At 50.7% G+C, this 57,671-nt stretch carries 45 protein-coding genes and 1 tRNA gene (1 of these 46 running past the window's edge); 11 read left to right on the top strand and 35 right to left on the bottom strand.

What is annotated here, in order from left to right; genetic code table 11:
- The 4 genes from murJ to rimJ form a co-directional block, all read right to left on the bottom strand.
- Positions 1–842: the 5' portion of a murein biosynthesis integral membrane protein MurJ gene (gene murJ, locus A0G03_RS00240; RefSeq protein WP_048260470.1), read on the bottom strand. 694 nt of this gene lie to the left of the window's left edge; the window shows 842 of its 1,536 coding nt (coding positions 1–842); the start codon lies at positions 840–842; the stop codon falls past the left edge of the window.
- A 127-nt stretch (positions 843–969) separates the two neighbouring features.
- Positions 970–1,935: a Gfo/Idh/MocA family protein gene (locus tag A0G03_RS00235; protein ID WP_048260473.1), complete on the bottom strand. Its 966-nt coding sequence runs from the start codon at positions 1,933–1,935 to the stop codon at positions 970–972.
- A 29-nt stretch (positions 1,936–1,964) separates the two neighbouring features.
- Positions 1,965–2,603 carry a YceH family protein gene (locus A0G03_RS00230; RefSeq protein WP_048260475.1) on the bottom strand — a complete coding sequence of 213 codons (639 nt, stop codon included), beginning with the start codon at positions 2,601–2,603 and terminating at the stop codon, positions 1,965–1,967.
- Positions 2,604–2,612: 9 nt separating this feature from the next.
- Positions 2,613–3,197 (bottom strand): ribosomal protein S5-alanine N-acetyltransferase, encoded by a 585-nt coding sequence (gene rimJ / locus A0G03_RS00225; protein WP_048260477.1) that lies wholly within the window; start codon positions 3,195–3,197, stop codon positions 2,613–2,615.
- A 314-nt stretch (positions 3,198–3,511) separates the two neighbouring features.
- On the opposite strand from rimJ, the gene mdtH reads away from it, so the two are divergent.
- The 3 genes from mdtH to A0G03_RS00210 all read left to right on the top strand — a co-directional run bounded on the left by mdtH (position 3,512) and on the right by A0G03_RS00210 (position 6,298).
- Positions 3,512–4,717: a multidrug efflux MFS transporter MdtH gene (gene mdtH / locus A0G03_RS00220; protein ID WP_048260479.1), complete on the top strand. Its 1,206-nt coding sequence runs from the start codon at positions 3,512–3,514 to the stop codon at positions 4,715–4,717.
- A gap of 181 nt (positions 4,718–4,898) precedes the next feature.
- Entirely contained in the window at positions 4,899–5,546 is a 648-nt protein-coding gene (grxB, locus tag A0G03_RS00215) for a glutaredoxin 2 (protein ID WP_048260482.1), read from the top strand.
- Positions 5,547–5,731: 185 nt separating this feature from the next.
- Positions 5,732–6,298, top strand: a complete 567-nt coding sequence (locus A0G03_RS00210) for a lipoprotein (RefSeq protein ID WP_048260484.1) — start codon at positions 5,732–5,734, stop codon at positions 6,296–6,298.
- A gap of 73 nt (positions 6,299–6,371) precedes the next feature.
- On the opposite strand, the gene A0G03_RS00205 is transcribed toward A0G03_RS00210, so the two are convergent.
- Together A0G03_RS00205 and A0G03_RS00200 are read right to left on the bottom strand one after the other, a co-directional pair.
- Entirely contained in the window at positions 6,372–6,953 is a 582-nt protein-coding gene (locus A0G03_RS00205; RefSeq protein ID WP_048260486.1) for a TorD/DmsD family molecular chaperone, read from the bottom strand.
- A gap of 61 nt (positions 6,954–7,014) precedes the next feature.
- Positions 7,015–7,752 (bottom strand): phosphatase, encoded by a 738-nt coding sequence (locus tag A0G03_RS00200; RefSeq protein WP_048260488.1) that lies wholly within the window; start codon positions 7,750–7,752, stop codon positions 7,015–7,017.
- Positions 7,753–8,029: 277 nt separating this feature from the next.
- Between A0G03_RS00200 and A0G03_RS00195 the strand changes: the two genes are divergently transcribed.
- Positions 8,030–8,119: transfer RNA gene (locus tag A0G03_RS00195), tRNA-Ser, on the top strand.
- Positions 8,120–8,410: 291 nt separating this feature from the next.
- Here A0G03_RS00195 and A0G03_RS00190 read toward each other — a convergent pair.
- The 7 genes from A0G03_RS00190 to rlmKL all read right to left on the bottom strand — a co-directional run bounded on the left by A0G03_RS00190 (position 8,411) and on the right by rlmKL (position 18,564).
- A complete protein-coding gene (locus tag A0G03_RS00190) occupies positions 8,411–9,970 on the bottom strand; it encodes a methyl-accepting chemotaxis protein (protein WP_048260490.1) in 1,560 nt (519 codons plus the stop codon).
- Between the two features lie 429 nt (positions 9,971–10,399).
- Complete coding sequence (rmf, locus tag A0G03_RS00185; protein WP_010276992.1) at positions 10,400–10,567, bottom strand: ribosome modulation factor; 168 nt, start codon at positions 10,565–10,567, stop codon at positions 10,400–10,402.
- A gap of 331 nt (positions 10,568–10,898) precedes the next feature.
- Entirely contained in the window at positions 10,899–11,465 is a 567-nt protein-coding gene (gene pqiC / locus A0G03_RS00175) for a membrane integrity-associated transporter subunit PqiC (RefSeq protein ID WP_048260492.1), read from the bottom strand.
- A complete protein-coding gene (pqiB, locus tag A0G03_RS00170; protein WP_397241005.1) occupies positions 11,465–13,132 on the bottom strand; it encodes an intermembrane transport protein PqiB in 1,668 nt (555 codons plus the stop codon). The genes pqiC and pqiB overlap by 1 nt, the downstream gene beginning before the upstream one ends.
- Positions 13,092–14,432, bottom strand: coding sequence for a membrane integrity-associated transporter subunit PqiA (gene pqiA, locus A0G03_RS00165; RefSeq protein WP_072062036.1), 1,341 nt, complete (start codon positions 14,430–14,432; stop codon positions 13,092–13,094). The genes pqiB and pqiA overlap by 41 nt, the downstream gene beginning before the upstream one ends.
- A 100-nt stretch (positions 14,433–14,532) precedes the next feature.
- Positions 14,533–16,443, bottom strand: a complete 1,911-nt coding sequence (locus A0G03_RS00160) for an ABC transporter ATP-binding protein (RefSeq protein WP_048260494.1) — start codon at positions 16,441–16,443, stop codon at positions 14,533–14,535.
- A 3-nt stretch (positions 16,444–16,446) separates the two neighbouring features.
- Complete coding sequence (gene rlmKL, locus A0G03_RS00155; RefSeq protein ID WP_048260612.1) at positions 16,447–18,564, bottom strand: bifunctional 23S rRNA (guanine(2069)-N(7))-methyltransferase RlmK/23S rRNA (guanine(2445)-N(2))-methyltransferase RlmL; 2,118 nt, start codon at positions 18,562–18,564, stop codon at positions 16,447–16,449.
- Between the two features lie 112 nt (positions 18,565–18,676).
- Here rlmKL and A0G03_RS00150 point away from each other — a divergent pair, with 112 nt between their 5' ends.
- On the top strand, positions 18,677–19,780 hold the full coding sequence (locus tag A0G03_RS00150) for a YcbX family protein (protein ID WP_048260495.1): 1,104 nt from the start codon (positions 18,677–18,679) through the stop codon (positions 19,778–19,780).
- Positions 19,781–19,823: 43 nt separating this feature from the next.
- On the opposite strand, the gene A0G03_RS00145 is transcribed toward A0G03_RS00150, so the two are convergent.
- The 3 genes from A0G03_RS00145 to pepN all read right to left on the bottom strand — a co-directional run bounded on the left by A0G03_RS00145 (position 19,824) and on the right by pepN (position 24,442).
- Positions 19,824–20,411 carry a cell division protein ZapC gene (locus A0G03_RS00145; protein ID WP_048260497.1) on the bottom strand — a complete coding sequence of 196 codons (588 nt, stop codon included), beginning with the start codon at positions 20,409–20,411 and terminating at the stop codon, positions 19,824–19,826.
- Positions 20,412–20,612: 201 nt separating this feature from the next.
- Entirely contained in the window at positions 20,613–21,623 is a 1,011-nt protein-coding gene (gene pyrD / locus A0G03_RS00140) for a quinone-dependent dihydroorotate dehydrogenase (RefSeq protein ID WP_048260499.1), read from the bottom strand.
- A 203-nt stretch (positions 21,624–21,826) separates the two neighbouring features.
- Positions 21,827–24,442 carry an aminopeptidase N gene (pepN, locus tag A0G03_RS00135; RefSeq protein WP_048260501.1) on the bottom strand — a complete coding sequence of 872 codons (2,616 nt, stop codon included), beginning with the start codon at positions 24,440–24,442 and terminating at the stop codon, positions 21,827–21,829.
- A 223-nt stretch (positions 24,443–24,665) separates the two neighbouring features.
- Here pepN and pncB point away from each other — a divergent pair, with 223 nt between their 5' ends.
- The 4 genes from pncB to A0G03_RS00110 all read left to right on the top strand — a co-directional run bounded on the left by pncB (position 24,666) and on the right by A0G03_RS00110 (position 30,568).
- The gene (pncB, locus tag A0G03_RS00130; protein WP_048260503.1) at positions 24,666–25,871 is read left to right on the top strand and encodes a nicotinate phosphoribosyltransferase; all 1,206 of its coding nucleotides are present in this window, start codon (positions 24,666–24,668) and stop codon (positions 25,869–25,871) included.
- 400 nt (positions 25,872–26,271) lie between these two features.
- Positions 26,272–27,672, top strand: a complete 1,401-nt coding sequence (asnS, locus tag A0G03_RS00120) for an asparagine--tRNA ligase (RefSeq protein ID WP_048260504.1) — start codon at positions 26,272–26,274, stop codon at positions 27,670–27,672.
- A gap of 295 nt (positions 27,673–27,967) precedes the next feature.
- A complete protein-coding gene (locus A0G03_RS00115) occupies positions 27,968–29,077 on the top strand; it encodes a porin (RefSeq protein WP_048260505.1) in 1,110 nt (369 codons plus the stop codon).
- Positions 29,078–29,377: 300 nt separating this feature from the next.
- Positions 29,378–30,568 carry an amino acid aminotransferase gene (locus A0G03_RS00110; RefSeq protein WP_048260507.1) on the top strand — a complete coding sequence of 397 codons (1,191 nt, stop codon included), beginning with the start codon at positions 29,378–29,380 and terminating at the stop codon, positions 30,566–30,568.
- Between the two features lie 71 nt (positions 30,569–30,639).
- Here A0G03_RS00110 and A0G03_RS00105 read toward each other — a convergent pair whose 3' ends face one another.
- From A0G03_RS00105 to cmoM, 7 genes are all read right to left on the bottom strand, one after another.
- Positions 30,640–31,287 carry an MBL fold metallo-hydrolase gene (locus tag A0G03_RS00105; protein WP_048260509.1) on the bottom strand — a complete coding sequence of 216 codons (648 nt, stop codon included), beginning with the start codon at positions 31,285–31,287 and terminating at the stop codon, positions 30,640–30,642.
- 81 nt (positions 31,288–31,368) lie between these two features.
- Complete coding sequence (gene mepK / locus A0G03_RS00100; protein ID WP_039300556.1) at positions 31,369–31,917, bottom strand: peptidoglycan L,D-endopeptidase MepK; 549 nt, start codon at positions 31,915–31,917, stop codon at positions 31,369–31,371.
- Between the two features lie 178 nt (positions 31,918–32,095).
- Complete coding sequence (ldtD, locus tag A0G03_RS00095; RefSeq protein WP_048260511.1) at positions 32,096–33,838, bottom strand: L,D-transpeptidase; 1,743 nt, start codon at positions 33,836–33,838, stop codon at positions 32,096–32,098.
- 419 nt (positions 33,839–34,257) lie between these two features.
- Positions 34,258–38,697: a chromosome partition protein MukB gene (mukB, locus tag A0G03_RS00090; protein WP_048260512.1), complete on the bottom strand. Its 4,440-nt coding sequence runs from the start codon at positions 38,695–38,697 to the stop codon at positions 34,258–34,260.
- 19 nt (positions 38,698–38,716) lie between these two features.
- Entirely contained in the window at positions 38,717–39,439 is a 723-nt protein-coding gene (gene mukE / locus A0G03_RS00085) for a chromosome partition protein MukE (RefSeq protein ID WP_048260514.1), read from the bottom strand.
- Complete coding sequence (mukF, locus tag A0G03_RS00080; protein ID WP_048260516.1) at positions 39,420–40,745, bottom strand: chromosome partition protein MukF; 1,326 nt, start codon at positions 40,743–40,745, stop codon at positions 39,420–39,422. The genes mukE and mukF overlap by 20 nt, the downstream gene beginning before the upstream one ends.
- The gene (gene cmoM, locus A0G03_RS00075; protein ID WP_048260517.1) at positions 40,742–41,527 is read right to left on the bottom strand and encodes a tRNA uridine 5-oxyacetic acid(34) methyltransferase CmoM; all 786 of its coding nucleotides are present in this window, start codon (positions 41,525–41,527) and stop codon (positions 40,742–40,744) included. The genes mukF and cmoM overlap by 4 nt, the downstream gene beginning before the upstream one ends.
- A 167-nt stretch (positions 41,528–41,694) precedes the next feature.
- On the opposite strand from cmoM, the gene elyC reads away from it, so the two are divergent.
- Positions 41,695–42,543, top strand: coding sequence for an envelope biogenesis factor ElyC (gene elyC / locus A0G03_RS00070; RefSeq protein WP_048260519.1), 849 nt, complete (start codon positions 41,695–41,697; stop codon positions 42,541–42,543).
- Here the strand turns inward: elyC and A0G03_RS00065 are convergent.
- The 12 genes from A0G03_RS00065 to A0G03_RS00010 all read right to left on the bottom strand — a co-directional run bounded on the left by A0G03_RS00065 (position 42,495) and on the right by A0G03_RS00010 (position 55,931).
- On the bottom strand, positions 42,495–43,388 hold the full coding sequence (locus tag A0G03_RS00065; protein ID WP_048260521.1) for a YcbJ family phosphotransferase: 894 nt from the start codon (positions 43,386–43,388) through the stop codon (positions 42,495–42,497). The two genes, elyC and A0G03_RS00065, sit on opposite strands and share 49 nt — an antisense overlap.
- Before the next feature lie 200 nt (positions 43,389–43,588).
- Positions 43,589–44,902 carry a pectate lyase PelN gene (gene pelN / locus A0G03_RS00060; RefSeq protein WP_048260523.1) on the bottom strand — a complete coding sequence of 438 codons (1,314 nt, stop codon included), beginning with the start codon at positions 44,900–44,902 and terminating at the stop codon, positions 43,589–43,591.
- A gap of 301 nt (positions 44,903–45,203) precedes the next feature.
- Complete coding sequence (gene kdsB, locus A0G03_RS00055) at positions 45,204–45,956, bottom strand: 3-deoxy-manno-octulosonate cytidylyltransferase (RefSeq protein WP_048260525.1); 753 nt, start codon at positions 45,954–45,956, stop codon at positions 45,204–45,206.
- Positions 45,953–46,135 (bottom strand): Trm112 family protein, encoded by a 183-nt coding sequence (locus A0G03_RS00050; protein ID WP_005967647.1) that lies wholly within the window; start codon positions 46,133–46,135, stop codon positions 45,953–45,955. Before A0G03_RS00050 ends, kdsB begins: the two co-directional genes overlap by 4 nt.
- Positions 46,136–46,244: 109 nt before the next feature.
- Entirely contained in the window at positions 46,245–47,246 is a 1,002-nt protein-coding gene (gene lpxK, locus A0G03_RS00045) for a tetraacyldisaccharide 4'-kinase (RefSeq protein ID WP_048260527.1), read from the bottom strand.
- Positions 47,243–48,991 (bottom strand): lipid A ABC transporter ATP-binding protein/permease MsbA, encoded by a 1,749-nt coding sequence (gene msbA / locus A0G03_RS00040; RefSeq protein ID WP_048260614.1) that lies wholly within the window; start codon positions 48,989–48,991, stop codon positions 47,243–47,245. The genes lpxK and msbA overlap by 4 nt, the downstream gene beginning before the upstream one ends.
- A gap of 37 nt (positions 48,992–49,028) precedes the next feature.
- The gene (locus tag A0G03_RS00035) at positions 49,029–51,302 is read right to left on the bottom strand and encodes a ComEC family protein (RefSeq protein ID WP_048260529.1); all 2,274 of its coding nucleotides are present in this window, start codon (positions 51,300–51,302) and stop codon (positions 49,029–49,031) included.
- A 298-nt stretch (positions 51,303–51,600) separates the two neighbouring features.
- Positions 51,601–51,918, bottom strand: coding sequence for a PTS system regulator TmaR (tmaR, locus tag A0G03_RS00030; protein WP_005967626.1), 318 nt, complete (start codon positions 51,916–51,918; stop codon positions 51,601–51,603).
- 329 nt (positions 51,919–52,247) lie between these two features.
- Positions 52,248–53,006: an iron ABC transporter ATP-binding protein gene (locus tag A0G03_RS00025; RefSeq protein ID WP_048260530.1), complete on the bottom strand. Its 759-nt coding sequence runs from the start codon at positions 53,004–53,006 to the stop codon at positions 52,248–52,250.
- Positions 53,003–54,010 carry an iron chelate uptake ABC transporter family permease subunit gene (locus A0G03_RS00020; RefSeq protein ID WP_048260532.1) on the bottom strand — a complete coding sequence of 336 codons (1,008 nt, stop codon included), beginning with the start codon at positions 54,008–54,010 and terminating at the stop codon, positions 53,003–53,005. Before A0G03_RS00020 ends, A0G03_RS00025 begins: the two co-directional genes overlap by 4 nt.
- Complete coding sequence (locus A0G03_RS00015; protein ID WP_048260534.1) at positions 53,997–54,959, bottom strand: ABC transporter permease; 963 nt, start codon at positions 54,957–54,959, stop codon at positions 53,997–53,999. The genes A0G03_RS00020 and A0G03_RS00015 overlap by 14 nt, the downstream gene beginning before the upstream one ends.
- Before the next feature lie 21 nt (positions 54,960–54,980).
- Complete coding sequence (locus A0G03_RS00010; protein WP_189315136.1) at positions 54,981–55,931, bottom strand: siderophore ABC transporter substrate-binding protein; 951 nt, start codon at positions 55,929–55,931, stop codon at positions 54,981–54,983.
- Between the two features lie 281 nt (positions 55,932–56,212).
- On the opposite strand from A0G03_RS00010, the gene sbcB reads away from it, so the two are divergent.
- On the top strand, positions 56,213–57,640 hold the full coding sequence (gene sbcB / locus A0G03_RS00005; RefSeq protein WP_048260538.1) for an exodeoxyribonuclease I: 1,428 nt from the start codon (positions 56,213–56,215) through the stop codon (positions 57,638–57,640).
- Positions 57,641–57,671 lie beyond the last annotated feature (31 nt).

Genomic DNA, 57,671 nt, shown 5'->3' with positions numbered 1-57,671 from the left:
ACCCCCAACACACCGGAAGGAAATTCCATCAGGCGATCGGCGTAGTACATCCATGACACAGCCCCTTCGCTGAGGAAGGAGGCGAAAATGGTGTTGATGATCAACGAAATCTGGCTCACCGACACGCCTAAAACCGCAGGCCCCATCAGCTTCATAACCCGCCAGACGCTCGGGTCACGCCATTTCAGGCGTGGCAAGACCAGCATGCCAATCTTTTTCAAATGCGGTAGCTGATAGCCGAGTTGCAGTAAACCACCCACCAATACCGCCCAGGCCAGCGCCATCACGGGAGGATTAAAATACGGTGCGGCAAACAGCGAAAAGCCAATCATGCTGACGTTAAGTAGCGTCGGTGCAAAGGCTGGCACCGAGAAACGGTTCCAGGTGTTGAGCACCGAACCCACCATGGAAGTCAGTGAGATCAGCAGGATATAGGGAAACGTGACGCGTAATAGATTTGAGGTCAGCTCAAAACGCTCCGGCGTCGCAGCAAAACCGGGAGCGGTGACCATAATGACCCAAGGCGCGGCGACCATACCCGCCACAGTGACTAACGCCAGTATCAGCGTCAACATACCGGAGACATAAGCGAGGAACGTTCGCGTGGCCTCCTCGCCTTGCTGGCTTTTGTATTCGGCCAGAATAGGCACGAACGCCTGTGAGAATGCGCCTTCCGCAAAAATACGCCGAAGCAGGTTGGGCAGTTTGAACGCGACAAAAAAAGCATCCGTCGCCATACCTGCACCAAAAATACGTGCGACGATAGCATCACGCACAAACCCTAAAACGCGCGATAACATGGTCATGGAACTGACGGCAGCCAGTGATTTAAGTAAATTCATCCGATTATGTTCTGAACGGTTCAGGCGTGATTATTAACCCGTTGGGGTCATCCTGATTGCGAGGTGCGACTAGTCTACGCATTGCGCGTGTAATAGCTACCGAACATTGCCATAACCGCTGAATTTTTCAGCTTTTTCCCAGTAATTTTTCAATCATACGCTGCGACAGCAACGCCTGGTTACCTGATGTTTCCGCTGGTTTCCGTTGTTCAACTGCCGCCATGAAATGATGCACCGCACCGACAAATCCACGCTGTTCTAGCGTAGTTTGCCAAGATGGCACGGCTGGGTGAAGCGTCACTCCTTCACGATCTTCACGCCATTCACGCATCTCATCCACCTGATATAGCCCACCGTTGGTAACAGCCTGAACCCACTCTCGTTGGCTCCCAGCCTGACGATGCATGCTGGTTGTTACCTGACAGTTTCCACTCTGGAAATGATGCTCGGCATACAGCAGTTGGCAGTCCGCATTTGTATGCAAAACACCATTAACCAATTCGGCATCACCTCCTGCCAGCCAGAGGGCGGTGTCCACCACGTGCAGATAGTCGTCCAATAAGGTAAAACGCACATCGTGCGGCCCGACGCCATTAATACGATGCTTATCCATACGCAAGGATGCGGGTTGATCCAACCGCTGTTTTAGCTGCTGATAACAGGGGGCAAACCGACGGTTAAAGCCGACCATGAGAATTTTTTGTTGTTGCTCTGCCAAGTCAACCAGCGCTTCCGCTTGCTCCAGCATGTCTGCCAGCGGTTTATCCACATAGACATCGACACCCGCCTCAAGCAGTTGCTTTACCACGGAGAAATGGCTGGCGGTACTGCTATGGACAAAGACTGCATCGCAATGTGCTGCCATATCATCCAATGCAGAGAAACCCGTCATCCGATAGTGCTGGCAAATCCGCTGCGTTTTTTGTCGATCGGGAGAAAATGCACCAACCAGTTCCCAACGTTCAGCCTGACTAAGAATAGGCAAATAGGCTTTCTGCGCAATAGATCCTAATCCGACGACACCGATACGGGGACGTTGGATGGACGCGGTAGGTTCTGCAACGTTTTCCGCAGATGAAAACTGAGGTTTCATGGCTGATTTTCTCCCTGATACAAATTCTATTACGCTAACAGTGCGGCAAGCTGACGTTTGAGTTCAGCGACCTCTTTCTCTAACGCCTCAACTCGCTCGACCAACGGAGGCGAATTGTCGCTCACGCTTTCCTCTTCAGGAGCCGCAGCATCGCTCGCGTCACCGCTGAAAAGGTGCCGGTAGCGACTTTCACGTTTTCCCGCTTCCCGCGCGAGCCGTACAACAAACGGGCCATCGTCACGCTGTTGCAGTTGTTCAAGTGTAGATTCGGCTTCGCCAACATCTGAAAACTCATACAAGCGAGCGGCGCGCGTACGCAATTCACCCGGAGTCTGTGGGCCGCGCAGGAGAAGTGTCGTCACCAGAGCCACTTCCGCGGGAGAGAGTTTCAGATCGCCAAATTCCGAATTGCAAAAACGATGTTCGTACTTCACAACACGATTACCAAAGCCGCTGAGCGTGCGTAGGAAATGCTTCTTCACGAGCAAATCCAGCGTTTGCTGTACCTCACTTTCGCTCAGTTCCATCACTGGTTCACGATTGGTTTTCTGGTTGCAAGCCGTGGTAATGCCGTTTAACGACATCGGGTATTGATCCGGCGTAGTAATCTGCTTTTCCAACATGCATCCGATCACGCGGGCTTCACGAGCATCCAATTGGTATTTCATCATTTTTCCTTAACGCGGAGACTTCCACTCGGCGTTGGTCAGCGCGGTTAATACATGATCCTGCCATTTACCATCAATAAGCAGATAATCCTTCGCATAGCCTTCACGTTCAAACCCCAAACGCGTTAGTAGGTTCCCACTGCGCTGGTTATGCGGCATATAGTTAGCCATGATGCGATGCATATGCTGCTGACGTTGCATATAATGCAAAGCCGACTGCAAGGCTTCGTACATCAGCCCCTGCCCCTGCCATTTCTGGCCGAGAGAGTAACCCAGATAGCAGGCGTGGAACGATCCCCGCAGCACGTTGCTGAAATTCGCTACGCCACATACTTCGTTTTCATTCGGATCCAACAGGAGGAAGTAATAAGCGCTACCCTGTTTATGCATTTCGTTAATCACGCTAAGTCGCGCCTGCCAGCCTGATGGATAGCAATGGCTGGCGTCTCTCACGGGTTCCCACGGCTTAAGAAAATCACGGTTTTCAGAATAGTATTCAGCCAGACGCCATGCATCATGTTCATGGGCCAGACGTACCACCAGCCTATCGGTTGTCAATTGCACTCTTGCCGGCGTTGAACGATAGCCAAACATTTTTCCCCCTACTCTCCATGTTATCGATAAGTAAAATTCATCGGCGCTGAAAAAGTGACTATTTCACATAAGCAGAAAATATCGGTATTTCCGATAATCCTTACTATAACCACATAAATTCATGGACGTAAAATCCTCGTCGCCGAGTTATTGCGCAGTTGAATCAGGAAAGCCATTTTTTCTCGCTGAAATGCTACTCGAACGACGTAAAATCGATAAAAAAATATTATCCAACAATAGGCTATACCAAAGTCGAATTAGAGTACAAAATAGTCACGTCTGTTATTTTCCTCCTTTCTTCGTTGTGGTGAAACATGCCTCTGATGTCGCAAGCTCGGAGCTTGGGTAAATATTTTTTATTACTCGATAATATGCTGGTGGTTTTAGGGTTCTTCGTTGTTTTCCCCCTTATTTCCATTCGTTTTGTCGATCAACTCGGCTGGGCCGCATTATTAGTCGGTATCGCATTGGGATTGCGTCAATTTATTCAGCAAGGTCTGGGTATTTTTGGCGGAGCCATCGCTGACCGCTTTGGTGCCAAACCGATGATTATCACTGGGATGCTGCTGCGTGCCTCCGGTTTTGTGTTCATGGCGATTGCCGACGAACCTTGGCTGCTCTGGCTGTCCTGTGCCTTGTCCGGTTTGGGTGGCACGTTATTCGATCCGCCGCGTACCGCACTGGTGATCAAATTGATCCGCCCACAAGAACGTGGTCGTTTCTATTCACTGCTGATGATGCAAGACAGTGCCGGTGCCGTTATCGGTGCCCTGCTCGGCAGTTGGCTGCTTCAGTACGATTTCGAGATTGTCTGCTGGGTTGGCGCGGTTATTTTCGTGCTTGTAGCAGGGCTAAATGCCTGGCTGCTACCGGCCTACCGTATTTCAACGGTAAGAACGCCAATCAAGGAAGGGCTGATGCGCGTGATTCGCGACCGCCGTTTCCTGATGTATGTATTAACGCTGACGGGCTACTACATGTTGGCCGTTCAGGTTCTGTTAATGCTACCCATTATGGTCAACGAAATCGCCGGAACACCGTCTGCGGTGAAATGGATGTACGCCATTGAAGCGGCGCTGTCGCTGACGCTGCTTTATCCTATCGCCCGCTGGAGCGAGAAGCGTTTCCGGTTGGAACAGCGCCTGATGGTGGGGCTTTTCATCATGTCCGTCAGCATGTTCCCAATTGGAATGACGACAGAGCTTCAGCCGCTGCTGATGCTTATCAGTCTGTTTTACATAGGCTCGATTATCGCTGAACCTGCGCGTGAAACGTTGAGCGCTTCGCTGGCCGATTCCAGGGCCAGAGGCAGCTATATGGGCTTTAGTCGGCTTGGACTGGCGCTCGGTGGCGCGATTGGCTACAGCGGCGGCGGCTGGTTATTCGATACTGGACACGCATTGAATCAGCCAGAATTGCCGTGGTTCATGCTCGGCACTATCGGGTTCCTGACGTTAGCCGCGCTGTATTGGCAGTTCAACCAACGCCGTATTGAGCCCGCCATGCTGGGTGGTCATTAGTCTGAATTTTACCGACGAGTTTGATCTCGTCGGTAAAGCCCTTCTATACTTTCCTAATACATTCAAACAATTGTTTCGTCGCGAGCCTTCTCGCACACTCAATTCATCTTGTTTGATGATGGGTTACACACGTGGCCGCACCGCGGCCTTTGTCTATACCTTGTAATTTAGGAGACGACGTATGAAGCTCTACATTTACGATCACTGCCCCTACTGCGTTAAAGCGCGCATGATCTTCGGTCTGAAAAATATCCCTGTCGAATTGCAAATATTGGCGAATGATGACGCGGCGACGCCAGAACGGCTGATCGGCCAAAAGATGGTGCCTATTCTGCAAAAAGATGACGGCAGCTATATGCCAGAAAGCATGGACATCGTTCATTTCATCGATAGTTACGACCGCAAGCCGCTGCTGACGGGGTCAACCAATCCAGCAATCGCTGCCTGGCTACGTAAAGTTACCGAATATACGCCACGTCTGATTATCCCCCGCTTCGCTCAGGCAGCCTTTGAAGAGTTTGCCTCCGCGCCTGCCCGACAATATTTTATTAACAAGAAAGAAGCTCAGCTCGGTAATTTTGCTGATCATCTGAGCCATTCTCAGGGGCTGATTAAGAAACTGAACCGTGACTTACAGGATCTTGATCCGCTGATTGTTCAGCCGAATGCCTGTAACGGCGTGCTATCAACAGATGACATCGACCTCTTCCCACTTCTCCGCTCTTTGTCTATTGTTGCGGGCGTTACGCCGCCTTCCCGCGTTGCGGACTATCGGGATAACATGGCGAAGCAGACTCAAGTAACGCTACTCAGCAGTCTAGCAATCTAGTCATTCAGTTTACTCCGCCGCTTCGTTCTGAAGCGGCGTTATCGACCATTTCAGTGCTATCCTATTGTTTACCCTGTGCATCGGGCGCACGCTGCCCAAGCGAAATCATGGTTATTTTTCGCATGAATAGACCGCCCAGATAAATAAATTGTGCGCGTAACAAATAGCATTAAGAGGTCAAAATAATGAAAAAATCAGGATGGATAGCAGTAGCCGCGGTGCTACTCGCTTTTACACTCAGCGGCTGTAATAAACTCACGCAATACACGCTCAGTGAACAGGAAGTGAATGAGTATCTGCAAAAGCACAATGATTACCAGAAACAGCTGGGCGTACCCGGCGTAGTCGATGCGCATATCGTGTTGACCGAGCTATCCAGTCAGATTGGTCGTGCAGAACCGGGTAAAATCACGCTAGCGGGCAATGCGAAGGTCGATATTTCGTCCCTGCTGGGAAACCAGACTGCGGATATGAAACTTACACTGAAAGCACAGCCAGTATTTGATAAAGCTCAGGGGGCAATTTACCTGAAGGACATGGAACTGGTTGATTACACCGTACAGCCGGAAAAAATGCAGACGATAATGAAAACGCTAAGCCCTTACCTCAATCAATCACTGAAAAGCTATTTTGACCAAAAACCAGCTTATGTGTTGAATGCGGATAAGAGCACGACGGAATCGATGGCGAAGAAAATGGCAAAAGGCATCGAAATCAAACCCGGCCAGATTGTTATCCTGTTTACTGATTAACGCTCACTTGCCGATAGCATACGCAATGTCTGCTATCGGCTTTGTTCACTATCGGCATAGTAGGCTTGGCGTATTACTCTTCGGCTTCAGACTCGTCTTCGTCATCTTCTTCGCTTTCACTCAGCTCATCCCGCATGGCCTCCAGCGCTTCGCGGCACACTATCGCCAGTGTGCGATAAAATGCCGTAGTGGCGTGACTTTCCACTTTCCCGAGGAAACGATCGCTCCACGGTAATAGATATTCATCAAACAGGGTAATCTGCGCAGCCGTTTCGTCTTCTTGTGCCTGATCTTCCAGCCATGACGCCGCAAGCAGCAAACTACCAAAATGACCGACCGCACCGTCATTTAACGGCATACCGCGCTGTTGCAGGAAGGTACGAATATCTGCATCATCGGCATCGCTTTCATAAGACGAACGCAACGGTGAAACTGAACCGCTTGCACTATCAAACAGCGCCTGATAATCCACCGCCATCTCGGGTAAATCCAGCCCCTTTTGCAAACGAGCCAGTAACGCATCTTGTTCCAGCGGCCAATGCTCTGCCAGTTTCCCGTCTTTAATCAGCGTAAATAACGGTGTCAGCAAAGGATCCTGTGGCTGGCGATAAAACAGCGTGCCTAATAGGCGGCACACAATAGAAAACTCGTTCATTCATAACCCTATTTATTTTTAAGTGGCACTGTTTTTAAGTAACGGCTTTTAAGTGACACCGTCACAAGTCGGCAAGTTCGGTGATAGCAGGCATTCCACGCTGTTCGAGGAAATCCAGCACGCGTCGAGGGCTTACGTTTAATATCCGATCTTGCGGGAAATTCACTTCCTGCAAAATACGCTCACAGTGGGTAAAATCTCCCAGAGAAAACGCGATATGGGAATCTGAACCTAAAGAAAGTAGACCACCCGCGTCACGAACAGCTTCAGCAATCGCCCGACAGTTTGGTTCACTGCCTTGGCGTGAATGCATGAAAGAGGAGTTATTCAACTCCAGCGCAACATTATATTTCGCCGCTGCTTCCGCAATCGCGCGGATATCAACGGGAAACTTCGGGTTACCCGGGTGACTAATGATATGTGCATCGCCACGCGCCATGGTCGCGATCATCGCCGCAGTGTGCGTATCTTTATCCTGCGGTGGAAAAACTGGCTCGTGAAAGCCCGCAATAATCACATCGACCTGATCCAACATAGGTCCGGTGCAGTCGATATCACCTTCGATGTTTTTAATATTCGCTTCGATACCGCGTAGGATTCCGACGCCATCAACCAGACGCGGCCAAACTCGCATATTCATAAAATGCCAGTAATGCGGCGCATCTGCCATATCTGGGCCATGATCGGTAATGGCAAACAGGCGGATATTCTTCTGCTGCGCTTCGACGATGTAATCATGAAGGGTACTGTAAGCATGTGTACTGGCAACGGTGTGCATATGTAAATCGACGGGATACATAGGTTCTCCTAAGTCAATGTTTGCAAGTCAGCATACCATTTTCAGGGGTATTCCGCAGCCAGTGAGCGAATTTACAACGCATGATTAACACAAATGAAACATAACATTTTGGATTAATGTCAGGGAATGAAAGAAGGCGAGAGCAAAACGGTGAGCAAACCAACAAATTGCGTTAACTTTAGCTAATTGCACGCATGGAATGCAGAAGTTTGTTGACGCTGTCCGGCAATTTACCTACATTAGCGCCGTCCGCTGGTATGACATACCGCGAGGCCACGGTGAGGTGTCCGAGAGGCTGAAGGAGCACGCCTGGAAAGTGTGTATACGTGAAAACGTATCAAGGGTTCGAATCCCTTCCTCACCGCCATATAAAAGAAAACGCCCTTGACGCAAGTTAAGGGCGTTTTCTTTTATGGTGTTGGGACGGATGAGAAGCCTTGACTGGGTTCGACAAAACGACAGGACTGGCGTTTTGGACCGCCAACGGCGGCCCGCAGGGCGAGCGGCAGGACGCCGCGAGTCAATCCTCCGACATGTACATGCATGAGATTTAAACGCCCTTGACGCAAGTCAGGGGCGTTTTCTTTTATGGTGTTGGGACGGGTGAGAAGCCTTGACAGGGTTCATTGAGGCGTAAATCCTGTCACCTTACGTGAATTTATCTTGCGCCCAGCGCCAGATAGCTGCCCGCAGATTCGTCCACACGGAATTGTTCAACGGTACGTGACAACTCTTGTGCCTGTTCATTCAGCGAGTGTGCCGCAGCCAGTGCTTCTTCAACCAACGCCGCATTCTGTTCAGTGCTCTGATCCATCTGCGATATCGCGAGATTGACCTGTTCAATACCGGAGCGTTGCTCTGCACTCGCAATACTGATCTCGCCCATCATGGACGTTACGCGATGCACACTCTCAACCACTTCATTCATCGTATCGCCAGCCTGCTTCACGAAATCCGTGCCCTCTCCAACCTTGGCAACCGAATCATCAATCAAACCTTTAATTTCTCTGGCAGCGGATGCCGAGCGCTGCGCCAGCGTACGCACTTCACTCGCGACCACGGCGAAGCCACGCCCTTGTTCACCGGCACGCGCGGCTTCCACCGCTGCATTCAGCGCCAGGATGTTCGTCTGGAAAGCTATGCTATCGATGACGCCGATAATATCTACAATTTTGCGAGATGATGAACTGATGGAATCCATCGTCACGACAACCCGGCTGACAACGTTGCCACCGCGCACCGCCACATCTGATGCTGACACCGCGAGTTCATTTGCATAGCGCGCATTATCGGCATTCTGCTTCACCGTGGCGGTCAGTTGTTCCATTGCCGATGCCGTTTGCTCTAATGCGCTGGCCTGCGATTCAGTACGAGCAGACAAATCGCCGTTGCCTGATGCGATCTGCGTCGAAGCCGTGGCAATAGAATTTGTGCTGCTGCGAACCTGATTAACCAGATGCGACAAATTGTCGCGCATCGCACGGATAGCGTAAAGAATACTGGTTTGATCGCCCGGTTTCGTTTCAACCTCAACGCGTAAATTGCCTTCCGCGATTTCGCGAACAACATCAACGGCGTATTGCGGCTCTCCGCCAAGCTGGCGCATCAGTGTGCGCAACATATTCCATGCAAACGTGGAAATAATTAACAGCAGAACCAATCCTAAAGACAGCAAGATCAATGCATTGTGCCAGAACGTCTGCTGAATATCGTCAATGTAGTCACCATAGCCAATCGTCCAGTCCCAAGGCTCGAATTTAATCACGGCATAGAGCTTCTCAACCTTATTCTGCTGCCCTGGACGCGTCCCTTCTGCGATCACGGTACCAATCGTATTGCCTTGAAGCGAAGCGCGATAGCGTTCTCCAGCTTCTTTACCGCCATTCGCATCAACGATGCCAATGCGCTTAGGATTAGGGTGTACATAGTTCACATCATTCGTGTAGCCGCGCACGAAGAAATAGCGATCGCCCTGATGGAAACTCCCGATCGTCCGTTTGGCCTCTTTCTCTGCTTCGTCGCGCGACAACTGACCACTTTTCTCCAACTCGTACGCTTTCTGCGCCGCCGAATGAGCCAGTTCAACCAGCGTAGAAAGCTGGCCAGTGCGTTCACTCATCATCGTGTTATAGAGCGTGTTCAGCGCCACCGCAGATAAAATTAGCATCCCTAACAAGGTCGTACCGCATAGCAGTGCAATTCTGGTTCGTAATTTCACTATATTCTTCTCTCTACTCGCTAACTGATTTTCAGAAAATTCCGAACAAAAAAATTACACTACATTGCCGCCCTGAGCCATACCATTCAGGTAGTAATGATAGATTTTTTAACAATAAATAATGAACAATTACCTTATTCGCTCAATTTAAAGACCAAATCGAGCAATAACGACTAATAAAATGGAGATAAATGATCGAAATCGAAAGAAATACGTAAGTGACGTTACAAAAGTAAGAAAGCCTCGGATCGTCATCCGAGACGCGTACATTTGTCGATCGTGTTCGTTGATCGTGTCTGTCGGTTGAGCTCTGTGTCGATTGAACAGAGAAGATGCAGAATCAGGGCATTTAGCCCCTTAAAAACATTCACCTTTAAAAAACAAAAGCCTCCGCAAAAGCGGAGGCGTTCCCTCTAATGACAAGGCGCGCTAAGCGGTAACAGCCCTGTCCTCCATGGCTTTTCGCCAGCCTCCCAACCAGTAAGACCGGGCATTAATTGATTGATAAGGACAAAATTCCTTTGGTCTACCGACAATACCAGCTTGATAACCACGTGAATGAGCCCGTTCAAGGCGATCGCGTTTCTGTCTCTTCATGCCTTATTTCCCTCATTATTAATCTGGTGGAAAGAAAACAATGATTACTTTATAAGCAACCACAGACTATCAATACCGATTCTGCCGCCAAAGGTCAAGGCGCAAAATTCACGCCAGTGTCATATTTGTGATCCAAAATAGGAATTTTCCCCGTCAAGGAACGAAAAAATCTAACCAATTGAAAACAATAAAAAACCTCTAAAAACGCAATGCAATCACAGCATTACATCTTTAGAGGTCTGATTTTTAGAAGCTTGTTCTTTAGAAGCTTGGTTTTTAGCGCCACCGTTGTTTCAAACAACGATCAGGTAATGCCCACCATCGGTCACACTTAGTTAAGCGTACCTGCCTGCTGAGCAATCGACTGAGAAACCTGCTGCCAACCTTGCGCCAACGTTCTTACCAGCGCGTCATAACCATCTTCCGTTTGTGGTAGCAACACGCTGAAGGGGCGTTTAAGCACCTTTCCCTGATAGGTCAGTATCCATTCTCCACGGACGATCACATTGCCATCATAACGGCCGTGAAAGCCTGTAACAGAAACGTTCAGCACAGCCTGCTCGCTTCCCTGCGGCTGCGTGGTCACGACCCATCCGAGCAGTTTATGCCCTAAATTAGCCACCAGTGCCTGCTGCAATTGCTGATCCAACGGGCTGGCCCACAGGTTATTACTAGCAATAACGTACTGCACGTCGTTAGTCTGATAGACCAGCCCCGTATTGACGAGATAATCCGCCACGCTGACATGCTCAACCCATAGCGGACGCCCCTGAGTCACAGCAGTCTGCGTCGTGCTGGTATCCGCTATTGTTGGTAGCTGATAGTACGTTTTCTGCGTATTGCTACTGCTACAGGCGCTCAATACCAGCACCAGAGCTAGCGTCCATACTTTCATCATTATTTTGCCCTCTTCGGCTGAGGATCTTGACTACCAGAGGCCTCAAACACCAACGCATTGCTTTTCTCGTTCAGGGTACGCAGCACAGGCTGTAGTTCCCGCAAGACCTGATCCAACCGCTGCATATCCGCCACCATCTTATTATATGCTGGTGAGCCTGGCTGGAAGCCTTTCATGCTCCGATTCAGCTCAAGCAACGTTTTTTGCATATCTTCCGGCAGATCCTGCATCGCTTTGCTGGATGTCAGCTTGTTCAGTGTCGCCAGCGTTTTTTGCATTTCACGCAGCGTCGCCTGGCTTTCCGCCAGCGTCTTCGTTGCTTCATTAACCATCGGGTTCAGCGGCAGGTTATTCACTTTATCCAGCACCGCCATCAGCTTCTGCTGAATCTGTGACAGGCCACCGTCAATGGTAGGCAGAATCGGATAGCCATCCAGAACGAACAACTGTTTATCCACTTTTTCTTTTGGATAAAAATCGAGATCGATATAGAGCGCACCCGTCAGGAGGTTAGCCGATTTCATCGAGGCGCGTAACCCCAGCGATTGAGCCTGCTTCAAATGCTGTTCAAAGTCGAACGAGCCGCCAATCTTCTTCTCGAAGCGATCGGGTTCAATACGAATCAGCACCGGAATGCGATAATCATCATCCAGTTCCTGCTTCATATTTTTGGGGAAAAATGGCGCTTCGGCAACCGTGCCCAGCCGAATACCACGGAATTCAACCGGAGCACCAGCCTGTAAACCACGGATCGATTCACTGAAGAACAGCAGATACTCTTTATATTCGGTGTACAATGAGTCCTGAATGCTGCGCTGGCTATCAAAGAGTCGATATTGCGCCATTGCCTTGGCCGCATCACCCAGTTCCCATCCAGTCGGGACATCAAAGCTGACGCCACCGCTGAACAACGTGGTCAGCGAGCCCATTTCGACACGCATGCCTTGTGCCGACATATCGAACGCTACGCCGCTGTCTTTCCAGAAACGAACATTGCTGGTGACCAGGCCGTCATACGGGGCAGAAATAAACAGCTGATAGCGCATTTTACGCGCTTTCGGATCGAACTCGCTGGTTTCCACCGACCCTACGCGATAGCCACGGAACAGGACAGGATCACCGGCATTCAACTGCCCGGATTGATCGCTGTCGAGTATCACCCTGATGCCTTTCGCATCCGGTGAGGCCAGCGGCGGCGCATCGAGCAGGGTAAACTCGCGCTTCTCATCCTTATTCGCCCCAGGTTGCAGCTCGATGTAGGCACCGGATAATAACGTACCCAGTCCAGAGATCCCTTCTCGTCCAATCTGTGGCTTCACCACCCAAAAAGCAGAATCCTGCTTGAGTAGTTTATCCATGCCGTCATGCAGGCGTGCCTTGATTTCCACCCGATGAAGATCGTCACTCAGCACAACGCTCTCGACCACTCCAACATCGACGCTGCGGCTTTTGATTGCGGTTTTACCCGCTTCGATGCCTTCGGCGTTGCTGGTAATCAGCGTAATTTGCGGCCCTTGGTGGCTGAAATGATAAAACAGTATCCAGGCACCGATCAGCACGGTGACAATCGGCACAATCCAGACCGGCGACCAGCGTTTAATTGTTTCTACATCCGCAACGGCATGATTATCTTTCGCCAACGGAAGGCTCCTTATGAAGAACATCATCACGACGATCCCATAACAAACGGGGATCAAACATCATCGCAGCAAACATGGTCAGAATCACCACGGCCGCGAACAGTACCGCCCCAACGGCGGGATAAATACTCATTAAACGCCCAATACGCACCATCGCAGACAGCACGGCAATAACAAACACATCAATCATTGACCATCGCCCAACAAACTCAACCATCTCATAGATGACGTGCATTCGCTCACTGTCTTCTGTTTTTTTAGTTTTGCTATTGGCCTGCCAGCACAGCCAGCCTAACGCCAGCATTTTTAGCGTCGGCACCATCACGCTGGCAACAAAAATCACTAGCGCGACAGGGTAAGATCCCATTCCCCACAGCAGGATGACGCCCGACATGATCGTCGATCCCATCCGATCGCCGAAGGCTTCGGTTACCATAATCGGCATCAGATTCGAGGGGATATATAGCATCACTGACGTGATCAGCAGCGCCAGCGTCCATTGCAGGCTATGTTTCTTACGGGCGTGCCCGCGTGAGTGACAGCGCGGACATATTAACTGGTTGGCTGGCAGAATAGCGGTGCAACATGAGCACGAACGCAGCCCTTGCGATAACCCACTCTTCCCCAAAATAGGGGGAGCGGGTAATGCAGGGGGCGGCACAATATCATTCCACAACCAGCGGCGATCGAGACTTTGGAAGGCCAACAGTTGTAGTAGGCAGAACAGAATAAAAGGCATAAAGCTGGTGCCGATGCCAATGTCACCATAGGCCATGAGTTTGACAAAGCTGACCAACACACCAGCCAGGAAAATCTCCGCCATGCCCCAACTTTTAAGATGAAATAACATCTTGCCCATGCCTTTTTTCAGTACCAACGGCAGCGACGCATGCAAGCAAAGCAGAATGAGCATCGTCATACTGAAAGCGGGGACGAGTTGAACAAAAAGCATAAACAGTGTCGCGACGCTGGCGTAGTTTTCAGCCACCATCACTTTAGGAATCTGTATCAGGGTAATTTCGCTGGTGATACCCGCTACGCGCATAGAAACGAAGGGGAAGAGGTTTGCCAGCAATAGCATGCATAGTGCACTTACCGCGTAGCCGACTGGCCGTTTACGCGGCTCCGTCTGGCGGCTAGTTAACGCGGTTTTACAGCGCGGGCACGTTGCCTTCTGTCCGTGTGACAGCATGGGTAATTCCACCAGCAGGTCACACTGTGGGCAAAGCATATAATCATCATGGTTATGATGTTCAAGGCCATATTCGTGTTCATGGCCATGCTCACGTTGAAGATTACAGTCATGCCGATCGTGATGGGAACACACGCGTCCTCTCCTTCAAACTCGTCAGCTTCTGACCGAAAACATCTTCTATCAATACGGGAGTTAACCTCCCGTATTGATGACATAACACAAACAACGCAGATTAGCCGTTTTTCTGTGCTTCCAGCTCTTCCCAGCGGGCAAAGCTGATTTCCAACGCACTTTCCGCTTCCGCCAGTGCAGCTAATACCTGCTGCGTTTCGTCATGTGGGCGGCTAAAGAAATTGGCGTCATTCATCTGCGCTTGCAGTGACTCAATTTCCTGCTCCAACTGCTCAATACGCAGCGGTAGCTGCTCTAATTCGCGCTGAAGGTTATAACTTAATTTCCCGACACTTCGTTTAGCGGACGGTGCGGTGCTCGCAGTTGTCGCTGACGCAGTTACTGCCGGACCTGCCGTCGTTCGCAGTGGCGTTGTCGTTGCGCGCTGCTGCTGCGCATCGAAATATCCACCGACGAAGCGAGAAATCTTGCCATCGCCTTCAAAGATCCAGCATTCGGTAACCGAGTTATCAACGAACTGACGATCGTGGCTGACCAGCAGAACGGTTCCCTGATAGCTTTCGATCAGCTCTTCCAGCAGTTCCAGCGTTTCCACGTCCAGATCGTTGGTCGGTTCATCAAGAATCAACAGGTTGCTAGGCTTGAGGAACAAGCGTGCCAGCAGCAGACGGTTACGTTCTCCACCTGACAACGCTTTTACCGGCGTCATCGCACGTTTCGGATGGAACAGGAAGTCCTGTAAGTAGCCCAACACATGACGTGAGCGGCCGTTGACCATCACTTCCTGCTTACCTTCCGCCAGGTTGTCCATCACTGTGCGTTCTGGATCAAGCTCAGCACGGTGCTGATCGAAATAGGCAACTTCCAGCTTCGTGCCACAGTGCACACGTCCGCTGATAGGCTCTAGTCCACCCAGCATCAATTTTAGCAGCGTGGTTTTACCGCAGCCATTCGGCCCTACCAGCGCAATCTTGTCACCGCGCTGTACCTGAGCGGAGAAATTGCGTGTTAGCACCTTATTGTCAACCTGATAGCTGACGTCTTCCAATTCAAACACAATCTTGCCGGAGCGAGCAGCTTCTTCAACCTGCATTTTCGCCGAACCCATTACTTCACGACGCTGGGCACGATCCTGACGCATTGCCTTCAATGCCCGCACGCGGCCTTCATTACGGGTACGACGGGCTTTGATACCCTGACGGATCCATACTTCTTCCTGCGCCAGTTTACGATCGAACTCTGCATTTTGCAGATCTTCAACCCGCAGCGCTTCTTCTTTCCCTTCCAGATACTTTTCGTAGTTACCCGGCCAGGAAACCAATTTACCGCGGTCGAGGTCGACAATACGGGTGGCCATATTGCGAATAAATGAACGGTCATGGGAGATAAAGACGATGCTGCCCTGGAACGTTTTCAAGAAGGTTTCCAGCCAGTCAATCGTCTCAATATCCAGATGGTTAGTCGGTTCATCCAGCAGCAGCACGCGCGGTGAACTCACCAGCGCTCTGCCGAGTGCGGCTTTACGTAACCAGCCGCCAGAAAGCGAAGCCAGTGGCGCATCGGCGGACAGGCCAAGCTGTTCCAGTACTTCGTGAATGCGGCTCTCTAGTTGCCACAGCCCCTGATGCTCCAGAATATCCTGCAATTTAGCCAACTGGTTCAGGTTCTTTTCGCTGGGATCACTTTCTACCAAACGCAGCATGGCATGATAGTTTTTCAGGTGATCCGCCTGCGCGGCGACGCCTTCAGCAACAAAATCAAACACGCTACCCGCAACATCACGCGGTGGATCCTGTTGCAGACGCGCGACAATCAGATCCTGTTCATAGGTGATGCGACCATCATCCAGCGGAGTTTCTTTGGCCAAAATTTTCAGCAGCGTCGATTTACCCGCACCGTTGCGACCAACCAGACAAACGCGCTCATTCTCTTCGATATGAAGTTCGGTGTTATCCAACAGCGGCGCATCGCTAAACGACAGCCATGCACCTGAAACACTAATTAAAGACATCGGTTACTTTTCCTCACCGGCATGCGTCAGCAGCCAGCAGTTATGAATTTGACGATTACGGGCAAAATCCTGCGATTGGGTCTGCGCGGTAATTTCTTTGGCATTCAGCCCCAGCGCGGTCAGGCCAGCAACATCCATCTGGAAGCCGCGTTTATTGTTCGAGAACATGATGGTGCCGCCACGGCGCAGCAGGCGTTTGAGATCTTTCATCAGCGCCAAATGGTCGCGCTGAACATCAAACGACTCTTCCATACGTTTTGAATTCGAGAAGGTCGGCGGGTCGATGAAGATCACATCAAATTGTTCATGGCCGTTATGTAACCATGAGAGACAATCCGCTTGGATCAGACGATGCTGACGCCCGGTCAGGCCGTTCACCCGCAGGTTTTTCTCTGCCCATTCCAGATAGGTGCGCGACATGTCGACAGTGGTCGTTGAACGTGCGCCTCCCAATCCAGCGTGAACACTCGCCGTACCGGTGTAAGCAAACAGGTTGAGGAAATCTTTGCCGCGACTCATCTCACCCAGCATTTTACGGGCGATGCGGTGGTCAAGGAACAAACCGGTATCGAGGTAGTCAGTCAGGTTGACCCACAGCTTGGCACCAAACTCTTCCATCAGAAGGAAGTCGCCTTTCTGCGCCAGTTTTTCATACTGGTTTTTGCCTTTCTGGCGTTCACGCGTTTTCAGCACCAGACGGTTCGACGGCAATTCCAGCACGCTCAGCGTGGCGTTAATCACATCAAACAGCCGCTGACGGGCTTTTTGAGCATCGATGGTTTTCGGCGGTGCATACTCTTGTACAACGACCCAACTGCCGTAGCGATCGACGGCGACATTATATTCAGGCAGATCGGCATCATAGATGCGATAGCATTCAATCCCCTGCTGCTTCGCCCATTTTTCCAGCTTGCGCAAGTTCTTACGCAGGCGGTTGGCAAAGTCTTCCGCGATTTGTCCCGCAGATTCACCCTGCGTGTCCGCCAGTTGATAATTCTTCTGCACGCAGTCCAGCGGGCCGTTTTTCGCCTTGAATTGACGTTCTGCACGCAGTTGCAGACAGCTCAGCAACTCCGGCGATGCACTGAACAGCGATAACTGCCAGCCGCCAAAATCGCTTTTCATCTTACGGCCCAGCATATTATGCAAGGCGATCAGAGCAGGTTCACTTTCCAGACGCTCACCGTAAGGCGGGTTACTGACGACTGTGCCCTTCGGCCCTTCCGGCAACGGATTCTGCAACTGTGCTGCATCTTTTACGCCGAAAGAAATCAGCTCAGCTACGCCTGCACCGCGCGCATTAGCTTTCGCGATCTCAATAACCCGACGGTCATTATCCGATCCGAAGAAACGCGACGTGGTTGCCTGTAAACCTTGACTAGCACGCTGCTGTGCTTCACTGGTCAGTTCATGCCACAGTGCAGCATCATGTTTTAACCAGGCGTTAAATCCCCAGTGTGTACGATGCAAACCGGGTGCGCGATCGGATGCCATCATTGCCGCTTCGATCAGCAACGTACCGGAACCACACATCGGATCGACCATTGGCGTACCGTTTTGCCAGCCGGAACGTGAAACAATCGCCGCCGCCAGATTCTCTTTGAGCGGGGCCAGTCCGGCTAAGTCACGGTAACCGCGCTGATGCAGGCCATCACCGCTTAAATCCAACGCGACGCTAGCCGTATCTCGCTGCAAAAAGACGTTAACGCGAATATCCGGCTGCTGTTTCGCTACATCCGGTCGCTGCCCAGTTTTGCGCGTGAAGCTATCCACAATCGCATCTTTGACTTTTAATGCGCCGTACTGACTGTTGCGGATATCTTCATTGGTGCCGGTAAAATTCACGGCAAAGGTTTTATCGATGCTAAAGATCGTTGACCAGTCAATCGCCTGCACACCCAGATACAAATCCAGATCGCTATGTACCTTGAATTCATTCAGCGGCAGCAGAATGCGCGACGCCAGACGGCTCCACAGCAGGCTCTGGTACAGCAGGCGGTTGTCACCCTCAAAATGGACACCGCCCTGCACAACCGCACAGGACTGCGCACCCAATGATTCGAGTTCGCTTTTTAATAACTCTTCAAGTCCCCGCGCCGTGCTGGCAAACAAAGCATTCATGTCGTCACTATCACCAAAAAGAAATAACATTAAAAAAGAAATTGGGGCGCATTATAGCTAATCCGAGACGCTTGTCATAAAGTTGCCTCTTTACTTCGGCAAGGAAAGGTCAGTGATCGGCGTAACGCGGCTTTATATACACCCAGTAAAATCGATGCGGGGGCTACAGCTGTCCCACGCGATGGCGTCTGTCAGCGGTTTGGCGAACGATCGTGCGTTCATGATTACCGAACCTGATGGCACATTTATTACCGCCCGCCAGTATCCACAAATGGTGTTATTTACTCCCGCGTTGCTACCGGATGGGTTGTTTATTGCCGCACCCGATGGCCAAACTGCCACAATACGCTTTGCCGACTTCATCGAAGCACCTCAACCGACGGAAGTTTGGGGCACGCATTTCACCGCGCTCGTCGCCCCGGATACCATCAACACCTGGCTAAGCCACTATTTTCAGCGTTCCGTGCAGCTTCGCTGGGTCGGTAATGAACCGTCACGGCGGGTTAAGCATCATCCCGATGTCCCATTAGCGTTCGCCGACGGTTATCCGTTTCTATTAATCAATGATGCATCATTTCAGGCGCTACGCCAGCGCTGCTCCGCCGGAATTAAAATTGAACAGTTTCGCCCTAATCTGGTGGTGACTGGCGCGGAAGCCTTTGCCGAAGACAGTTGGAAGACCATTCGTATCGGCGAGATTATTTTTGACGTCGTCAAACCCTGTAGCCGCTGCATTTTGACCACCGTCAGCATCGAACGTGGACGTAAGCACCCGTCGTCAGAACCGCTGGCAACGCTGCAATCTTTCCGTACTGCTGACAACGGCGACGTGGATTTCGGGCAAAATCTGGTCGCCAGAAATACGGGCATCATTCGCGTGGGCGACACGTTGGAAGTTTTAGCGACCAAACCACCGCGCCCTTATGGTTCCGGTCAGGTCGTCGAAAGCCTCGTCGTTCCTGAAAAAAGCGAACAGGCCGTTACCATCCATTATCAGGGAAAATCGTTACAAGGGAATAATCAGCAAATTTTGCTAGAGCAATTGGAGCAACAGGGTATTCGAGTCCCCTACTCTTGTCGGGCTGGACTGTGCGGTTGCTGTAAATTGACGTTAGTCAGCGGAGAGGTTTCTGCACTGAAGCAAAGTGCCATCAGAGCAAACGGTGAGATTCTTAGCTGCAGCTGTATTCCGCAGAGCGACATTCATCTGCGATAGTCAAGACAAGCCAACGCACATGCAGCTTGAAGTATGACGGGGATTAGACGACCTTGGCGTACTCAAATGCCGAAGTGCCTTCACCTAGCGTAGTTTCCCACTCAGACCTATTCTGAACAACGGCCAGAATTAATCTGTCATGCATGATTTTTATGGCATCACCCAGCACCATGGTTTTCCCACTTAATGAGAGCTGTTCTTGCGCCAGCAGGCAGAGACAAGCTTTATCCCCCGCTTCCACCACCAAAAAACATGCTGTTTCGTGAGTTTCAGTGAGCTGCACCTGTACAACATCACCCGCCTGCGGTGAATAGATCACGGCATCCGGCTGTTGGATGAAATGCCAACTTTTCGGCATTAACGGTTTCAGGAATCGGCTTGCTACTAACGCATTCAAGACTAATTCGCCCTGAAGGTCGCGATGCAGTGCCGCTTTCTGGCATTTGTCATTATAAGTAAAAAATAACGCGGCATCGTCAACGCAAAATGCACATTCATTAAATGCATCCGGCGTTAGCATTTTGGACGGAAAACGAGAACGGAATAACATGCCGTTAGCCAAATCTAACATCAGGCGATCGTGTTCGGTATCAAAATACCAACGCCAGTTATCGTCAGGTTTTAACTTCATATTATTTACCCTTCGCCTTCACAGTAGAAATATCAGAAATGACTGATTGTGTTTTCTTACATCGCAATAATCATTCACCGTCATAAACATCGCAGTCAGAAGGTCAGACATCGATTGATGGATTATTTACGCAAACGGATAAAATATAGACTAGCTGGAGGGATAAATAAACCCCCAGCTAGAAATGAAAGGAATTTCGGATTAAATATGTGTAACGATATCTTTAATCAGACGAGGACCGTGGAAAATAAAGCCTGAATATATCTGTACCAGCGACGCACCTGCATCCATTTTTTCGCGAGCAGCGACCAGAGAATCAATTCCGCCAACGCCAATAATGGGTAAACGTCCCGCTAATTCCTGTGACAAACGGCGGATAATTTCCGTACTGCTCGTCTGCAACGGGCGTCCACTTAATCCACCTGTTTGTCCGCAGTGATTTAATCCCTGAATCAGTTTTCTATCGAGCGTTGTATTGGTGGCAATCACACCATCAATGTTATGACGAACCAGACTATCGGCAATTTGGATCAATTCCTCTTCAGAAAGATCCGGCGCGATCTTTACCGTTACAGGGACGTATTTTTGATACTTCTCATTTAATTCTGTCTGCTTATTCTTTATCGCCAGCAAAAGATCATCCAGCGCTTCACCATATTGCAGGCTGCGTAATCCCGGCGTATTGGGTGACGAAATGTTGATAGCGATATAACCCGCGTGAGGATAAACCTTATCCATACAGATCAAATAATCGTCTTTACCCTGCTCAACCGGCGTATCTTTATTCTTACCAATGTTGATCCCTAATACACCGCCAAAACGTGTTTTCTTTACATTTTCGACCAGATAGTCCACGCCTTTATTATTGAAGCCCATCCGGTTGATCAGACCTTCTGCTTCCACAATGCGGAATAATCGCGGTTTGTCATTACCGGATTGGGGGCGCGGCGTTACCGTTCCCACTTCAATAAAGCCGAATCCCATTGCGCCTAATGCGTCGATACATTCGCCGTCTTTATCTAATCCCGCAGCTAAACCAAGCGGGTTTTTAAAAGATAGTCCCATGCAGGTAACGGGTTTAGTCGGAACAGATTGGCGGACGAGAAATTCAAAAGGTGTGTTGGTAATACGGCGTAATTGTTGGAAGGTCAGCTCATGTGCACGCTCTGGATCGAGCTGAAACAGGGCTTTTTTGATAACGGGATAGAACATATTGTCTCCTGAGATCCCTATCGCAAAGGTATCTTGCCTACGCTGGGAGTAAGCAATAGTGGATTACGGTTTAACTCACGGTCGGTGATGGTAGTGCCATCTTTGCGGAAAGTAAAACGTTTGCGGAAGTAAGAAATTAGCGTGAGGGAAAATGTCACACGCGGCAGACTACCGCGTGTGACAGAAGGAGTAGCGTGGCAGGATTAATCTTGCAATGCCTTGCTGATCTTCTCGAACAGATCGCCAGACAGATTTTCCAACGTCTTCAGTTGCTCCAACGCCTGACGCATTTGCGCCTGACGTTTAGCATCATAACGCTTCAAGCGGATCAATGGTTCGATCACACGTGCCGCAACCTGCGGATTACGAGTGTTCAGATCGCTCAGAATCTCCGTCAGGAAGCGATAACCACTGCCATCTTCAGCATGGAACGCAGACGGGTTCGAGGTCGCAAACGCCCCCACCAACGAACGCAGGCGGTTAGGGTTGTTCAAGCTAAATGAACGGTGTTGCAGCAGTTCACGCACGCGAGTCAGCACATCGGCAGCCGGGCTGGTGGCTTGCAGTACAAACCATTTATCCATGACCAAACCATCCTGATGCCAGCGGTTATCAAACTGCGTCAGCAGTTCATCACGTACTGGCAACTGAGCCTCTACCGCCGCCGATAGCGCTGCCAGCGAATCCGTCATGTTATCCGCCTGACGGAACTGCTCCAGCACCAGTTTACTCGTCTGATCTGCATCGCTGAACGCCAGATAATGCAGGCAGACATTGCGCAGCGCGCGTTTGCCCATATCCGCGTGTTCGATACGATATTGCGGCGCGTGATTCGCGTGATATACCGCTAGCCACTCATCGGCCATTTCTTTCGCCATGGTGTGCGTCATGCTTTCACGTACGGCAGCGATCGCCGTCGGATCGATGATGTCAAACAGCTCAGCAATTTCATTTTCGCTAGGCAATGTCAGAATCTGAGAAGCCAGCATCGGATCCAGCGTTTCATCCAGCAACACACCACGGAAGGCATCGATAACATGCATTGGCACGGAAAGCGGCTGCTTCTGCTGATAGCGGGAAACATTCAGACGAATATAGTTGGCCAGCAAACTCTGCGCCGCATCCCAACGTGAAAACGCATTGCTCGCGTGACGCATCAAGAATGTCAGTTGTTCATCGCTCCAGGCATAGTTCAGTTTTACCGGCGCAGAGAACTCACGTAATAAAGAAGGAATCGGACGACAAGGTACCTGATCGAAAATGAAGGTCTGTTCGGATTCAGTCACATTAAGCACTGATGCCAGCAGTTGCCCCTCTTTCTGTAGCGGGATCACCTGCCCTTGCGGATCGTACAGCTCAATATCTAACGGAATATGCAGCGGCAGTTTCTGCTGCTTGTCGGCACCGACTGGCGTCATTTGGCTCACGCTCAGCAGATATTGTTGCGTCTGTGGATCGTAATCATCGCGCACGGTCAGCACCGGCGTGCCCGCCTGGCTGTACCAACGGCGGAACTGCGTGAGATCAACACCGGAAGCCTCTTCCATCGCCAGAACAAAGTCATCGCAGGTCGCCGCGCTGCCGTCGTGACGCTCAAAGTACAGACGAATGCCGGCCTGGAAGCCTTCTTCACCTAACAGTGTGTGCATCATACGGATCACTTCCGATCCCTTTTCATAGACCGTCAGTGTGTAGAAATTATTCATCTCGATCACCTGATCGGGACGAATCGGATGCGACATCGGGCTGGCATCTTCAGCAAACTGTGCACCGCGCATCACACGCACGTTATCAATACGATTTACCGGACGCGAACCCAGATCGGAACTGAATTCCTGATCGCGGAACACCGTCAGCCCTTCTTTCAGGCTAAGCTGGAACCAGTCGCGGCAAGTGACGCGGTTGCCGGTCCAGTTGTGGAAATATTCATGGCCGATCACCGCTTCAATGTTCAGATAATCTTTATCCGTCGCGGTTTCTGCCTTGGCCAGTACGTATTTAGAGTTGAATACATTCAGCCCTTTGTTTTCCATCGCCCCCATGTTGAAGAAATCAACGGCGACGATCATATAAATGTCGAGATCGTATTCAAGACCGAAACGTTCTTCGTCCCACTTCATCGAATTTTTCAGCGAGGTCATCGCCCAGCCAGCACGATCGAGGTTGCCACGATCAACAAACAACTCTAATGCAACATCACGGCCAGAACGTGTCGTGAAGCGATCCTGTAGGACATCAAAATCTCCGGCAACCAGCGCAAACAGATAAGCGGGTTTCGGGAACGGATCCTGCCATTCAATCCAGTGACGACCACCTTCCAGCTCTCCTTGTGCGATACGATTGCCGTTAGAGAGTAGATAAGGATAGCGAGCTTTATCCGCAGTGATACGCGTCGTGAACTTCGCCAGCACATCCGGCCGGTCAAGATAGTAGGTAATGTGGCGGAAACCTTCGGCCTCACACTGCGTGCAGAGCGCCTCACCAGAGAGGTATAGCCCTTCCAGCGCGCTATTGGCGGCAGGATTGATGTCCGTTTCGATGCTAAGCGTAAAACGCGCAGGCAATTGTGTCACAACCAAGCCATCGTCCTGCTGCTGGTAATGCGTCCACGGCTGTCCATCAACGCTCAGGCTAATCAGCGTCAGCCCTTCACCATCCAACTTCAACGGCGCGCCAGCTTCCCCCTGCAACACCACCTGACTAACCGCTTTTACGCGAGTTTTCTCGGCATGAAGATCGAAATCCAGTGCAATATCGGTAATGGTATAATCCGGCGCACGGTAGTCATGGCGATATTTTATTTGCGGCTGTTGATTCATATAAAGTTTCCACCTCGTCATAAGCATCAAAGATCAAGTCTAAGCCTGTTATCTTAATGTTACCACGACAAAATAATGAGGATAATCATCGTACCGTGCTTCACTCCCGCACGTCTCGCTATGTTGTCGTAATGTAATAAACGGATAATCAAGGTATACTGACCGGACATTGCTGATTGTCTCGATGGTGGATAGGCATCTTACAAGGATGCTGTAACGCATTATGACTTTGCACACTTCCCCGATTTTACACTCATTGCTGGATACCGATGCCTACAAGCTGCACATGCAACAGGCGGTGTATCATCACTATTATGATGTCGACGTTGCGGCTGAATTTCGCTGTCGCGGTGATGAGTTATTAGGTGTTTACGCCGACGAGATAGCCCATCAGGTTGATTTGATGCGTTTCTTGTCATTAAGCGACGATGAGTTCACCTATCTTTCTTCTCTGCCATTCTTTCAGCAGGACTATCTTCACTGGCTCCGAGACTTCCGTTTCAATCCGCAGCAGGTTTCGATCAAGAATAACGCTGGCAAGCTGGATATCCGCATCACCGGGCCGTGGCGTGAAGTAATTCTGTGGGAAGTCCCTCTGCTGGCGGTGATCAGTGAAGTCGTACATCGGCATCGTTCGCCCAACGTCACGACAGATCAAGCGCTGAACCAACTGTCAGCCTCACTGGAGAGCTTCCGTCAGCACAGCGTAGATGTGGATCTCAGCCAGTTCAAACTGATGGACTTCGGCACACGTCGCCGCTTCTCACGCGATGTTCAGCAAACTATCGTCACAGCACTGCAAGCCGATTTTCCTTATCTCATTGGCACCAGCAATTACGATCTGGCACGCCGTTTGGGCATCACACCTGTCGGCACACAGGCGCACGAGTGGTTTCAGGCGCATCAGCAAATTAGCCCGACGCTGGCAAACAGCCAGCGTGCCGCACTACACATGTGGTTACGTGAATATCCCACGCATTTAGGAATTGCATTGACTGATTGCATCACCATGGATGCCTTCCTGCGCGATTTCGATTTACCGTTCGCCGAAGCCTATCAGGGACTACGTCACGATTCTGGCGATCCGGTTGACTGGGGAGAGAAAGCCATTGCTCATTACCAACGCTTGGACATTGATCCAATGAGCAAAACGCTGGTCTTCTCCGACAATTTGAATCTGGATAAAGCGCTGGCGCTGTATCGTCACTTCGACCAACGCGTGAATCTGGTATTTGGCATGGGGACGCGTCTGACGTGTGACATTCCCGGCGTGAAGCCGCTGAATATCGTTATCAAACTGGTGGAATGCAACGGCAAACCGGTGGCAAAACTCTCCGATAGCCCCGGTAAAACCATCTGTCAGGATCAGAACTTCGTGTGTGAGTTACGCAAAGCGTTTGACTTACCCCGCGTGAAAAAGGCCAGTTAAGGCTTTCCCGTATACCCTAAATAATTCGAGTTTCAGGCAGGCGGCAAGAGAAGGACAAATTTGTCGGGAACGAATTTGACCAGCCAGCGACTTGCCTTCGGTGAGAGACAGGATGTCTCTCATTTAATCCCGATGAGCTTACTCAGGTAAGTGATTCGGGTGACAAATCTGCCGGGAGCAGATTTGAACGTAGCCAACGCACATACAACTTGAAGTATGACGGCATTTGACCAACTTTGCAGCAGATTCACCGACATGAGCGAAAACTTCGCGCCATTCCGGTGATTTCTGCTTGTGTCCTGTTGCATCGCAAGTAACATAGCAAATGGTTCGGATTGGGCCACTCACCGTTTTAAACACGATACATTTCTTATACACGATTAATTAAAGAGAGAATTTTATGAGCGTAGTGCCTGTAGTCGATGTACTGCAAGGCCGTGTCGCCGTTGACAGCGAAGTCACCGTGCGCGGCTGGGTACGTACCCGGAGAGATTCTAAAGCCGGTATCTCCTTTATCGCCGTTTATGACGGCTCCTGCTTTAATCCATTACAGGCTGTCGTTAATAATAATCTCTCGAATTATCAGGATGACGTACTGCGCCTGACCACCGGTTGCTCCGTTGAAATCACCGGTAACGTCGTCGCATCTCCAGGTGAAGGACAGAGCTTCGAGCTGCAAGCGACCAACGTCAACGTCGTCGGCTGGGTTGACGATCCCGATACTTACCCGATGGCGGCAAAGCGCCACAGCATCGAATACTTGCGTGAAGTCGCCCACCTGCGTCCACGTACCAATCTGATCGGCGCCGTTGCGCGTGTTCGTCATACGCTGGCGCAGGCGATCCACCGTTTCTTCCACGAGAACGGTTACTTCTGGGTGTCTACCCCACTGATTACCGCATCCGATACCGAAGGTGCGGGTGAAATGTTCCGCGTTTCCACGCTCGATCTGGAAAACTTGCCACGTACCGAACAAGGTAAAGTGGATTTCAGCGAAGATTTCTTTGGTAAAGAAGCATTCCTGACCGTGTCCGGCCAGTTGAATGGTGAAACCTACGCCTGTGCGCTGTCCAACGTGTATACCTTTGGGCCGACTTTCCGCGCTGAAAACTCCAACACCAGTCGTCATCTGGCTGAGTTTTGGATGATCGAACCAGAAGTAGCTTTTGCTTCTCTGGATGATGTCGCTGCTCTGGCGGAAAATCTGCTGAAGTATGTTTTCCAGGCCGTGCTGAACGAACGTGCCGATGATATGGCGTTCTTTGCTGAGCGCGTCGATAAAGAAGCGGTCACTAGACTGGAGAAATTCGTCAGTTCCGATTTCGCACAGGTAGATTACACCGATGCCGTCGAGATTCTGCTGAACTGCGGACAACAGTTTGAAAACCCCGTTTACTGGGGCGTCGATCTCTCCTCCGAACATGAGCGTTATCTGGCGGAGCAACACTTCAAAGCGCCAGTTGTCGTTAAAAACTATCCGAAAGACATCAAAGCGTTCTACATGCGCATGAATGACGACGGTAAAACCGTTGCCGCGATGGATGTTCTGGCACCAGGCATCGGTGAAATCATCGGGGGTTCTCAGCGTGAAGAGCGTCTGGCAGAGCTGGATAGCCGTCTGGAAGAGATGGGACTCAATAAAGAAGATTACTGGTGGTATCGTGATTTACGTCGTTACGGCACTATTCCACATTCCGGTTTCGGTTTAGGTTTTGAACGATTAATTGCCTATGTTACCGGTGTACAAAATGTGCGCGACGTGATCCCTTTCCCGCGTACTCCACGGAATGCCAGTTTCTAAATAAAAATTTAATATAAGTAAAACAAATATGTAGAAAAGAAGAGTCGGGCTTCCCGGCTCTTTTTTTTTAATTTTTGTTATATCTCACAAAGTTCCCTGATTTTTACATTTAGAAACACATTATTTCCATTTGTTACTCGATTGCGAACTTTGTAGCATCTTTAGGGTGGATAAACGGGCGAGTGAATGGAAAACTGCGTTCAGACACAGGAAGACACCAAACTTTCAGGAATAGTTCCCTAAAGAATTATTTATGGCAGTGGCAGGTGTCTAAATAACACCAATGAGGGTAATAATGATGAAACGCAACATTCTTGCAGTAGTAATCCCAGCTCTGTTAGTCGCAGGCGCAGCAAACGCAGCCGAAGTTTATAACAAAGACGGCAACAAGCTGGATCTGACTGGTAAAGTTACTGCTAAACACTATTTCTCTGATGACAGCAAGAACGATGGCGATAAAACTTACGCTCGTTTAGGCTTCAAAGGTGAAACTCAGATCAACAGCGAACTGACTGGCTACGGTCGTTTCGAATATGAGTTCAGCGCACGTAACGCTGAAGCAGATGGCGGTAAAAGTGACAAAACTCGTTATGCTTTTGCTGGTCTGAAATTCGCTGACTACGGTTCTTTCGACTACGGTCGTAACTTGGGTATTGCATACGACGCGCTGGCTTGGACCGACGTATTGCCTGAGTGGGGCGGCGATCAGTCTAACTCTGACAACTTCCTGACTGGCCGTTCTACTGGTGTTGCTACCTACCGTAATAAAGACTTCTTCGGTCTGGTTGATGGTTGGAACTTCGCTGTTCAATACCAAGGCAAAAACAGCAAAGACACCCTTAACAACCGTAGCAATGCTAACGGTTCTGATATCGATACTCAGAATGGCGACGGATGGGGTATTTCTTCTTCCTACGAATCTGACATTGGCTTAGGTATTGTTGGTTCTTACGCTGCAGTTAACCGCACTGACGAACAGAATGCATTGGCATCTGGTCGCGGCAAAAAAGCTGAAGCTTGGGCTACTGGCCTGAAATATGACGCTAACAGCGTTTATCTGGCTGCTACGTACGGTGAATACCGCAATGTTAGCTACATCGGTAAAACTGTAAACGGCGTTACCACTGATTTTGCAGACAAAACCAAAATCTTTGAAGCTGTTGCTCAATACAACTTCGATTTCGGTCTGACTCCATCTCTGGCTTATGTTTCTGGCAAAGCTAAAGATGATGCGAACAACAAAAACGCTTACATCACCAAATATGTTAGCTTGGGTGCAACTTATGCATTCAACAAAAACATGTCTGTTTACACCGAATATGACATCAACCTGATCAAGTCTGACAATGCCTACGGCCTCAACGACGACGATAAAGTCGCTGTTGGTCTGACTTACCAGTTCTAAGTTGATACAGCATAACGTAACGAGTTAATCGTTCGTATTGCATGAAAAGACAGAGCTTCGGCTCTGTCTTTTTTTATAGCATTCCGATTGCACGCACTCGTTGCCAGTGACTTGAAAAATGCTTTCCGTATTTTTTGTTTCTGCTTTGCGCCAATTATTCTCGCCTAACCAGTCTTTTATTTCGTCTCTCTCCTTCTCCCTGTTATTTCCCTTTCTTTTTGACATCAACGGTTGGCAAAGCCTTTTACTGACGGTACTCTGAGAATTCTTATTTCATCTCAGTTATGGAACATTCTGGCAATGTTTGAAAATATCTCTGCCGCACCGGCCGATCCTATTCTCGGGCTGACCGATCTTTTCCGCGCCGATGACCGCGCGGATAAAATCAATCTGGGTATTGGTGTCTATAAAGATGAAACCGGCAAAACTCCGGTTCTGACCAGCGTAAAAAAAGCAGAACACTATCTGCTGGAAAATGAAACCACCAAAAACTATCTGGGCATTGACGGTCTGCCAGCATTCGGTCAGTGCACGCAGGAACTGCTGTTTGGCAAGCAGAATGCCATCATTGCTGATAAACGTGCCCGTACGGCGCAAACCCCAGGCGGAACCGGTGCGTTGCGCGTAGCCGCTGATTTCATTGCAAATCAGACGTCTGCAAAGCGCATCTGGATCAGCAACCCAACCTGGCCAAATCACAATAACGTTTTCTCTGCTGCTGGTTTGGAAGTTTGCCAATATGACTATTACGATGCAGCGAATCATGCGCTGGATTTTGATGGCCTGCTGAACAGCTTAAACGCCGCACAAGCGGGTGACGTGGTGCTGTTCCACGGCTGTTGCCATAACCCAACCGGTATCGATCCTACCGCTGAGCAGTGGGCTAAACTGGCCGAACTGTCGGTAGCAAAAGGTTGGCTGCCGTTGTTTGACTTCGCCTATCAGGGCTTTGCCCGCGGGCTAGAAGAAGATGCTGAAGGCCTGCGACTCTTTGCAGCGACGCACGATGAACTGATCGTATGCAGCTCGTACTCTAAAAACTTCGGTTTGTACAATGAGCGCGTCGGTGCCTGCACGCTGGTTGCTGCTGATGCAGCAACGGCAGACAAGGCATTCAGTCAGGTGAAAGCCACCATTCGCGCTAACTATTCTAACCCACCATCACACGGCGCGACCATTGTTGCTACCATTCTGGGCAACGATGCACTGAAAGCCATTTGGGAACAGGAATTGACGGCAATGCGTGAGCGTATTCAGCGTATGCGTCAGCTGTTCGTGAATACCTTGCAGGAAAAAGGCGCGGAGCAGGATTTCTCCTTCATCATCAACCAGAATGGAATGTTCTCATTCAGCGGCTTGACCAAGGAGCAGGTTCTACGTCTGCGTGACGAATTCGGTGTTTACGCAGTGAATTCCGGCCGCATCAACGTTGCAGGAATGACGCCTGAAAACATGGCACCACTCTGCGAAGCGATTGTCGCTGTTCTCTGATCCTTCTGCGATCAAAAAAGCCGACACATTGTGTCGGCTTTTTTACTTCTGCTTTTCAAGTCTATAAAACACTACCAAATCGCGGCATCTTCACGCAGGAAAGGATTGGTTTTACGTTCATGCCCTAAGGTCGACATCGGGCCGTGCCCTGGAATAAAGGTCACATCGTCGCCTAGCGGGAGTAACTTATTTTTGATGGACGCAATCAACGCCTGATGATCACCCTGTGGGAAATCCGTGCGCCCCACACCACCGTTGAAAATAACATCGCCTACCTGTGCCAGACGCAACTCAGCATCAAAGAAGACAATGTGGCCGGGTGTATGCCCAGGGCAGTGGAAAACCGCCAGTGTCGTCTCCCCCACACTGACCTCATCACCTTCCTGTAGCCAACGTGATGGTGTCAGCGGCGCACACTCTTCCAGACCAAACATCCGGCTCTGTGCCGGTAACCCTTCCAGCCAGAAAGCATCTTCAATCTGTGGGCCAATAATCGCGACCTGATAGTGCTCCGCCAGTTCTGCAGCCGCGCCAACGTGATCCAGATGGCCATGCGTTAACAGGATCTGCTTAACCGAAATCCCTGCATCTGCGACAGCGCGTTTGATTTTTTCTGCATCACCGCCGGGATCGACAATTGCCGCTTCATTGGTTTTTTCACACCATAATAACGTGCAGTTCTGGCTAAATGCCGTCACCGGAACAATTTGATATTTCATATCACTCCATGTTGAATAAACTGAACGGCTCGCGATGTATTCACGAACCGTATCAGAAAAAATTTAGGCTGCGGTAGAGAATTACCAGGTGCGGACGGGGCCAGTATCGATATGAACGAAGTCACTGCGAGGATAGTAGCCAACTCCACCGGCGCGCATCTTGGTGGCAGCTTTACGAATGTTGGCCAGTTGAACACCTTGAATATGGAAATCCATCGCCTGCCCTTTCGTGTGGTAGCTCTGTTTTGCCACTCCTCGGCTGTGCGCACGTAATTCATTATTGGTATCTATCGCGCGATAGCCAGAAATCAGCTGCACAGGTTTGTTGGTGCCCAGCATGACCTGTAAACGGTAGAGCTGATCGAAAAGTTGGGGGTCAATCATTTTGACTTTATTGGCGCGGTAATCGCGGAAAAAATGATTCAGGCGGGAAAGTTCTGATTTGTTATACCGTTTACCATCAAAGAATTCCGTTTTTAGCCGCTCTCCGGTATTCAGGTTGTCCAGTGTCAAAATTCGTGGTCGGGGCGTAGATAACGTTGCAAATGCCTGACCGGGAAGCAGTGCGATACCTAGTGCGGCACCACCCAGTGCAAGCCACTTACGGCGATGATTGTCAATGTGATCCATAGAACAAGTACCCTGGCTAAAAGAACGGTATAAAGGAGGCACAAAACGCACCGCCTTGAACCTTAACTGCCAGATAAAAGTGAGTCAACCCGCTTTGCTTACGGGTTTGCGGGAGATCGCATCGATCCCCCACAAAACGATAAAATACCAATACCGCTAATGCCCGTGTTTTCAATACTTACTGAAGCAACAGCCCTGCTCTGGACAGCACTTTCGTCCCAGCTCGGGCGGTATCATCATAATTGTAAATATCTGTTCGGAACTGAGGTCGGCCATCTTCAGCCACCCACGCGGTCAGATAATACAGATTGACCGGAATCCGATGTTTCATTGAAACAAAGGTGGTGTTTCCCTGATCCAGGGTGGAAGAAATACGACTATTATTCCATCCCGCATCCTGCAATAACATACTGGCCAGTTCCGATGCCTTATTGACCCGAACGCAGCCGGAACTCAGTGCCCGGATATCACGCTGGAACAGGTTGTGATTCGGCGTATCATGCAAATAAATCGCTTCTGAGTTAGGCATATTGAATTTATAGCGCCCCAGCGAGTTGTTCGCACCAGGCGCCTGACGCAGGCGATACGGGAAACGCTCTGGTGATACCCCCGGCCAATCGATCATAGAGGGGTCAATCACTTCTGCATCCTGACTCCAGCCGGACAACACCGTATAGCCATGACGTGCCAGATAGCCAGGATCGCGTACTACTTTAGGAATGATATCCTGCCGAATTAGCGTCGTAGGGACATTCCACGGCGGGTTGACCACCACGTTATACAGCGAGCTGCTCATCAACGGCGTTTTACGCTTAGGTTGCCCAACAATGACACGTGACGATAAACGCTCAGCGCCATCCTGATAATAGATCAGCGAATAATTGGGGATATTCACCATGATACCGGTGTGAACATTATCCGGTAGCAGGCGCAACCGCTGGATATTCAACGCCAGCAGCGTGGCACGCATTTGCGGAGACACATTGAGCCAGTCGCGGGTACGTTTACCAATAACACCGTCATCCTCCAGCCCTTGCCAATGCTGGAAGCGTTTAACCGCGTCAACCAATTCGCCCGTGTAGCGATCGTCTGAATTGGTGACGCCATCGACTACAGACGCTTGCCCAGTTAGTGATGTGGTTGTCGCAGCCGTATTTTCGTTAAACAGCGTGATACTCTCTGTTAACGACAACATGCCAGTACGTTGCAGAATTTCACGCAGTACCGCCAGTCCCTGACTCTGCTGTTCCGGGCGTAGCGATTCCGTCAGGGTCAGGTTCGGCCACGGACGATTGTCCGTCAGCATAGTCTTCAATGCTTCATGCATTTTGGCGTATTGCGAATGCTGTGGTGCCAGCGACACGACATAGGCCGCGCTGGTGCCGGATTTCACGGCCTGCTGCCATTGAGCAACGATATTAGCTGCCGGAGATTGCAGGCGATAAGGCACGCTGCTGTACAGCCAGTCGTTACCACTGCGTTCCACGCCAGAGACGAACTGCAAATAGCCCAGCATCGCATCCGATAGCACGACATCACGCGCAAATCCAGTCAATTGAGGATCGGTCAGCGAGTTCACCCATGTGGTGAACTGTGGCTGTACACCCGCGATCGCTAATTCGGCCAGCTGTTGTTGAAACTGCTGAACCGCGCGATTGTCTGCCCACATAGGTTGCATCTGATGCTGGGCATAAAGCGATGATAAATCAGAGAGATAATGTAACGACACGCCGTGCGGCAGCGCTGAAAGAAGCCCCGTACGACTTTTTTCCACAGAAACCACACCCGAACTTTGTGATAAGCCAGAAATTACCGTCGGAGAGGCTGCCTGCACCGAAAACGAAGAAGACAGGCTTCCGACCCAAATACAACCCACACGCAACAGCAGCCTGACCATTTTTCGTTTATGTAACAACAACATCCATTTATCCCCTGTACTCATTAATCACTATGCTTTCACGACAATCCACGTTGTACATGGAAATAACAAACCGAATTAGCTCGCATACGGTCACACTGGCGTAAACATATCCTTTCGTTTTTCTCGTGTAGAAAACGCTAAAGAATGAAATAGGATCGTTTTTTATATGGCGTAAATTATTACTGACACGCCGCTTTACAATATACAACCGCAAATCCCTCTACGGCTTGTAATCATTTATCGTCAGTATATAAAGAGAAAAATATTTTTGCTTCTTCTTCTGGTTATTATCTTACGCGTTTGATGAATCTATTCCCCGCCAACATACTCTCTAAGCAAAAATAGCCTCTACGCAAAAATAAAGCCGCTTAGAAAAGCGGCTTTATCATTATAGAAGAAAATAACAACACGGTTTATCGCTATGAGGCTTGCTCTTGCGTCTCTGGCGCTTCCGTTCCGAACCCACGTAGCCCGACCACATGGACGTGCTCGTTGTTTTGGTAGACTTTACGCACCAGCTTGTAGGTGGTTCCTTTCTCGGGACTGATATTTTCCGGTGCTGCGATGACCAATTGCATTTCTAGACGATCGCAGAGCTCGAATAGCGTCGCGATCGATTTGGCATCCAGACGAGCCGCCTCATCGAGGAAAAGCAGGCGACACGGAATGATATCTTTGCCGCGTAGACGCTTAGACTCTTCTTCCCAGCTCTGTACCACCATAACCAGAATCGACATCCCGGTACCGATAGCTTCCCCGGTAGACAGCGCCCCACTTTCCGCTCGCAGCCAACCATCTGCACCACGATTAACCTCAACTTCCATTTCAAGGTAGTTTCGGTAGTCCAGCAGCTCTTCGCCGATCGTCTGCGGCGTGCGCTGCCCCATATCAATTTCAGGATTCAGACGTTGATACAGTTTTGCTAACGCTTCCGAGAAGGTCAGACGATTGCTGTTAAACAGATCCTGATGCATTTCCTGCTGTTCGGACAGCACATTGAGCAGCGTGGTATGCGTTTCACGCACGTTGACGTTCAGACGAACGCTCTTCACCTGACCAAACGATACCGCTTGCAGCCCCTGATTCAGCATCCGAATACGGTTCTGCTCGCGCTGGATCGTTTTACGAATAATGTTTGCCACACTGCGCGAGCTGATTGCCAGCATCTGCTCACGCGCCATCAGCTCTTCGGTCAGACGATTAAGCTCGATTTCCATCTGCTCAATGGCCTCTACCGGATCATCGGTGCGGATAATATCCTGACGGATACGCTCGCGCAGATGCTGGTAAACGGCGATGTAGAACTGAATCTTGCGCTCTGGTCGCTTCGGATCTTCGGAAAGCCGCAGCACATCACGTAGATGTTCGTTATCCGCAACGGCCAAGCGCAGCGCACCCAGCGCCTTATCCGACATGGAACGCAGTTCGTCGCCTTCCATATAGGCCAACTCACGGCGATGTAGACGACGCTCAACGCCGTTGTCTTTCACCAACCGCATGACCGCACACCAGCCTGCTTTCGCCGTGACAACCTGCTCGCGCATCTGGTGATAATCGCGTTCCAGTTTGCGCAATTTCTTCTGCAAACTGTCCATTTCCGCTTCACAGAACGTAATCTGCTTTTCCAACTGATTACGCCGTGAGCGGTTAGTGCTTAATGCTGCGTGCAATTCATCGCGACGCTGACGGGCACGCGCTTCGGCATCCACATCCGCACGCACGCCAATATCCTGAAGTTCTTGCGTCAGTTCCTTCAGCATGTCCTGTTTGGCATCATAAGAGCTTTTTAGCGATGCCTGAACCTGACTGTATTGCGTCAGCTGTGTCTGGTGCTGACGTAGCTGTTCACGTGCTTTTGCCCGTTCAGCCTCTGCCTGCTCCAGACGATGGCGCAGCTTATCATTCAGACCCGCGTTTTCACCCAACATCCCAGCCGAATCAGCATAGCTAAAGTGCGCACGGCGTTGCACAACTTCAGTCAGTGCAAACGCCTGCTGTTTTGCCTGCCGCTGTGCGTTCTGCGCCTGAGTGTAATCTTCCTGCAACTGCTCATGCTGCTGTGGGTCGCTTTGCAAGACAGAAACCAGCGGCTCCAACTTAACCAGCGTCGCACCATGCTGTTGAATGAAACGGGCGGACTCTTCGGTTTCATCCAACTCCGCACGAATCTCTTCCACACGATCCTGCAACGTTTCGTCGCATAGCAGGCTAATACGCGGAATCAGTTTATTCAGTTGTGCGCTGGCTTCTTTCGCCTGTTCGTATTGCTGACGCTGCTGCTGGTTTTCACCATCAAAACTAGCCATCGCACGATCAAGTTCGCCGCGACGAGAGCTGAGCGTACGGATTTCCGCTTCAGGATCTTCATCGAAAACGACAGCCAGATGGGTACCGATGAACCGGCTGAAAGACTGATGCAAGCGCTGTGTCTTCTGCACGTCAAATGACAACGTCGCGTACTGCTCTGCCAGCGCTTCGCGTTCATCACGCAGACCTTCCAGACGCATTTCACGCGCGGCACGGCCAAACAGCGGCACTTCTGGGAAACGAGAATAACGCCATTGGCGCTCCGCGACTTTCACCACGACGGCGCGTTCCAGCTCGTCAACGGCAAACACGCTGTCATCGAACGACTGCGGATCGCCTTCGATCAGATACAAATCTTCCGGGCAATCTTCCAGACCGGCAAGTTGATCGCGTACCAGAGAAAGATCGGACACCACAATCGCATGGCGGGATGGACCATAAAGCGCGGAGAAGTACGGAGCATCATCCAGCGTCACATCATCATAAATTTCAGACAGCAGCACGCCGCCAAAACGTTCCGCTAGCGCGTTCAGGCGCGGGTCTTCTGAGCCACCCGGCTGGCTTAATCGCTCAACCTGCGCTTCGATTTGGCGTTTGCGTGCGGCAATGTCATCACGTTCAACCGTCGTTTCACGTTCACGTTCCAGCAATTGCTGCATGAATTCCGTCACCTGACGGCTATCTTCAAACGTTTCGCCGCTCTGCTCGCTGAGTTGCGTCAGCGTTTCCTGTGCAGCCAGCCAGACTGGTGCACGCGCCGTCAGCTTCTGAATTCGCTGTTGAGTTTGATCCAGTTCCTGACGCAGTGTCATGCGGCGTTCACCCGCCTCCGACACTAGCGATGACAGCGTTTCGATACGGGCATCAAGCTCTTGCTGGAGCGACTCCAGCTCTTCTGGCTGATAGTCCTGACCGTTGCGCTTGCTGAAATCCTGCAATAACCGTTCAGCATCCTGCTGCTCACGCAGACGCTGTTCCAACTCAGACAACCGCATCCGCAGCGGCTGCACTCGCTCCGCCTGATAGCGTTGTGAAGAACTGTCGCGCAACAAGTCACGCGCAACCTGCCAGGCCTCATTGCGATTAACCGCACCGGCAATCTTGCTCACCAGTTGATAGGCTTGCTCAAACTGACCGTGTGCCGCGTCTGCCACACTCAATTTCTGTTCCAGCATCAGCAGAATTTCTGTCGCTTCCTGCTCTTTCGCCTGATAGCTGTCCAGCCATTCATCTGCGTTGTCTGCTGTTAAATCCGGTAACTGGCAAAGCGTGCGAGCACGTTCCAATGCCTGTTGAGCCTGTTGGTACTGAATGGCACGCGTTTGCTGAACGTCCAGCGCCTGCTGATAATCAGCAAGCTGACTTTTCAGCTCATCCACTTCCAGTTCAGCGGCATCAGCACGTTCTTCGTTTCCGGCCTGCTGATCACGTGCTTCTTCCACCACCTCATTCTGTTCTTCGAGGCGATAGCTCAATTCTTCCAGATCGGCACTGTAGCGCTCGATCTTTTCCTGCTGGCGCATCGCTGTCTGCACCAGATTCAGGTGGTCGCTGGCTGCCTGATAATCCGTTTCCAGATCGCCTTCAGCACCGCTCTGCTCTGCCAACTCCCTCGCCATTTCCACATGACGATATTGCTCACTCGACAGTTGCTTACGGCTGGAGAACAAGTCTCGACGCAACTCCAGTGCCCCATCCAGATGGATGCGACGCTCATTGGCATGCCGCATGTAGTCAGCGGCAACATAGGATGTCGCTTCAGAGATCAGATGCTTAAACAGATCGCGGTCAGACTGGGTGACGCGAATCGCTTCCAGCGTCATGCGGTTTTCACGCAGCGCCGCCTCCATATCCTGAAACGCTTTACGCACGCCGCTGTTTTCCGGCAGCAGGTAATCACGCAGCGAACGCGTAATCGCGCTGGAAATACCGCCGTATAGCGAGGCTTCAATCAAGCGATAAAACTTGCTGCGGTCGGAGGCAGAACGCAGGCGGCGCGGCACTACACCCAAATCAAACATCAGCGAGTGATAATCGGTGATGGAGTTAAACTGCTTGAACTGAACGCCTTCCATCTCCTCGACGCGCTCTTTCAGCTCTTGCAACGAAAGTACGCGCGCCTGACGATCGCCGACAATCTGCGTCAAAATTTGCGTCGGCTGAATAGCCGTCGGCAATCCCTGGATAGTGAAAGGCTTGATATCGACTTTACGGTCACGCCCCGCAACCTGTTGGAGACGAACCCCAACCAGCACGCGCTGATGACGCGAGTTAACGACATCCAGCGTGGAATAGCAGACGCCAGCGCGCAGTTTACCGTGCAGGCCTTTATCGCGTGAACCGCTGGTGGCACCAGCTTCGGTGGTGTTTCTGAAATGCAGCAGCGTCAGGTCAGGGATCAGCGCCGTAATAAAGGCAGCCATCGTGGTGGATTTCCCGGCACCGTTACCGCCAGATAGCGTGGTAACCAGTTCATCCAGATCGAAGGTGCGGGCGAAAAAGCCGTTCCAGTTGACCAGCGTTAGTGAGCGAAATTTACCGCGTTCAATCATTCCTGTTCATCCTCAACACTTATTCATCCTCGCCCGTTTCTGGCGCGGTATCATCGGTGCGATCATTGTCGTCGCTGTCATCTTTCAGCGACAAACTACCTTCAACAGGCATCGCTTCACCATCGCGAATCATTCGTAACTGTGCTTCACGGGCATCATCGCCGCTGCGCACATCAGCCCCGAAACGGAATACTGATTCAGTAATTCTGAACTTGCTGCTGTCATTGCCCATAAAGTAGATCATGCCTAGCCGGCGTAAGCGGTTAAGCGAGGTTCTGACTTTTTCCTGCAATTTTTGACGATCCAGATCGGAACCGGTGGAGCGCTGGTTAACCAACTTCAGCAGCTTACTTTCATCCGCCAGACTCAGCAGCTCTTCATAAAGTTCCTGCTGGCTGAAAATGCCTTCATGTGCCAGACGTTCCGGGCTCAGATAGAGATAACAGAGAATTTTCCCTACCATCATATCCAGCTCAGACAGCACAGAGCGCGGGATCAACGTGGTAGAGCGCGGACGCAGATAGAAAAATCCTTCCGGCGCGCGGATCAGTTCCACGTTGTAACGGCTGTAGAACTCCTCCAACACTTCCTGAAAATCCATCAAAAACACGTGGTTTTCCAGTTCTTCAATACCAATATGGCGCCCGGCGCGCAATTGGCTGTCCAGCGCAGGAAAGAGACTATTCGACAGCGCGGTTGCCAGTTTTACTGGCATAAATTGTTCAATATTTGTCGATGACATGGGCCTGCACCTTGGCTCCGTACTCATTGATCGCCTGCCACAATGCAGGCAATCCGGTGAAATCTGTGTCGGCTACGCCCAGGCGTACTGCCTGGTCGACCACGATTCGGGCAACATCAAAATGCCGCGAGCGAGGATACTGCGCGAGGTATTCACGCATCACTTCACTCAAATCAAGCGGGATCTGCTGCGCCTTATATTTATGCAGCGCCTGCTCGACCAGTGCGATTAACTGCTCGCGCATTTCACTAAATTCTTCATATTCCAGTTCTGGCGGCAGTTCACCGGTCACTTCTTCACTACGCAATGTCAGCTCTTCGTCACGCATATCCAGCAGACGATCCGCATTGGCGAACGTCAGCGCCCACGGGTTATCGAAATAGCTCTGTACGGACTGACGCAATCGCTGAGCAAAGACGCGGTTTTTATCCATATCAATGGCGGTACGAATAAACTTATGTACGTGGCGGTCATAACCAATCCACAGATCTATCGTCTGCTGTCCCCAGCTCACAATGCGGTCAAGTTTGTTTTGCAGGTCGAACACCAGCTTATCGACAAACTCCAGATTATGCGGGTTATTCATAATCGCATCCTGAATGCTCAACAGGCTCGTCTGCAATTTGTCGCCAGCAGCTTCGAGCGTATCTTGCAATTCACGCAGCGTAGATGACGTTTCCGTCAGCAGTTGTTCACAGCTACTGATCGCCGCCCGCCAGTCCTGATTTAACAGCGCAGCAATGTCGTCTTTAACGCCCTGCTGCTGTTCATCCATCACGCGCTGCGACAAATCAATACTGTCAAAAATTTCAGCAACGGAATATTTCAGCGGCGCAAATACGTTGCGGTGCCAGTGGAACTCATCGCCATCTTCTTCCGCCGCATCGGCCGCACGACTGAGTTCTTGCGCTACGATAGAAAGCTGCATGGAAAGCCGCAGCGTCGAGAACTCACGCTGCCGGATGTAGTAATCGGTAATACCGATTCCCAGCGGCGTCAGACGATAAATCGCATTGCCTTCCGCCTGCTCACTGGTAAAACGGTTAAGCAACCGCTGACGTACCAAGTCATTAATCGCATTATTGGCGCGGATGGTAATGGTTTCGTTCGTCTGATCAAATCCCTGACTCACATGACGGAAGGCATCAATCAGCTCACCTTCACTCATTTCACCATCCATACGCTCGCCATTAAGCGTGGCAATCGCCATCAAAAACGCCAGGCGTTCGGTGGGGAGGGAAATGGAGAAATCGTTTTTTCGTGCCCAGGCGACCAGTTCGGGTACAGTCTGGGAAAAATCACTCATAATGCATCCTTCAAAGGGGGTTTATGCGCCATGACATGGATATAACGGCCCAAACTCACAAAAGGCTCTTGTCGGCAATACCGCTGCTCAAGCTCCAGAATGTCGGCAAACTTATCAATCTGGTGCTGCTTATTCTGCAAATAGTCATGAAACACACGCACGCCAGTTTTTCCGCTAATAGTCATCCCCATCTCATCAAGCCAGCCGTACACGTCTTGCGGATTCAGCGGGTGATTTGGCGATAACGAGCGCCGTTTATTCTTAGGCATACCGACCTGAACATAATCAAAATTGCCCAGCACCATGTTACGCATCAACAGTCCGTGATGGTTATAAAACATCAAAGACAGCGCACCGCCCGGCGACAGGCAATCATACAATATTCTCAGCGCCTGCTGCGGTTGCTCAACCCACTCCAGCACCGCGTGGAACAATATCAGATCGGCGGGGCTTTCCATATATTGCGCGATATCCTGTGCGGCACACTGCACAAAACGCATATTATGGGTAACGCCCTGCTCCGCTGCCGTGTTTTTGGCGCGCTGAATCATCTCATCGGAAACATCGCACAACAATACCTGATGTCCTAAAGCAGCCAGACGACAGGCCATCTGCCCTTCACCGCCTCCCGCATCAAGGATGCGCAAAGGCCGTGCCGGAAGCTGGGCCAAAAGATTGCTAAGATCCTGCCACAATACCGCTAGCCGAAGTCTCCCCTTCGTTGTGCCATAGATATTCTGAGCAAATTTTTCGGCAATATCGTTAAAATTGCGATCCTGCATCTGTCATTGTTCCGCATCATATAAACGGTGAAGCTCGTGCAGCACATGTCTGCACGATGCAATTTTTTCCGGCCTGCCATTTTGGCACAGGCTGGCTTAGAATAAATGGCCTTACCGCATGATATCTTCCCAGATGCGGGTTTTTCACTCAAAAGGAATGCGATTTTATGCTTTTCACACTCAAAAAGTTCGTCGGTGGCCTTCTACAACCTCTGCCATTGCTACTACTTTTGATGGGTGTCGGCCTGTTGTTGCTCTGGTTTACTCGGCGGCAGCGCACGGGAAAAACGATAGTTTTAGCCAGTTGGCTGATGCTTATTCTACTCAGCCTACAACCTGTTGCCGATCGACTCTTGTTACCACTGGAATCACAGTACCCAACCTGGCAACAGACGCCGCAGGCAAGCAAAGCCGACTATATTGTCGTGCTAGGCGGGGGATATACCTATAACGCGGAATGGGCACCCAGCTCCAACCTTATCAGCAACAGCCTCCCGCGCGTCACGGAAGGTATTCGCCTTTATCATGCCAACCCTGGTGCAAAATTGATTTTTACCGGTGGTGCAGCACAAGGGAACCCTGTCAGTAGTGCGAAAACCGCAGCGCTGGTAGCAGAAAGTTTGGGCATCCCTCAGCAGGATATTGTCATACTGGATACGCCAAGGGATACGGAAGAAGAAGCGGCGGCAACCGCTAAAATTGTTGGCGATCGCCCTTTCCTGCTGGTGACCTCGGCTAATCATCTGCCTCGCGCGATTCGTTTTTTCCAGGCTCAGGGGCTAGCGCCAATTCCCGCTCCGGCGAATCAGATGGCGATCACGTCTGCACTCAATCCGTGGGAGAAAGTGTTCCCGTCTGCTTACTATTTATCGCACAGCGAGCGAGCCTGGTATGAAACGCTCGGTCGACTCTGGCAGTTACTAAAGGGAACCACGGCAGCACCGCACGACGCGGAACAACCGCAGACTCATTCCAGCCAGGGAGACAACTCGCGGGAAGCCACATCAAATAGCTGACGGTCTAGCTGTCCCGTATGGATATAACGGGATATCGCTTCCCAAATGACATAGAGCCAGCGCCGGTAGACGAAAGATTCAGATACCGGTGCCTGTTTGAGGTAGTGATAAAGTAGTTGCTCCGGCATGCCGGATTCGCAAAGCCGAAAGAGTTCATACTCCCTGGGTGCCCACAACATCATCCCCGGATTAATCATCGCTAATAGCTGGTCGCTACGCGCATCCTTCAACATGCTGCGTAGCGAAAGGTTACCGTGCACCAATACACAGTTATCGTCAAAATCCTCAAACAACATTTCCAGACACTGGCGCGAGCGATAAAGCACGGTACGGTCCTGCTGCGTGAGCTGCGGTGCATTGACATTAAGCAACGTAGACCACAGGACTTCCAGACGTTGTTGATACCAACTGAACCAATCATTGTCCTGCGTGCTATCGACAGAGCCCACGCAACCATGGCTATCAATCCGATGCCAGGCTAATACGTTTTCAACAATTTGGTCCATCAGCAGCGTCCAGCGCTGAGCATTTCTTGGCGGTGCCTCCACCGACACACCACGCAAGCGTTCAATCAGCAGCAGTTCTCGATAAGGCTGCTGCTGTGTCACTACCAGCCCGTAAACGGTTGGCAAACGGACATCGCCTTCACGCGCCAGCATCGAAAGTTTATAAGCTTCCTGCTGCGCCACCCCCTGGCAAACATAACTTTTAGCCAGCAAAGGAATCGCATTACCTTCTTTATCATACAAGGCATACAGATCCGCATAGGGCTGTTCGCTTATGCGCTCAAGTCGGCTGAGGCTTTCCCCCAAAACCGTACTGAGTTCCGATTTCAACTGTTCCATAAACGGCTATACCTCAGCTGAGCCAAATAGCTCCACCCACCATGATGCGGCGAGCAGAGGACAAATACTTCAACGCAGATCAAATAAAGGAGGATCAATAACGGCAGGGAACACGCCCTGCCGAGGTTATTGCAGCGATATCCCCTGCTCGTCAACGGGGGATATCGTGAGTGATGGGCTAGTGTACTAACACTTCATTATTATTCGCGTTCAAAGGCACCTAAGTCTGGAGCCGAGCCTTTGTAAGGCAGTTTGACATCCCCACCTTTATTGATCAGCGTGCTACCCGAAGCAAGATGCAGGCTCTTCAGTACTGGCAAGCTGCCGTCCGCCTGACGCGGTGCATCCCATCCGGTCACAGAGACGCTCTCGAAATCAGCATCTGATACCACAATTTTCAGATCCCACGAGTTATAACGCATGTTCGCCCCGTCGGAGAACGACAAGTCTTTACCGCCGTGAGAAACGTTGTTGCGCAGCGTACCTAGCCCAATCGCTTTTCCGCTTGCATCAATGCCGCGGATATTAAAGTTCGGGTTATTTTTATAGCCAGTGTTGTTAAAGAAATCGTTCGCTACCGGATGGTGGTTGGCATAAAAACCAGCGGCCTTATTTAAAAACGCAACCGAGTTACGCACGGTATGTTTCACCGCATTTGCCACATAAACGCCACCATAGCCGCCGATTTTAAAACCATTGCCGTTACCCGCAGCCAGTGATTGTGTCGTCCCCGGTAGATAGCCGTGCGACCAGGCCCAGGAATTTTCAATCAACACCGGAGAATAGGCATTAATTAAATCGAAGCCATCATCTGAGTTTGCCCATGCACGGCAACCACGGAAAATATTACCCGGTTGGTTAGCAGGGATATGCGCACCGAAGCCATCTCCGCTTTGACCTGCACCATTAGAGGTCAGTGGATCGTAATTATGGTGAGAGTCGCTATTCAATACCAGATTATTTCCTCCACGCTGGATGAACAGGCCCGTACCCATAATATGGTGGATATTCAATTGCTCGAATATATTATTGCTGCCCCTGTTCCACACGCCCCAGGATTCATGGTTAAGGTTATTACGTTGCGGAACACCGGTTATTTCCAACCCTTTAACGGAAACCCAATCGGCAACAACATTGAATCCTTTGACTCGGCAATCGTCCTGCATCTGGCTGAAATCAAAAACTGGCACTTCTCCGCTGGACGCCCAATATTCAATGCGCTTACCTTCCGTACCGCTCTTACTCAGCGTGACCGCATTCACTACATCGGTACGCGTCGCACAGACGTTCAGCCCCTTGGTGAATACGTATTTGCCGCCACGAATCCACAGACGATCGCCCGGATTTAACGTTTTCTGTGCGCGATCGATCGTTTTCCAAGGAGAGTTTTTACTGCCGTTACTCGCGTCATCGCCGTTAGGTGCCATGTAATAAACCGCCGCACTGCTGCTCGCAGCTGCCCCCATTAACATACCGCCGAGAAAAACTTTTGCTATATAACGTTTAGCATTCATATCATTACCATCCTTAGTTGAAATAACAAAAAACGCCATGCAAAAACATGGCGAATTGATAGTAGCATTTAAATATGAAAATAAAAGTTCCACTCGCAGCAATTCAATTCAGGATGGGAATGCAGTATCTGCATAAATAAAGCGATGCAACGTAATTTGAGAAAATTTAAGAATAGTTATCTAAATAAATACTAAAGAATTTAAAAATAAAGTGACGGTATTAAGAAGAATTTTATGGGTGTCTACTCCGTAATGAATAGACGCCCCATAAAATACTCATAGCCGGTTAGCGTAATACGTTTTACTGACAAGCTATGACTTGTCGCACACGGGCCAGATCTTCTGGTGTATCAACACCAACGCTAGGCACGGCTTTAGCAACTGCAACATGAATCTTCTCGCCGTACCACAACACACGCAGTTGCTCCAGTAGTTCGATTTGCTCCAGTTGGCTCGGAGCCCAGGTGACATAACGACGAACAAAACCCGCACGATAGGCATAAATACCGATATGCCGCAGGAAATGATCGCCGATAGTTTCCTTCGACTGAGCAAAACGTTCTCTGTCCCAAGGAATTGTCGCACGAGAAAAATACAGCGCGTATCCCTCAGCGTCGGTCACTACTTTTACTGCATTCGGATTGAAGGCTTCTTCGCTGGTTTCAATCGGTACTGCCAGCGTCGCCATTCCTGCTTTACTGGCTGCGAGATTTTCCGCTACCTGACGAATGATAACGGAAGGAATGAGTGGTTCATCGCCCTGAACGTTAACAATGATGTCATCATCGGTAAAACCGTAGCGCTCGATGACTTCAGCCAGACGCTCTGTGCCAGAATTATGATCGGCGCGAGTCAGGCACACTTCACCACCAGCTTGCCGTACAGCAACCTCGACGTCAGGATGATCGGTGGCAACAATAACGCGTTGAGCCCCTGATTCCAGAGCACGTTCCATCACATGAACGACCATCGGTTTGCCGTTGATGTCCGCCAGCGGTTTACCCGGCAGTCGGCTTGATGCAAAGCGCGCTGGGATGATCACAGTAAAGGTCATTGTGTTATCTCGTCAGCCCCAAGTTTACGCGCCTCATTCTCCAGCAGCACGGGGATACCATCACGAACTGGGTAGGCCAACCCATCGACCTTGCATATCAGCTCCAGTTTCTCTTTATTAAAATACAGCCGACCATTACAAACAGGACAGGCAACAATCTCAAGTAAACGGTGATCCATGCTTCCTCCATCTTTGGCCGATCAATGACCGACATTTTCTTTCGCCGTAGCAGCGATCTAATAAGTTGATACCCACAGGGGATACCTAAAACCGTAGCAGAAGGACGATTTACGTTCTGCTGCCAGCATTCCGATTAAGCATATCTTCTAGTTTGTCGAGCAATTGTGTGCCGAGGGGCTCAGCTAACACCGCATCAACAGGCAGATACCACCAGTTATCCTGGGCAAATGCCTTACATTTTACCGCATCTTTTTCGGTCATCAGCAAAGGTTGTGTCGCATCTCGAGTCAGTGATTCGAGCTGTTCTGGCTGGTACGATTGATGATCAGCAAAGGCGACTTCGCGTGCAATGTTCACTCCCGCATCACGCAGCGTAGCAAAAAAGCGAGGAGGATGTCCGATGCCCGCCACAGCAACGACATCATGCAACTGACTTAGCGGGCAGGATTCACCTGACAGTAAATTAACCGCCATACCCGCCGTTAATGTCATGCCTATCTCGTTTGTTTGCGGAACACCGCCGTTAACAATGACGGCATCCACTGACGCCAGGCGACTTTCTCTTTCCCGCATCGGACCCGCTGGCAGCCACCACCCATTGCCAAAACGCCGCATCCCGTCAATCACAACCAGTTCGATATCTCTTGCCAACGCATAGTGCTGTAATCCATCGTCGGTGATCACCACATCTAGCGTGTGCCGTGTCAATAACTCGCTTACCGCATCCCCGCGACGCGGGGCTACCGCAACGGGCGCACCCGTGCGTTGGAAAATCAGCACGGGTTCATCGCCTGCCTGCGCCGTCGTCACCGATTCATCCAGCAGCAGCGGATAGCATTCAGCTTTTCCACCGTAACCACGCGACACTACGCCAACACGATAACCTCTGCGCTGCAATTGTTCGACAAGCCAAATGACTACGGGTGTTTTCCCATTGCCACCCGCGGTCAGGTTCCCCACGACCACGATAGGTACAGGCGATCGCCAGCTTTTCCGCCATCCTAGTTGATAACTCTGGCGGATCAGAAAAGTGATGAGTCCGTAGAGCCACGATAGCGGCAGCAGCAGCCAATAAAGCCGCGATTGTCCGGACCAAATGCGCTCAATCATTCGCCAAACTGCATTCTATGCAGTTGAGCATAGGCGCCGTTAGCCGCCAGTAACGCGGTATGATTGCCTCGTTCAATGATTCTGCCGTCTTCAACTACCAAAATCTCATCCGCTTTTTCAATTGTGGAAAGACGGTGTGCAATCACCAGCGCGGTACGATCTTTTTGCAGCTCATCTAATGCTGCCTGAATCGCACGCTCAGATTCCGTATCCAACGCCGACGTAGCTTCATCCAAGATCAGGATCGGGCTATCACGCAGCAGCGCACGGGCAATCGCGATACGCTGCCGTTGTCCGCCAGAAAGCATCACACCATTCTCACCGATGACCGTATCCAAACCGTGCTCCATCTTATTGATGAAGTCCATCGCATAGGCCATTTTTGCAGCGCGCTCAATTTCTTCACGGCTATAGTGTTCGTTACGGGCATAAGCGATATTGTTCGCTATCGTGTCGTTGAACAGATGGACGTTTTGAGAAACCAACGCCACTTGATTACGCAAGGAAGACAAGCGATATTCGCGTAAATCATGGCCATCAAGCAGAATTTCTCCAGACTGAATATCGTAAAAACGCGTGATCAAACTGGCAATCGTTGATTTACCTGACCCAGAGCGGCCAACCAACGCTACCGTTTTACCCACTGGGATATGCAGATTGATATTCTTCAGTGCCAGATTTTCTCTCGCCGGATAAGCGAAGCTCACCTGACGGAATTCAAGTTCACCTTTAGCACGTTCGATTTCCAGTTTACCGGTGTCACGCTCCTGTTCCATATCAAGAATGGCGAACAGCGTCTGGCACGCAGCCATACCTCGCTGGAACTGAGCGTTCACGTTAGTCAGTGATTTTAACGGACGCATCAGCGCGATCATGGACGAGAACACCACCGTGATCGTCCCAGCAGTCAACGTCTCCATCACACTAGGGAAGCTGGCAGCATACAGTACAAACGCCAGCGCCAGTGACGCGATCAACTGAATGATAGGATCGGAAATCGATGAGGCGGACACCATTTTCATGCCCTGCTGGCGCATCCGATTACTAACCTGATCAAAACGTTTAGTTTCAACGCGCTGGCCACCAAACATCAGCACTTCTTTATGGCCTTTAAGCATTTGCTCCGTGCTGGTGGTCACATGTCCCATCGTATCCTGCATGTTTTTACTGATACTGCGGAACCGTTTGGACACCAAACGCATGGCGATCGACACGATCGGTGCAATCACAATCAGGATGATAGACAACTGCCAGCTGTAGTAGAACATCAGAATGAACAGGCCGATAATCGACGCCCCTTCCCTGACGACGGTAATCAACGCACCAGATGATGAAGCCGCAACCTGCTCAGAATCATAGGTAATGCGAGATAATAGCGTCCCGGTAGACTGTTGGTCGAAGAACGACACCGGCATCCCCATAATATGGGAGAAAAGGCGGCGGCGCATATTCATCACCACTTTGCCGGAAACCCAAGACACACAGTAGCTGGAAACAAAACCCGACGCCCCCCTGACTAACATTAGCCCAATGACAACCAGCGGCATCCAAAGCAATACGGAGCGGTCTGCCTTACCGAACCCTTCATCCAGCAAAGGTTTAAGCAGTGAAAGCATGAGTGTATCGCCAGCGGCGTTAATAATGAGTGCTATTGCAGCGGCAGCAAGCCCTGCCTTAAAGGGAGAGATCATCGGCCATAGGCGGCGAAAAGTCTGCCAGGTGGAGAGATCTTTATCATTCAGCATGTAGTGAACCTGAATAGGGAATAAATAGCCGACCATTTTACTCATTATACCGCTCTACGCCAAACCACTGATGATACCAACGCGACGATATGTGATCCCTGAACCGTAAAACATGCCATGAATCGCTGAAAAAACGTGCACTTAATTGTCCAAATGACGCAGTATCCAGCCACAAGTAACCATATTGACGATATCGCTCGACAATCTTCACTGAAGGCAGCCGCCACGGGTTATAGCGTGCCGCTGAGGCCATAGCCCACTCAGCATTAACTGCACGAATAAAGGGAGGTGATGATGACGTTTTGCTGCCATGGTGAGGGATTTGTAACAAATTCACACGCAGCGCACTGCGTTCTAACTTAATCAACGCCTTTTCCGCATCTGCCTCCAGATCGCCCGTCAATAAGACACTGTGTTTGCCATCATCAACACGGATAACGCAGGAGCCGTTATTTTCCGCTCTCTCAACGAGCGCTAAAGGCCACAGGACGGTAAAGGTGAGATCCTGCCAGCGCCAGCGCTCACCACGCTGGCAAGGACGATGATTTATAGATTTGATAGCGCTATATATCGTTGCTTTAGGGTAAGCAGTCTGTAGCGTTTCCAGCCCCCCGATGTGATCCATATGACTGTGGCTCAAGATGATTTTTTCTACATCGACTCCCCGCCATCGCAGGTAAGGTAGAATTTCTCGCGTCGCCATGTCGCCGCCTTCCCAGCGGTTTCCCGTATCATATAGCACTGCCTTCCCACGCTGTTCGATCACGATGGCCAGACCGTGACCGACATCCAGCATATCCAGACGCCAATCCGGTTCATCACTCTTTGTGCGAAAAACGAGTAAAACCAGGATCATGGCACCGACACTCATAGGATGGATTCGCCACCAGTTAAAGCGCCATATCACCACCGCGCCCCATCCCGCGATACTCCCTAATAGCAGAGACGCATCAAGATAAATCCATCCTGTCTGTAGATAAGTCAGCGGTGCAAATACCACACGCAGCGAAACATCCGCTAGCCACCAGAGAATCTCACTCAGTGGCGCGAACGCGATGGTGGTCAATGCCAGCAAAATCAGTGGGGTGGTAACGAAAGACACTAAAGGTACAGCCCAGAGGTTTGCAGGTAGAGAGGTGATGCTGAAACCATGGAAAATATGCAGTTGCAAAGGCATCAATAGCAGTGTGATACCTGTTTGTAAATGGATCCAGCGCAGCCAGAACCACCGTCGCCGAGTCTGTAACCGATGGGGAAGCGGTGCCCACTGAAACCAGAAAATCAGCGAGGCCACCGCCAGACAAGATAGCCAAAAACTGTCTGACAGCACGCTTAATGGATCGCTGACCAGAATCAACGCGACACACCACAGCCAAACCTGCCAGGCTGAACAGTTAACGCTCCGTACTTTTAGACAGATCCATACGCTAAGTGCCAGTGCAGATCGCACAGCAGGCGGGTTTCCTCCTGCCAGCCAGACATATCCCCATGCGGCCACAGTGCTCATCAATAATGGGAAACGGTAGCCAATCCACGTTACAGGAAAGCCATACTGTAAGACCCGCGCCATTGCCCAACCAACCAGACCCGCGAGCACGATATGGAGACCAGAGATCGCCATCAGATGCATCGTTCCAGTATTCTGAAGTAACGCCTTGAGTTCTGGGCTAACCGTTTTCATCTCACCAAATGTCAGCGCCAGTAAAATAGACCGCCAAGGCAATCCTTTCACCTGCTGCTCTGCCTGCGCAATCGTGCGCTGGCGGAAATCGCAGCGACCATCAAGTAGGTTTGCCGCTAGTACACGACCCGATAGCGGTTGCCGCTTGGCTACTGCCCAACGTTGGCTATCAAAGCCGCCTTCATTTAATCGACTATGAATGGGTCGAAAATTGGCAGTGATTGCCCAACGTTGACCTCCGCACCAGTGTTCCATAGCCGATGATAAGGTCAATTGGGCATATAATGGCGGGAAGACCCGGCGCTGATTGACTTCTTCGAGCCGAACAGTGAGCAAGGCGTCATTGTGTTCACTGAATCGTATGCTGCTTATCGTCACGACGGCGTTAACTGAATCCTGCGTGATACTATCAATTTGCAGCAGCAGGGTTTGAGCATTCAATAGCGCCCAGCAAAAACTCACAGCAACAAAAGCCCCAAAGCGAATTCCAGCATGATGCCCCGCCACGAACATCACGCAGATAGAAAGCACCATTCCCCACCACAGCAGCGTTGACCCAGGGATCTGCGGTAAAAACAGCAGCGGCAGGATGCCGAGCACGCTCGCCCACGCCAGACTATTTACCGACATCGTCCATTACCATGATGCACCTTCTCTCTTTCCCTGTGGTTCACAATCGCGATGTTGCAGACATTCAGGCTGATGCAACAGCACAGAAAACTCAGGTAGGGAGGCGCTTCGCAAGAAAACGGCAGAATTGCAAAAAATGGCATCCGTCGTGCGAACGAGATTCCAGTTTTTCAGGTGTTTGATACCACCATAATTGACAGAAAAAAGTGATGATAAAGAAGGAGGTGGATAATGAGGCAATTAAAAAGAAAAAGGACCGCCGAAGCGATCCTTTCATGCTAGAAAACGGTGCGTTGAGTTACTTAACTTCGCCCATCGCTTTCAGCTTTTTAGACAGTTCACGACGTTCTTTAGACAGGTCGGCGTTCTTGATGATGTAGTCATCAACGCGGTCTTCATAATCACCGCGCATGTTAGCGATGATATTTTGCACGTCCTCAATGGACATGCCAGGTTTAAGATATTCGCTCAGGTTGTCCAGCAGCAGAACGCGCTTCTGGTTATCACGAATTTTCTTTTCGTTGTCGACGATTTCACGTTGAAGTTTATTTTTACGACGAAACATGCGCACGAATTCCAGCACATCCTGGAAACACGGCTTAGTGTCCTTATCCATCTTTAGCCCTTACCTTAAGTCATACATAAATTCTTTATGCATTCACCATACAGGTTATACCCAGCGTCTTTCAAGCAGTGCTTACGCCCTTTGCGCTAACGCATCGCTAAGCGGATACTCTGTCACCAAACCATACCCTAAATAATTCGAGTTGCATGCAGCCGGCGACCGCACGAGTCCCCAGGAGCTTACTCAAGTAAGTGACTGGGGTGAGCAAGGACAAATTGACTTAGTCGATTTGAACGTCGCTTGCGGCGGCCCTTTAGGGCGAGGCTCGAATATGAGCTGAGTATTGCCAACGTACATGCGGCTTGAAGTATGACGGGTATTCAGCGGTAATATACTGCGATACGTTGGTTATGAACCTCTTCGATGGCCACTTCCGTGTCAAAAATATCCTCCAGAACATCGGACACCATAATGTCTTCGGGTTTTCCCGTATAGATAATCTGCCCTTTGCGCATCGCAATGATGTAGTCCGAATAGGCAGAAGCAAAGTTGATGTCGTGGATAACCAGCACGATGGTTTTACCTAACTCGTCGGCCGCACGGCGAATTTGCTTCATCATCGCCACAGCGTGTTTCATATCCAGGTTATTCAACGGTTCATCCAGCAACACATATTCTGTGTCCTGACACAGCACCATCGCGACATAGGCTCGCTGACGTTGACCGCCAGAAAGTTCATCCAAAAACCGATCTTTCAATTCGGTTAAGTTGAGGAAAGCCAGCGCAGCGCTAATGCGTTCACGATCGTCAGCGTTCAGTCGTCCTTTGGTATAAGGATAGCGCCCAAAACCCACCAATTCAGCCACCGTTAAGCGGCTGGTAAACTGATTTTCCTGCCGTAGCACGGACAAACACGTCGCCAGCTTATCGCTTGGCGTTGTCATCACATCCATGCCGTTAACTTTTACCTGCCCGCAATCGGCTTCCAGCAAGCGACTGATAATGGACAACAATGTCGACTTCCCTGCACCATTCGGGCCGATAATCGACGTGACGCCACCACGAGGCACCGTCGCGGTGACATTGTTCAATACTGTCACGTTATTATACGTTTTAGTTACATTGCCGATCTCAATCACACGGAAACCTTTTTCAGTAGCAGCACAATAAACAGCGATCCACCCACAAATTCGATAACGACCGACAGCGCGCCAGACATATCCAGCAGATGTTCAAGCACCAGTTGTCCGCCAACCAGTGAAATGACGCCCAGCAGGAAAGCCGCAGGTAATAACAGACGGTGTTGGCTGGAACCGATGACCAAATAGGCAAGGTTTGCGACCATAAAACCTAAGAAGGTCAGCGGGCCGACCAACGCCGTTGAAATAGCGACCAGCACGGAAACCAACAGCAGAATGACCGTGACGCTGCGTTTGTAATCGATGCCAAGGTTAATCGCGTTATTGCGCCCCAACGCCAGTACGTCAAAACGAAAGCGCATACGCCAGATCACCACCGCGACCACCAGCGTAATCACGACAGACAGCGCAACCAGTTCAGGAACGGTGCGGGTGAAGGTGGCAAACATCCGCCCCTGCAAGATAGCGAATTCGCCGGGGGTCAACAGACGCTGCATTAAGCCCGCCATGCTGCGAAACAACGTGCCGCAGATAATGCCGACCAGCAAGACCAGATGCAGGTTATTGCGGCTACCGGTAAACAGCCAGCGATATAGCAGCGCGGAGAAAATAATAAGCAGCAGCGTCTCAAGAACAAATTTGCCCTCAATACCCAGCCCCGGAATACCGCTAATGCCGAAAGTAAAGACCAGCGACGTCTGAATCAGGATAAACAGGGCTTCAAACCCCATAATCGACGGCGTCAATACGCGGTTGTTCGTCACAGTTTGAAATAGCACGGTCGATGCACTGGCCGCAAACGCCACCAGCAGCATCGTAGTCAGCATCAGCCCACGGTGCGTCAAAATGTAGCGTAAGTTGCTGCCTAGATTGATGGTCATAAACAGTACGATCACCACGACAGCCACACCCGTCAGCCACAGCAATCGCTGGACAGGCGATAGTCCCGCACGTTTTTCGCTGACTGTACCGGTCAGCACCGTATTACGTTCATTGACTGACATGGCGTTTCTGGCTTAGCAATAAGAGAAGGAAAACGGCAGCACCAATGACGCCAAGAATCACGCTCACCGGAATCTCGAAAGGATAGCGAATCACGCGGCTAATAATGTCGCAGCACAGTACCAGACCGCCGCCGAGCAGGCACACCCACGGAATCGTTTTGCGCACATTGTCGCCCAGCATCATGCTGATCAGGTTCGGTACAATCAGTCCGATAAAGGGCAGACTACCGACCACCACCACTACGACGCCACTGACGATGGCAATGATGCTCAGCCCCATCAACATCACCTGTCGATAGTTAAGGCCGACATTGACGGAGAACTCGCGCCCCATTCCGGCAACCGTGAAACGGTCAGCAATCCAGCAGGCCACCAGCGTTAACACACCAACCAACCAGAGCAACTCATAACGCCCCTGCAAGACACCAGAGAAATCACCCGATTCCCAACTGCCCAGCGCCTGTAACAGATCAAAATACATCGCGCCAAACGTGGTGATTGAACTGATGACCGCGCCCAGCATAATGCCGACCAGCGGCACCACCAGTGCAGATTTCAGCACAATCCGCTGTAGCAGCATCATGAACAGGAACGTGCCCGCCAACGCAAACAGACTCGCCACCACCATTTTGGTGAAAATCGTCGCGCCAGGCACGACAATCATCACCACTAGCAGGCCAAGGCTGGCCGACTGCGTAGTCCCCGCCAGAGACGGTTCAACAAAACGGTTTTGTGTCAGCAACTGCATGATAAGACCGGCAACACTCATAGCACTGCCTGCCAGCAGCAAAGCCAGAGTGCGAGGAACACGGCTGATAAAGAAAATATCGCGCATTTCTGGGTCGTTCCAGACTGCCTGCATGTTTAGCTGCCCGGCCCCAACAAACAGGCTGACAACGACCATGCAGGCCAGAAACAAAAGACCCAGTGAATAGTAAAAAGACTTCATTGATTCTGCCGTAATCTGCCGTTATTTCTTATCCAATGCGTCACTGACGGTACTCACGAGGTTTTTGTAGCTTTGCAGCCCCCCAGCGATATACAGCGATGCAGAATCCAGGTAGACCACGTGATTGTTTTTCCAGGCGTTGGTTTTGTGAATCAGTGGGTTATCCAGCACCTGCTGAGCAGATTCTCCACCGGGACGACCAATCGCACTGTCACGGTCAAGAATAAACAGCCATTCTGGGTTCACGCTCAACAAAAACTCTGATGTCACGACGTTGCCGTGACGGCCTGAATCAGGGAACTCGGTCGCGGGTTTGAAGCCCAACTCATCAAATACGAAGCCAAAGCGCGATTTGGGACCATAGGCAGACATTTTTCCACCACTGATCATCAATACCAACGCATTGCCCGCGTTTTCCGTTTTGGCGCGCGTTTGGACGATGTGCTGTTTAAAGTCATCTATCTGTTTTTTCGCTTCATCTTCTTTGCCGAAGATGGTGCCCAACTGCTCGATGCGCTGGATAAAGCTCGTCATAAACTGGTGTTCATCGACGTCCATTGAGATCGTCGGTGCAATGCCGCTCAGTTTGTCGTAGGCATCGCGCGTGCGTCCACCGGCAATAATCAGATCGGGTTTAGCGCTGCTGAGCGCTTCATAGGCAGGTTCAAACAGCGTCCCAGCGTTCAGGTAATTATCGCCGTTGTACTTTGATAAAAATGCAGGCAGCGGCGTGCTGCTTTTTGGTACGCCAGCAATTCCCTCAGCTTTCAACGCGTCCAGCGTATCCAATGACGCAGGATCAAACACAATCACTTTCTTCGGCGGCTGCGGAACCTGAGTGGTTCCCTGCGCATGCTCAATGCTTACCGTGTGACTCCCTTCTGGGGACGATGCCTGCTGATCGCAACCAGCCAAGACAAACATAGATGCCAATAACGTCGCCTTCACTGCAAACGCTGCATTTAACCGCATAAGTGTGTTCTCCATTTCGCTGTTTGTTGCCGAATGCGCCTCACAGAATAATCGATGAGGTAATAAAGAATTTAATTATCATTCGCATTAAAACGAAAATTGTAACCGAATGGACACACACATGCCTAGTGATTATGTCTCCCTTCCTATTGATGTAAGTCAGGGAAGTGGTGTAAATCAGGAAAGCACCGCAGAAAATTCGATTCGATGGTATCCTTGCCGCTTTCCAGCCTGTTTCTCCTAACTTCAGGCTCAGCGCATACACGTAGCTAACTGCATATATGGCCGATAAAACACAACCCACTTTTTTCATACACGACTACGAGACATTCGGCAAACACCCAGCGCGCGACCGCCCCGCGCAGTTTGCGGGTGTCCGTACCGATATGGATTTCAATATTATCGGTGAGCCGTTAGTTATTTATTGTCGCCCGACCGATGATTACCTGCCGGAACCAGAAGCGGTGATGATCACCGGAATCACACCGCAGATCGCATTGGCAAAAGGCGTCAATGAAGCCGAGTTCGCCCGTCAGATCCACGAGGCATTCAGCGTGCCCGGCACCTGCATTATGGGCTACAACAATATTCGCTTTGATGATGAAGTCAGCCGCAATATTTTCTATCGTAACTTCTACGATCCTTACGCTTATAGCTGGCAGAACGGTAATTCCCGTTGGGATTTGCTGGATGCGCTACGTGCCTGCTACGCTCTTCGACCGGAAGGCATTGTCTGGCCCGAAAACGATGACGGCTTACCCAGTTTCCGTCTTGAACATCTGACGAAAGCCAACGGCATCGCGCACGAGCAGGCGCATGATGCGATGTCCGACGTTTATGCCACCATCGCGATGGCGAAACTGTTCAAGCAGGCGCAGCCCAAGCTTTTCGAATATCTGTTTCCGCTGCGCAATAAAAACAAAATTTCCGCGCTGATCGATATCCCACAAATGAAGCCGCTCGTTCACGTCTCCGGTATGTTTGGCGCGGCGAGAAGCAATACCAGTTGGATCGTGCCGCTCGCCTGGCACCCAGATAACCGTAATGCGGTCATCATTTGCGATCTGGCTGGCGATATGACACCGCTGCTGGAGTTGGACAGCGAGGCATTACGTGAGCGGTTATATACGCGCCGAGATGCGCTGACTGCCGATCAAAGCGTAGTTCCACTCAAGCTGGTGCACATCAATAAGTGCCCAGTGTTAGCGCCAGCCAGTACCTTACGGCCGGAAGATGCGGCAAGATTGGGCATCGATCGTCAACGCTGTCTGGATAATCTGGCGCTGCTACGTAGCAACACGGACATCAGAGAAAAAGTGGTAGCGTTGTTTGCCGAAGCCCCCGCTTTCGCCGCGTCTGATGATGTCGATTTACGGCTTTACGATGGCTTCTTTGGCGATGCCGACCGCATGGCGATGAAGATTATTCAGGAGACCGCGCCGCAGAATCTCCCCGCGCTGGATCTCACGTTTGCCGATAATCGTCTGGAACCGCTGTTCTTCCGTTATCGCGCCCGCAATTTCCCCGGTACGCTGGATGACCGCGAGCAACAGCGCTGGTTGCAACATCGGCGTGCGGTATTTACGCCGGAACGCTTGCAGTCCTATCTGTCAGAACTCAGCGACCTGTATCAGCGTCATGAAGACGATACAGATAAGATGGCACAGCTCAAAGCGCTGTACGCCTATGCGCAGGAATTGGTGGGATAAGTCATAAAAAAAAGCGGAGCGCATTGGCTCT

The organism is Pectobacterium peruviense (genome assembly GCF_002847345.1).
In the GTDB taxonomy this organism is placed as follows: Bacteria; Pseudomonadota; Gammaproteobacteria; order Enterobacterales; family Enterobacteriaceae; genus Pectobacterium; species Pectobacterium peruviense.
This window is presented reverse-complemented; position numbering and strand designations above follow the sequence as displayed.

What these genes read in the sequence shown, in the direction of transcription:
- A0G03_RS00235 (WP_048260473.1), bottom strand. Translation starts at nt 1,935, where the DNA reads ATGAAACCTCAGTTTTCATCTGCGGAAAACGTTGCAGAACCTACCGCG.
- A0G03_RS00230 (WP_048260475.1), bottom strand. Translation starts at nt 2,603, where the DNA reads ATGAAATACCAATTGGATGCTCGTGAAGCCCGCGTGATCGGATGCATG.
- rimJ (WP_048260477.1), bottom strand. Translation starts at nt 3,197, where the DNA reads ATGTTTGGCTATCGTTCAACGCCGGCAAGAGTGCAATTGACAACCGAT.
- mdtH (WP_048260479.1), top strand. Translation starts at nt 3,512, where the DNA reads ATGCCTCTGATGTCGCAAGCTCGGAGCTTGGGTAAATATTTTTTATTA.
- grxB (WP_048260482.1), top strand. Translation starts at nt 4,899, where the DNA reads ATGAAGCTCTACATTTACGATCACTGCCCCTACTGCGTTAAAGCGCGC.
- A0G03_RS00210 (WP_048260484.1), top strand. Translation starts at nt 5,732, where the DNA reads ATGAAAAAATCAGGATGGATAGCAGTAGCCGCGGTGCTACTCGCTTTT.
- A0G03_RS00205 (WP_048260486.1), bottom strand. Translation starts at nt 6,953, where the DNA reads ATGAACGAGTTTTCTATTGTGTGCCGCCTATTAGGCACGCTGTTTTAT.
- A0G03_RS00200 (WP_048260488.1), bottom strand. Translation starts at nt 7,752, where the DNA reads ATGTATCCCGTCGATTTACATATGCACACCGTTGCCAGTACACATGCT.
- rmf (WP_010276992.1), bottom strand. Translation starts at nt 10,567, where the DNA reads ATGAAGAGACAGAAACGCGATCGCCTTGAACGGGCTCATTCACGTGGT.
- pqiC (WP_048260492.1), bottom strand. Translation starts at nt 11,465, where the DNA reads ATGATGAAAGTATGGACGCTAGCTCTGGTGCTGGTATTGAGCGCCTGT.
- pqiB (WP_397241005.1), bottom strand. Translation starts at nt 13,132, where the DNA reads ATGATGTTCTTCATAAGGAGCCTTCCGTTGGCGAAAGATAATCATGCC.
- A0G03_RS00160 (WP_048260494.1), bottom strand. Translation starts at nt 16,443, where the DNA reads ATGTCTTTAATTAGTGTTTCAGGTGCATGGCTGTCGTTTAGCGATGCG.
- rlmKL (WP_048260612.1), bottom strand. Translation starts at nt 18,564, where the DNA reads ATGAATGCTTTGTTTGCCAGCACGGCGCGGGGACTTGAAGAGTTATTA.
- A0G03_RS00145 (WP_048260497.1), bottom strand. Translation starts at nt 20,411, where the DNA reads ATGAAGTTAAAACCTGACGATAACTGGCGTTGGTATTTTGATACCGAA.
- pyrD (WP_048260499.1), bottom strand. Translation starts at nt 21,623, where the DNA reads ATGTTCTATCCCGTTATCAAAAAAGCCCTGTTTCAGCTCGATCCAGAG.
- pepN (WP_048260501.1), bottom strand. Translation starts at nt 24,442, where the DNA reads ATGAATCAACAGCCGCAAATAAAATATCGCCATGACTACCGTGCGCCG.
- pncB (WP_048260503.1), top strand. Translation starts at nt 24,666, where the DNA reads ATGACTTTGCACACTTCCCCGATTTTACACTCATTGCTGGATACCGAT.
- asnS (WP_048260504.1), top strand. Translation starts at nt 26,272, where the DNA reads ATGAGCGTAGTGCCTGTAGTCGATGTACTGCAAGGCCGTGTCGCCGTT.
- A0G03_RS00115 (WP_048260505.1), top strand. Translation starts at nt 27,968, where the DNA reads ATGATGAAACGCAACATTCTTGCAGTAGTAATCCCAGCTCTGTTAGTC.
- A0G03_RS00110 (WP_048260507.1), top strand. Translation starts at nt 29,378, where the DNA reads ATGTTTGAAAATATCTCTGCCGCACCGGCCGATCCTATTCTCGGGCTG.
- A0G03_RS00105 (WP_048260509.1), bottom strand. Translation starts at nt 31,287, where the DNA reads ATGAAATATCAAATTGTTCCGGTGACGGCATTTAGCCAGAACTGCACG.
- mepK (WP_039300556.1), bottom strand. Translation starts at nt 31,917, where the DNA reads ATGGATCACATTGACAATCATCGCCGTAAGTGGCTTGCACTGGGTGGT.
- ldtD (WP_048260511.1), bottom strand. Translation starts at nt 33,838, where the DNA reads ATGTTGTTGTTACATAAACGAAAAATGGTCAGGCTGCTGTTGCGTGTG.
- mukB (WP_048260512.1), bottom strand. Translation starts at nt 38,697, where the DNA reads ATGATTGAACGCGGTAAATTTCGCTCACTAACGCTGGTCAACTGGAAC.
- mukE (WP_048260514.1), bottom strand. Translation starts at nt 39,439, where the DNA reads ATGTCATCGACAAATATTGAACAATTTATGCCAGTAAAACTGGCAACC.
- mukF (WP_048260516.1), bottom strand. Translation starts at nt 40,745, where the DNA reads ATGAGTGATTTTTCCCAGACTGTACCCGAACTGGTCGCCTGGGCACGA.
- cmoM (WP_048260517.1), bottom strand. Translation starts at nt 41,527, where the DNA reads ATGCAGGATCGCAATTTTAACGATATTGCCGAAAAATTTGCTCAGAAT.
- elyC (WP_048260519.1), top strand. Translation starts at nt 41,695, where the DNA reads ATGCTTTTCACACTCAAAAAGTTCGTCGGTGGCCTTCTACAACCTCTG.
- A0G03_RS00065 (WP_048260521.1), bottom strand. Translation starts at nt 43,388, where the DNA reads ATGGAACAGTTGAAATCGGAACTCAGTACGGTTTTGGGGGAAAGCCTC.
- pelN (WP_048260523.1), bottom strand. Translation starts at nt 44,902, where the DNA reads ATGAATGCTAAACGTTATATAGCAAAAGTTTTTCTCGGCGGTATGTTA.
- kdsB (WP_048260525.1), bottom strand. Translation starts at nt 45,956, where the DNA reads ATGACCTTTACTGTGATCATCCCAGCGCGCTTTGCATCAAGCCGACTG.
- A0G03_RS00050 (WP_005967647.1), bottom strand. Translation starts at nt 46,135, where the DNA reads ATGGATCACCGTTTACTTGAGATTGTTGCCTGTCCTGTTTGTAATGGT.
- lpxK (WP_048260527.1), bottom strand. Translation starts at nt 47,246, where the DNA reads ATGATTGAGCGCATTTGGTCCGGACAATCGCGGCTTTATTGGCTGCTG.
- msbA (WP_048260614.1), bottom strand. Translation starts at nt 48,991, where the DNA reads ATGCTGAATGATAAAGATCTCTCCACCTGGCAGACTTTTCGCCGCCTA.
- A0G03_RS00035 (WP_048260529.1), bottom strand. Translation starts at nt 51,302, where the DNA reads ATGTCGGTAAATAGTCTGGCGTGGGCGAGCGTGCTCGGCATCCTGCCG.
- tmaR (WP_005967626.1), bottom strand. Translation starts at nt 51,918, where the DNA reads ATGGATAAGGACACTAAGCCGTGTTTCCAGGATGTGCTGGAATTCGTG.
- A0G03_RS00020 (WP_048260532.1), bottom strand. Translation starts at nt 54,010, where the DNA reads ATGTCAGTCAATGAACGTAATACGGTGCTGACCGGTACAGTCAGCGAA.
- A0G03_RS00015 (WP_048260534.1), bottom strand. Translation starts at nt 54,959, where the DNA reads ATGAAGTCTTTTTACTATTCACTGGGTCTTTTGTTTCTGGCCTGCATG.
- A0G03_RS00010 (WP_189315136.1), bottom strand. Translation starts at nt 55,931, where the DNA reads ATGCGGTTAAATGCAGCGTTTGCAGTGAAGGCGACGTTATTGGCATCT.
- sbcB (WP_048260538.1), top strand. Translation starts at nt 56,213, where the DNA reads ATGGCCGATAAAACACAACCCACTTTTTTCATACACGACTACGAGACA.